The sequence below is a fragment of the Streptomyces sp. NPDC046909 genome, assembly GCF_040644695.1.
Taxonomy (GTDB): Bacteria; Actinomycetota; Actinomycetes; order Streptomycetales; family Streptomycetaceae; genus Streptomyces.
The window spans coordinates 863,406-920,088 of sequence record NZ_JBEYXC010000001.1; the positions used below are offsets into that span (position 1 = coordinate 863,406).

Annotated in this window: 53 protein-coding genes and 3 pseudogenes (2 of these 56 only partly in view); 39 read left to right on the top strand and 17 right to left on the bottom strand. The window is 71.9% G+C overall.

Going from position 1 to position 56,683, the window contains the following annotated elements:
- The 11 genes and pseudogenes from ABZ928_RS03545 to ABZ928_RS03595 all read left to right on the top strand — a co-directional run.
- Positions 1-2,096: the 3' portion of a SpoIIE family protein phosphatase gene (locus tag ABZ928_RS03545; RefSeq protein ID WP_361514792.1), read on the top strand. The gene continues 364 nt to the left of window position 1, outside the view; only the last 2,096 of its 2,460 coding nucleotides appear in the window; its start codon lies beyond the left edge, outside the window; it ends in the stop codon at positions 2,094-2,096.
- Between the two features lie 153 nt (positions 2,097-2,249).
- Entirely contained in the window at positions 2,250-2,975 is a 726-nt protein-coding gene (locus tag ABZ928_RS03550; RefSeq protein WP_361514793.1) for a class I SAM-dependent methyltransferase, read from the top strand.
- 85 nt (positions 2,976-3,060) lie between these two features.
- Positions 3,061-3,894, top strand: a complete 834-nt coding sequence (locus ABZ928_RS03555) for a M55 family metallopeptidase (protein WP_361514794.1) — start codon at positions 3,061-3,063, stop codon at positions 3,892-3,894.
- On the top strand, positions 3,887-5,191 hold the full coding sequence (locus ABZ928_RS03560; RefSeq protein ID WP_361514795.1) for a M20/M25/M40 family metallo-hydrolase: 1,305 nt from the start codon (positions 3,887-3,889) through the stop codon (positions 5,189-5,191). The genes ABZ928_RS03555 and ABZ928_RS03560 overlap by 8 nt, the downstream gene beginning before the upstream one ends.
- A 16-nt stretch (positions 5,192-5,207) precedes the next feature.
- Positions 5,208-7,160, top strand: a complete 1,953-nt coding sequence (locus tag ABZ928_RS03565) for a prolyl oligopeptidase family serine peptidase (protein ID WP_361514796.1) — start codon at positions 5,208-5,210, stop codon at positions 7,158-7,160.
- A complete protein-coding gene (locus tag ABZ928_RS03570; RefSeq protein ID WP_361514797.1) occupies positions 7,157-8,080 on the top strand; it encodes an LD-carboxypeptidase in 924 nt (307 codons plus the stop codon). Before ABZ928_RS03565 ends, ABZ928_RS03570 begins: the two co-directional genes overlap by 4 nt.
- Positions 8,081-8,221: 141 nt before the next feature.
- Entirely contained in the window at positions 8,222-9,985 is a 1,764-nt protein-coding gene (locus ABZ928_RS03575) for a CocE/NonD family hydrolase (RefSeq protein WP_361514798.1), read from the top strand.
- 70 nt (positions 9,986-10,055) lie between these two features.
- On the top strand, positions 10,056-10,301 hold the full coding sequence (locus ABZ928_RS03580; protein ID WP_361514799.1) for a LapA family protein: 246 nt from the start codon (positions 10,056-10,058) through the stop codon (positions 10,299-10,301).
- 19 nt (positions 10,302-10,320) lie between these two features.
- A complete protein-coding gene (locus tag ABZ928_RS03585; RefSeq protein WP_361514800.1) occupies positions 10,321-10,884 on the top strand; it encodes a GNAT family protein in 564 nt (187 codons plus the stop codon).
- A 22-nt stretch (positions 10,885-10,906) separates the two neighbouring features.
- Positions 10,907-11,838: pseudogene (locus tag ABZ928_RS03590) on the top strand (arginase family protein).
- Between the two features lie 40 nt (positions 11,839-11,878).
- Positions 11,879-13,804 carry a DUF5107 domain-containing protein gene (locus tag ABZ928_RS03595; protein WP_361514801.1) on the top strand — a complete coding sequence of 642 codons (1,926 nt, stop codon included), beginning with the start codon at positions 11,879-11,881 and terminating at the stop codon, positions 13,802-13,804.
- Between the two features lie 33 nt (positions 13,805-13,837).
- Here ABZ928_RS03595 and ABZ928_RS03600 read toward each other — a convergent pair whose 3' ends face one another.
- Complete coding sequence (locus ABZ928_RS03600; RefSeq protein ID WP_361514802.1) at positions 13,838-14,185, bottom strand: VOC family protein; 348 nt, start codon at positions 14,183-14,185, stop codon at positions 13,838-13,840.
- A gap of 129 nt (positions 14,186-14,314) precedes the next feature.
- On the opposite strand from ABZ928_RS03600, the gene ABZ928_RS03605 reads away from it, so the two are divergent.
- Together ABZ928_RS03605 and ABZ928_RS03610 are read left to right on the top strand one after the other, a co-directional pair.
- Positions 14,315-14,860 (top strand): phage holin family protein, encoded by a 546-nt coding sequence (locus ABZ928_RS03605; RefSeq protein ID WP_361514803.1) that lies wholly within the window; start codon positions 14,315-14,317, stop codon positions 14,858-14,860.
- Between the two features lie 21 nt (positions 14,861-14,881).
- Positions 14,882-15,928 (top strand): SDR family oxidoreductase, encoded by a 1,047-nt coding sequence (locus ABZ928_RS03610; protein ID WP_361514928.1) that lies wholly within the window; start codon positions 14,882-14,884, stop codon positions 15,926-15,928.
- A 17-nt stretch (positions 15,929-15,945) separates the two neighbouring features.
- On the opposite strand, the pseudogene ABZ928_RS03615 reads toward ABZ928_RS03610, so the two are convergent.
- Positions 15,946-17,038: pseudogene (locus ABZ928_RS03615) on the bottom strand (enolase C-terminal domain-like protein).
- Between the two features lie 2 nt (positions 17,039-17,040).
- Positions 17,041-18,000 (bottom strand): TIGR03557 family F420-dependent LLM class oxidoreductase, encoded by a 960-nt coding sequence (locus ABZ928_RS03620; protein ID WP_361514804.1) that lies wholly within the window; start codon positions 17,998-18,000, stop codon positions 17,041-17,043.
- Positions 18,001-18,138: 138 nt separating this feature from the next.
- On the opposite strand from ABZ928_RS03620, the gene ABZ928_RS03625 reads away from it, so the two are divergent.
- From ABZ928_RS03625 to ABZ928_RS03685, 13 genes are all read left to right on the top strand, one after another.
- A complete protein-coding gene (locus tag ABZ928_RS03625) occupies positions 18,139-19,557 on the top strand; it encodes an NAD(P)/FAD-dependent oxidoreductase (RefSeq protein ID WP_361514805.1) in 1,419 nt (472 codons plus the stop codon).
- On the top strand, positions 19,554-21,401 hold the full coding sequence (locus ABZ928_RS03630; RefSeq protein ID WP_361514806.1) for a transketolase: 1,848 nt from the start codon (positions 19,554-19,556) through the stop codon (positions 21,399-21,401). Before ABZ928_RS03625 ends, ABZ928_RS03630 begins: the two co-directional genes overlap by 4 nt.
- 23 nt (positions 21,402-21,424) lie before the next feature.
- Complete coding sequence (gene ligD / locus ABZ928_RS03635; protein ID WP_361514929.1) at positions 21,425-22,327, top strand: non-homologous end-joining DNA ligase; 903 nt, start codon at positions 21,425-21,427, stop codon at positions 22,325-22,327.
- 62 nt (positions 22,328-22,389) lie between these two features.
- Complete coding sequence (locus ABZ928_RS03640) at positions 22,390-22,743, top strand: gas vesicle protein (RefSeq protein WP_361514930.1); 354 nt, start codon at positions 22,390-22,392, stop codon at positions 22,741-22,743.
- A gap of 58 nt (positions 22,744-22,801) precedes the next feature.
- On the top strand, positions 22,802-23,230 hold the full coding sequence (locus ABZ928_RS03645; protein WP_361514807.1) for a gas vesicle structural protein GvpA: 429 nt from the start codon (positions 22,802-22,804) through the stop codon (positions 23,228-23,230).
- Positions 23,227-23,997: a GvpL/GvpF family gas vesicle protein gene (locus tag ABZ928_RS03650; RefSeq protein WP_361514808.1), complete on the top strand. Its 771-nt coding sequence runs from the start codon at positions 23,227-23,229 to the stop codon at positions 23,995-23,997. Before ABZ928_RS03645 ends, ABZ928_RS03650 begins: the two co-directional genes overlap by 4 nt.
- A 13-nt stretch (positions 23,998-24,010) precedes the next feature.
- Complete coding sequence (locus ABZ928_RS03655; protein WP_361514809.1) at positions 24,011-24,268, top strand: gas vesicle protein GvpG; 258 nt, start codon at positions 24,011-24,013, stop codon at positions 24,266-24,268.
- Between the two features lie 2 nt (positions 24,269-24,270).
- Positions 24,271-24,924, top strand: a complete 654-nt coding sequence (locus ABZ928_RS03660; protein ID WP_361514810.1) for a DNA primase — start codon at positions 24,271-24,273, stop codon at positions 24,922-24,924.
- Positions 24,921-26,033: an SRPBCC family protein gene (locus tag ABZ928_RS03665; RefSeq protein WP_361514811.1), complete on the top strand. Its 1,113-nt coding sequence runs from the start codon at positions 24,921-24,923 to the stop codon at positions 26,031-26,033. Before ABZ928_RS03660 ends, ABZ928_RS03665 begins: the two co-directional genes overlap by 4 nt.
- Complete coding sequence (gvpJ, locus tag ABZ928_RS03670; protein WP_361514812.1) at positions 26,030-26,356, top strand: gas vesicle protein GvpJ; 327 nt, start codon at positions 26,030-26,032, stop codon at positions 26,354-26,356. The genes ABZ928_RS03665 and gvpJ overlap by 4 nt, the downstream gene beginning before the upstream one ends.
- Positions 26,356-27,132 carry a GvpL/GvpF family gas vesicle protein gene (locus ABZ928_RS03675; protein ID WP_361514813.1) on the top strand — a complete coding sequence of 259 codons (777 nt, stop codon included), beginning with the start codon at positions 26,356-26,358 and terminating at the stop codon, positions 27,130-27,132. Before gvpJ ends, ABZ928_RS03675 begins: the two co-directional genes overlap by 1 nt.
- A complete protein-coding gene (locus tag ABZ928_RS03680; protein WP_361514814.1) occupies positions 27,129-27,317 on the top strand; it encodes a gas vesicle protein in 189 nt (62 codons plus the stop codon). The genes ABZ928_RS03675 and ABZ928_RS03680 overlap by 4 nt, the downstream gene beginning before the upstream one ends.
- On the top strand, positions 27,314-27,598 hold the full coding sequence (locus tag ABZ928_RS03685) for a gas vesicle protein K (RefSeq protein WP_361514815.1): 285 nt from the start codon (positions 27,314-27,316) through the stop codon (positions 27,596-27,598). Before ABZ928_RS03680 ends, ABZ928_RS03685 begins: the two co-directional genes overlap by 4 nt.
- 16 nt (positions 27,599-27,614) lie before the next feature.
- Here ABZ928_RS03685 and ABZ928_RS03690 read toward each other — a convergent pair whose 3' ends face one another.
- The 3 genes from ABZ928_RS03690 to ABZ928_RS03700 all read right to left on the bottom strand — a co-directional run bounded on the left by ABZ928_RS03690 (position 27,615) and on the right by ABZ928_RS03700 (position 30,305).
- Positions 27,615-27,785, bottom strand: coding sequence for a hydrophobic protein (locus ABZ928_RS03690; protein WP_361514816.1), 171 nt, complete (start codon positions 27,783-27,785; stop codon positions 27,615-27,617).
- A gap of 42 nt (positions 27,786-27,827) precedes the next feature.
- On the bottom strand, positions 27,828-28,685 hold the full coding sequence (locus tag ABZ928_RS03695; protein ID WP_361514817.1) for a class I SAM-dependent methyltransferase: 858 nt from the start codon (positions 28,683-28,685) through the stop codon (positions 27,828-27,830).
- A 99-nt stretch (positions 28,686-28,784) separates the two neighbouring features.
- Positions 28,785-30,305, bottom strand: coding sequence for a phosphatase PAP2 family protein (locus ABZ928_RS03700; protein ID WP_361514818.1), 1,521 nt, complete (start codon positions 30,303-30,305; stop codon positions 28,785-28,787).
- 68 nt (positions 30,306-30,373) lie between these two features.
- On the opposite strand from ABZ928_RS03700, the gene ABZ928_RS03705 reads away from it, so the two are divergent.
- Positions 30,374-31,045 (top strand): histidine phosphatase family protein, encoded by a 672-nt coding sequence (locus ABZ928_RS03705; RefSeq protein ID WP_361514819.1) that lies wholly within the window; start codon positions 30,374-30,376, stop codon positions 31,043-31,045.
- 67 nt (positions 31,046-31,112) lie between these two features.
- Positions 31,113-32,732 (top strand): ATP-binding cassette domain-containing protein, encoded by a 1,620-nt coding sequence (locus ABZ928_RS03710; protein WP_361514820.1) that lies wholly within the window; start codon positions 31,113-31,115, stop codon positions 32,730-32,732.
- A 40-nt stretch (positions 32,733-32,772) separates the two neighbouring features.
- Here the strand turns inward: ABZ928_RS03710 and ABZ928_RS03715 are convergent, their stop codons facing one another.
- Positions 32,773-33,876 (bottom strand): Vms1/Ankzf1 family peptidyl-tRNA hydrolase, encoded by a 1,104-nt coding sequence (locus tag ABZ928_RS03715; protein WP_361514821.1) that lies wholly within the window; start codon positions 33,874-33,876, stop codon positions 32,773-32,775.
- Between the two features lie 57 nt (positions 33,877-33,933).
- Here ABZ928_RS03715 and ABZ928_RS03720 point away from each other — a divergent pair, with 57 nt between their 5' ends.
- The gene (locus tag ABZ928_RS03720; RefSeq protein WP_361514822.1) at positions 33,934-34,212 is read left to right on the top strand and encodes a DUF6158 family protein; all 279 of its coding nucleotides are present in this window, start codon (positions 33,934-33,936) and stop codon (positions 34,210-34,212) included.
- Positions 34,213-34,230: 18 nt separating this feature from the next.
- Here ABZ928_RS03720 and ABZ928_RS03725 read toward each other — a convergent pair whose 3' ends face one another.
- The 5 genes from ABZ928_RS03725 to ABZ928_RS03745 form a co-directional block, all read right to left on the bottom strand.
- Entirely contained in the window at positions 34,231-36,351 is a 2,121-nt protein-coding gene (locus ABZ928_RS03725; RefSeq protein WP_361514823.1) for a catalase, read from the bottom strand.
- Positions 36,351-36,893, bottom strand: coding sequence for a type 1 glutamine amidotransferase domain-containing protein (locus tag ABZ928_RS03730; protein WP_361514824.1), 543 nt, complete (start codon positions 36,891-36,893; stop codon positions 36,351-36,353). Before ABZ928_RS03730 ends, ABZ928_RS03725 begins: the two co-directional genes overlap by 1 nt.
- A 6-nt stretch (positions 36,894-36,899) precedes the next feature.
- Positions 36,900-37,577, bottom strand: a complete 678-nt coding sequence (locus tag ABZ928_RS03735; protein ID WP_361514825.1) for a diguanylate cyclase — start codon at positions 37,575-37,577, stop codon at positions 36,900-36,902.
- The gene (locus ABZ928_RS03740; protein ID WP_361514826.1) at positions 37,574-37,957 is read right to left on the bottom strand and encodes a DUF2795 domain-containing protein; all 384 of its coding nucleotides are present in this window, start codon (positions 37,955-37,957) and stop codon (positions 37,574-37,576) included. The genes ABZ928_RS03735 and ABZ928_RS03740 overlap by 4 nt, the downstream gene beginning before the upstream one ends.
- A gap of 261 nt (positions 37,958-38,218) precedes the next feature.
- Positions 38,219-40,015 (bottom strand): thiamine pyrophosphate-requiring protein, encoded by a 1,797-nt coding sequence (locus tag ABZ928_RS03745; RefSeq protein ID WP_361514827.1) that lies wholly within the window; start codon positions 40,013-40,015, stop codon positions 38,219-38,221.
- Between the two features lie 242 nt (positions 40,016-40,257).
- On the opposite strand from ABZ928_RS03745, the gene ABZ928_RS03750 reads away from it, so the two are divergent.
- From ABZ928_RS03750 to ABZ928_RS03765, 4 genes are all read left to right on the top strand, one after another.
- Positions 40,258-41,052 (top strand): RNA polymerase sigma factor SigF, encoded by a 795-nt coding sequence (locus ABZ928_RS03750; protein WP_361514828.1) that lies wholly within the window; start codon positions 40,258-40,260, stop codon positions 41,050-41,052.
- A gap of 210 nt (positions 41,053-41,262) precedes the next feature.
- Positions 41,263-41,886 carry a hypothetical protein gene (locus ABZ928_RS03755; protein WP_361514829.1) on the top strand — a complete coding sequence of 208 codons (624 nt, stop codon included), beginning with the start codon at positions 41,263-41,265 and terminating at the stop codon, positions 41,884-41,886.
- 155 nt (positions 41,887-42,041) lie between these two features.
- A complete protein-coding gene (locus tag ABZ928_RS03760; RefSeq protein ID WP_361514830.1) occupies positions 42,042-43,289 on the top strand; it encodes an aminotransferase class I/II-fold pyridoxal phosphate-dependent enzyme in 1,248 nt (415 codons plus the stop codon).
- Positions 43,286-44,359 (top strand): MBL fold metallo-hydrolase, encoded by a 1,074-nt coding sequence (locus tag ABZ928_RS03765; protein WP_361514831.1) that lies wholly within the window; start codon positions 43,286-43,288, stop codon positions 44,357-44,359. Before ABZ928_RS03760 ends, ABZ928_RS03765 begins: the two co-directional genes overlap by 4 nt.
- On the opposite strand, the gene ABZ928_RS03770 is transcribed toward ABZ928_RS03765, so the two are convergent.
- Positions 44,356-44,991 (bottom strand): VTT domain-containing protein, encoded by a 636-nt coding sequence (locus tag ABZ928_RS03770; protein WP_361514832.1) that lies wholly within the window; start codon positions 44,989-44,991, stop codon positions 44,356-44,358. The genes ABZ928_RS03765 and ABZ928_RS03770 overlap by 4 nt on opposite strands.
- Positions 44,988-45,761 (bottom strand): MBL fold metallo-hydrolase, encoded by a 774-nt coding sequence (locus ABZ928_RS03775; protein WP_361514833.1) that lies wholly within the window; start codon positions 45,759-45,761, stop codon positions 44,988-44,990. Before ABZ928_RS03775 ends, ABZ928_RS03770 begins: the two co-directional genes overlap by 4 nt.
- A gap of 83 nt (positions 45,762-45,844) precedes the next feature.
- Here ABZ928_RS03775 and ABZ928_RS03780 point away from each other — a divergent pair, with 83 nt between their 5' ends.
- The 6 genes and pseudogenes from ABZ928_RS03780 to dnaK all read left to right on the top strand — a co-directional run bounded on the left by ABZ928_RS03780 (position 45,845) and on the right by dnaK (position 54,037).
- Complete coding sequence (locus tag ABZ928_RS03780; RefSeq protein ID WP_361514834.1) at positions 45,845-46,246, top strand: hypothetical protein; 402 nt, start codon at positions 45,845-45,847, stop codon at positions 46,244-46,246.
- An 86-nt stretch (positions 46,247-46,332) separates the two neighbouring features.
- Complete coding sequence (locus ABZ928_RS03785; RefSeq protein WP_361514835.1) at positions 46,333-48,408, top strand: phage holin family protein; 2,076 nt, start codon at positions 46,333-46,335, stop codon at positions 48,406-48,408.
- 141 nt (positions 48,409-48,549) lie between these two features.
- Complete coding sequence (locus ABZ928_RS03790; protein WP_361514836.1) at positions 48,550-49,611, top strand: MoxR family ATPase; 1,062 nt, start codon at positions 48,550-48,552, stop codon at positions 49,609-49,611.
- A gap of 100 nt (positions 49,612-49,711) precedes the next feature.
- Positions 49,712-51,489 (top strand): annotated as a pseudogene (locus ABZ928_RS03795) (hypothetical protein).
- 63 nt (positions 51,490-51,552) lie between these two features.
- Entirely contained in the window at positions 51,553-51,981 is a 429-nt protein-coding gene (locus ABZ928_RS03800; RefSeq protein WP_361514837.1) for an OsmC family protein, read from the top strand.
- Between the two features lie 154 nt (positions 51,982-52,135).
- A complete protein-coding gene (gene dnaK, locus ABZ928_RS03805) occupies positions 52,136-54,037 on the top strand; it encodes a molecular chaperone DnaK (RefSeq protein WP_361514838.1) in 1,902 nt (633 codons plus the stop codon).
- 35 nt (positions 54,038-54,072) lie between these two features.
- Here dnaK and narI read toward each other — a convergent pair whose 3' ends face one another.
- The 3 genes in view from narI to narH are tightly spaced (each overlapping or abutting the next) and all read right to left on the bottom strand, a layout consistent with a single transcriptional unit that may run on beyond the window.
- Positions 54,073-54,795 (bottom strand): respiratory nitrate reductase subunit gamma, encoded by a 723-nt coding sequence (narI, locus tag ABZ928_RS03810; protein ID WP_361514839.1) that lies wholly within the window; start codon positions 54,793-54,795, stop codon positions 54,073-54,075.
- Positions 54,795-55,286, bottom strand: coding sequence for a nitrate reductase molybdenum cofactor assembly chaperone (gene narJ / locus ABZ928_RS03815; protein WP_361514840.1), 492 nt, complete (start codon positions 55,284-55,286; stop codon positions 54,795-54,797). Before narJ ends, narI begins: the two co-directional genes overlap by 1 nt.
- Positions 55,286-56,683: the 3' portion of a nitrate reductase subunit beta gene (gene narH, locus ABZ928_RS03820; RefSeq protein ID WP_361514841.1), read on the bottom strand. It continues 207 nt past the right edge of the window; only the last 1,398 of its 1,605 coding nucleotides appear in the window; its start codon lies off the right edge, out of view — the gene reads right to left on this strand; its stop codon occupies positions 55,286-55,288. Before narH ends, narJ begins: the two co-directional genes overlap by 1 nt.

Here is a 56,683-nt window from a genome sequence, read left to right on the forward strand (position 1 = left end):
TCGACGTCCTGTGGTGGGCGTACCCCCTGGTGGGCCCGGGCCACGAGCGGCTGCTGGTGCTCGCGGCGGACGCCGGAGCGCTCCAGTCCGACGATCCGGACGACGAGGTCGCCTTCGAGCGGATCGCCCCCGCGTTCGCGCTGCACACCGACTTCCCCGGCGCCGAGGAACTGGCCCGCAGGCTCCCCGAGATCCTGCCCAGCATGAGCGTCGAGGAAGGCGCCCGGATCGTCGCCCAGATACTCGAACTGGGCTATCCGGTACTGGAGTTCAGCCAGAACGACCGGGTTCCCGTCACCCCCGACTGGGGTGTGCCCCGCCGTACCGAGCGCAAGGCGCGTCGGGAGCGGGCCGCGCGGGCGCTGGCCGAGGGGCTGCCCGTGCCGCGGGAACTCGCCGACGAGGCCGAGGACCTGGAGTACGCCGCCGTACGCGAGCGTCTGGAGTTCCTCACCGAGGTCAGCGGCCGGATCGGCACCTCCCTTGATCTGTCCAAGACCATCGTCGAGGTCAGCCGGGCCGTCGTACCCCGGTTCACCGATGTCGCCGGCACCTATCTGCGCGAACAGGTCGTCGCCGGCGAGGGGTTCCCCGACGGCGTACCCGACACCACCACCATGTGGCACCGGGTCGCCCTCGAACACACCGACGAACCCGGCCGCTGGGACGACGTCGTGCCGGTCGGCGAGGCCATGCCGTTCCCGGCGCACACCCCGTTCTTCCAGTGCATGACCAGCGGTGAGCCGGTCCTCGTGCCGCGCATCAGCGAGCAGATGGGGCACGCCATCGCCTCGCAGTTCGAGAAGCGCGACATCCGGCCGCTCATCACCGGCCGTTCGATGCTGGTCGTGCCGCTCAAGGCCCGCAATGTGGTCCTCGGCTTCATGATCCTGCTGCGGCACCCGGAGCGTGTCGAGTTCAACGACATGGACCGCGTCACCGGCGCCGAACTCGCCGCCCGCGCGGGCCTCGTGCTCGACAACGCGCGCATGTACACCTACCAGGAGTCCGTCGCCGAGACGCTCCAGGACAGCATGCTGCCGCACATCCCGCCGCGCATGGCGGGCTGCGACATCGCCACCCGCTACCTCCCGGGCACCCTGCTCGGCCGGGTCGGCGGCGACTGGTTCGACTCGGTGAAACTGCCCGGCGCCCGCACCGCCCTCGTCGTCGGCGACGTCATGGGCCACGGCCTCAACTCGGCCGCCATGATGGGCCAGTTGCGTACCGCCGTGCAGACCATGGCCGCCCTCGACCTGCCGCCCGCCCAGCTGCTGCGCAACCTCGACGACCTCGCCCAACGCCTCGGCGACACCTACCTCGCGACCTGCCTCTACGCCGTGTACGACCCGATCGAGAGCGAACTCCACATCGCCAACGCGGGCCACATCCCGCCGGTGATCGTGCATGCCGAGGACGGCCGCAGCGAACTCCTCGACCTGCCCACGGGCGCGCCCATCGGCGTCGGCGGGATCGCCTTCGAGTCGGTACGCGTGCGCGTGCGGCCCGGCGACCGGCTCGTGATGTGCACCGACGGACTGGTCGAGGTGCGCGGCGAGGACATCGGCGTGGGCCTCGCGACCCTCTGCGAGTCCGCGGCCCACCCGGCCGCGTCCATGGACGACGCCTGCGACACCATCATCCGCTCCCTCAACACCCGGGGCGGCCGCAAGGACGACGTGGCCCTCCTGATGGCCCGCCTCAACGGCATCGAGCCGGACGACGTCGCCGAATGGCGGTTCCCCCTGGATCCGGTCGAGGTCGGCCGGGCCCGCTCGGTGGTGCGGGAACAGCTCCACGAGTGGGGGCTCGCCAGGCTCGCCGACACCGCCGAGCTGATGGTCAGCGAACTGGTCACCAATGCCGTACGGCACTCCCACAGCCGGCCCGTCGAACTGCGGCTCGTCCGCGGTGACACGCTGCTGTGCGAGGTGGACGACGACGACCACGAACTGCCGACCCTGCTGAGCGCCGGGCCCGAGGACGAGTTCGGGCGGGGGCTGCGGATCGTCACCACCCTGGCCCGGGAGTGGGGCACGAGCCGTACCAAGGCCGGCAAGACCGTGTGGTTCGAACTGACGGTGCCGCGACGCTGACGCACCCAGGGGGCGTGCGGGGCGCACGGGCGTACGTCTGTCGCACAGGGAGTGAAGGAATGCGCCGCGCGCTTGTAGCCGTGACCCGGGCGCGATAAACCGTACTCGCCCGTCACTTGCGGCGGGTCGCGGTCGCATCCTGGGGAGTTGGGCATGAGCGTGACGAGTCGGTACCGGGAGGCCTGGGAGAGCTTCTGGCGAGAAGCCCCCGACGGCCAGGGAGCGGTGTTCTGGGACGCGGAGCCCGCGCTGACGGCAGGCCTCCACCTCGCCCTGTTCGAGCCCTACGTGACCGACCCGGTCCTGCCCCTGGTCGACCTGGGCTGCGGCAACGGCACCCAGACCCGCTTCCTCGCCGACCGCTTCTCGCACGTCCTCGGCGTCGACCTGTCCGAGGCCGCCCTCGACCACGCCCGGCAGGCCGATCCGGCCGGGCAGGCCGGCTACCGGGTCCTCGACGCCGTCGAGAAGGGCGAGGCGGAGTCGTTGCACGCCGAACTCGGCGACGCCAACGTCTATGTGCGGGGCGTGCTCCACCAGTGCGAGCCCGACGACCGGCAGCCCCTGGTCAACGGCCTCGCCGCGCTCCTCGGCGAACGCGGCCGCGGCTTCCTCGTCGAACTCTCCGAGGCCGCCAAACCGATCCTCATCGGCCTCGCCCAGAGCCCCACCGGCCCCCCGCCCAAACTCGCGCCGGTCTTCCGGCACGGCATCGCCCCCGGCGAGGTCTCCGACAGCGCGCTGTCGGAGTACGTCCGCGCGGCCGGACTCACCGTCCTGGCCAACGGCGAACTCCCGCTCACCACCACGGAGTACGACGCGGACGGCGCCCGCATCGAACTGCCGTCGAAGTGGCTGGTGGTGGGGCGTACGGCCTGAGCTGTGACCGCCGTACCGGTCCGGGCCGGTGACGGTTGTCCACAGGTCTGACGGGACCGGCCGGAACCGCGTAGCGTGAGTCGGCATGAAGATCCTCATCAGCGCCGACATGGAGGGCGCCACCGGTGTCACCTGGCCGGCCGACGTGCTGCCGGGGACACCGCAGTGGGAGCGGTGCCGCTCGATGTTCACCTCGGACGTGAACGCCGCCGCGCAGGGCTTCTTCGACGGCGGCGCCGACGAGGTGATCGTCAACGAGGCGCACTGGACCATGCGCAACCTGCTCCTGGAGCGGCTCGACGACCGGGTCGAGATGCTCACCGGACGGCACAAGTCGCTGTCCATGGTGGAGGGCGTGCAGCACGGCGACGTGGACGGCATCGCGTTCGTCGGCTACCACGCCGGCGCCGGCGCGGAGGGCGTCCTCGCCCACACCTACCTCGCCAACTCCATCACCGGGGTGTGGCTGAACGACGTACGCGCGAGCGAGGGCCTGCTCAACGCGCGCGTGGTCGCCGAGTACGGCGTGCCGGTCGTCCTCGTCACCGGCGACGACGTGGCCTGCGAGGACGCCCTGGGCTACGCCCCCGAGGCGCTGAAGGTCGCGGTCAAGGACCATGTGTCGCGGTACGCGGCGGTGTGCCGTACGCCGGCCAGGACCGCCGCCGCCATCCGCGCGGCGGCGAAGGAGGCGGCCGCGCTGGCGGTCCCTCATGAACCGGTGCGGGGCGGGCCGTTCACCGTGGCCGTCGAGTTCGACGCCGAGCACCTCGCGCTCGCCGCGACCGTCGTGCCCGGTGTGACCCGGATCGGGGAACGCAAGGTGGCATACTCCAGCGACACCATGTACGAGGGGATCCGCACCTTCAAGGCGGTCACCACGATCGTCTCGGCCGCGGTGGAGGAGCAGTATGGCTGACGCGCAGGCGCTGGACGAGGTCGTGACCTTCACGTCCGAGCTCATCCGCATCGACACCACCAACCGGGGCGGCGGCGACTGCCAGGAGCGGCCGGCCGCCGAGTACGCGGCCGAGCGGCTGGCCGGGGCGGGCCTGGAACCCGTGCTGCTGGAGCGCACCAAGGGCCGTACGAACGTCGTCGCGCGCATCGCGGGCACCGATCCCTCGGCGGACGCGCTGCTCGTCCACGGTCATCTGGACGTGGTGCCCGCCGAGGCCCGGGACTGGAGCGTGCACCCGTTCTCCGGGGAGATCCGCGACGGGGTGGTGTGGGGCCGGGGCGCGGTCGACATGAAGAACATGGACGCGATGATCCTCGCCGTCGTCCGGAACTGGGCACGGGAGGGCGTACGGCCCCGGCGGGACGTCGTCGTCGCGTTCACCGCCGACGAGGAGGCCAGCGCCGTCGACGGTTCGGGGTTCCTCGCCGACGAGCATCCCGGGCTGTTCGAGGGCTGCACCGAGGGCGTCAGCGAGTCCGGGGCGTTCACCTTCCACGACGGGAGCGGACGCCAGATCTACCCGATCGCCGCCGGTGAGCGGGGGACTGGGTGGCTGAAGCTCACCGCGCGCGGGCGGGCCGGACACGGCTCCAAGGTGAACAAGGAGAACGCGGTCACCCGCCTCGCCGCCGCGATCACCCGCATCGGCGAGCACGAGTGGCCCCTGCGGCTCACCCCGACCGTCCGGGCCGCCCTCACCGAACTCGCCTTCCTGTACGGCATCGAGCCCGACCTGGACGACGTCGACGGGCTCCTGGAGAAGCTCGGCCCGGCCGCCAAGCTCGTCGAGGCGACCGTCCGCAACAGCGCCAACCCGACCATGCTGGACGCCGGTTACAAGGTCAACGTCATCCCGGGCGAGGCCGTGGCCTACGTCGACGGCCGCTGTCTGCCCGACGGCGAGGACGAGTTCCGCGCCACCCTCGACCAGCTCACCGGACCCGACGTGGAGTGGGAGTTCCACCACCGGGAGGTCGCGCTCCAGGCGCCGCTGGACTCGCCGACGTACGCGGGGATGCGGGCGGCCGTCGAGGAGTTCGCGCCGGAGGGGCATGTGGTGCCGTACTGCATGTCCGGCGGCACGGACGCCAAGCAGTTCTCGCGGCTCGGCATCACCGGCTACGGCTTCACCCCGCTGAAGCTCCCCGAGGGCTACGACTACCAGGCGATGTTCCACGGCGTGGACGAACGCGTCCCCGTCGAGGCGCTGCACTTCGGCGTCCGGGTCCTCGACCGCTTCCTGCGCACGGCCTAGGGCACCGGGAGACAACGTGCAGACGCTGCCGTACGGTTCATGGCCCTCGCCCATCGACGCCGCCCTGGCCGCCGCCCACGACGGGCACCCCGAGTTCGCCGGCTTCGTCGGCGACGAGGCGTGGTGGACCGCGCCACGGCCCACCGAGGGCGGCCGGCGCACCCTGGTCCGGCGGCGGGAGGACGGCACGGAGGAGTCGGTGCTGCCGGCGCCGTGGAACGTGCGCAGCCGGGTCATCGAGTACGGCGGGCAGCCCTGGGCGGGGACGGTCGTGGACGGTGAACCGCTCGTCGTCTTCGTGCACTTCGCCGACCAGCGGCTGTACCGGTACGAGCCCGGCGGTGACCCGCGACCCCTCACCCCGCTCTCCCCGGTGGGCGGCGGGCTGCGCTGGGCGGACCCGGTGCTGCTCGTCGAACGCGGTGAAGTGTGGTGCGTGCTGGAGGAGTTCACCGGCGACGGGCCCTCCGATGTGCGGCGCGTCCTGGCGGCGGTGCCGCTGGACGGCTCGGCGGCCCAGGACCGGGACGCCGTACGGGAGTTGACCGACGACCGGCACCGGTTCGTGACCGGACCGCGGATCTCGCCCGGCGGGCGGAGCGCGGCCTGGCTCGGCTGGGACCATCCGCGGATGCCGTGGGACGGGACGGAGCTGGTGCTGGCGAAGGTCCGGGACGACGGCACGCTCGGGGAGCCGCGCACGATCGCCGGCGGGCCCGAGGAGTCGATCGCCCAGGTGGACTGGGCGCACGACGGGGCCCTGCTGTACGTGAGCGACCGCACCGGCTGGTGGAACCTGTACCGCGACGGCGTACCGGTGTGTCCGCGCGAGGAGGAGTTCGGCGGGCCGCTGTGGAAGCTCGGCCACCGGTGGTTCGCGCCGCTGGAGAGCGGTCTGATCGCCGTCGTGCACGGCCGGGGCGCCACCGCGCTCGGGATACTCGACCCGGAGACCGGCGAGGTCGTCGACGCGGCGGGCCCCTGGACCGAGTTCGCGCCCACCCTCTCCGTGCACGGCGAGCGGGTCCTCGCCGTCGGCGCCAGCCCGCGCAGCGCCTACGAGGTGGTCGAACTGGACACTCGGACCGGCCGGGCCCGGGTCATCGGCGCCGGACACGACGACTCCGTGGACCCCGCGTACTACCCCGAACCGCAGATCCGCACCTTCACCGGCCCCGCCGGACGCGACATCCACGCCCACATCTACCCGCCCCACAACCCGGACGGCGCGGCCGCCGGCGACGAACTGCCGCCCTACGTCGTCTGGGCCCACGGCGGCCCCACCAGCCGGGCCCCGCTCGTCCTCGACCTGTCGATCGCCTACTTCACCTCCCGGGGCATCGGCGTCGCCGAGGTCAACTACGGCGGCTCGACCGGACACGGCAGGGAGTACCGCAACCGGCTGCGCGAGCAGTGGGGCGTCGTCGACGTCGAGGACTGCGCGGCCGTCGCCCTCGCCCTCGCCGACGAAGGCACCGCCGACCGGGACCGGCTGGCGATCCGCGGCGGCAGCGCGGGCGGCTGGACCGCGGCCGCGTCCCTGACCGCGACCGACGTCTACGCCTGCGGCACGATCATCTATCCGATCCTCGACCTGGCCGGCTGGGGCGAGGGCGAGACCCACGACTTCGAGTCGCAGTACCTGGAGAGCCTCGTCGGACCGCTGGCCGAGGTGCCCGCCCGGTACGCGGAGCGGTCGCCCGTCGAGCACGCCGACCGGATCACCGCGCCCTTCCTGCTGTTGCAGGGGCTGGACGACGTGATCTGCCCGCCCGCCCAGTGCGAGCGCTTCCTGGCCCGGATGGCGGGGCGACGGGTGCCGCACGCGTACATCGCGTTCGAGGGGGAGGGGCACGGGTTCCGGCGCGCCGACACGATGATCCGGGTTCTGGAGTCCGAACTCTCCCTGTACGCCCAGGTGTTCGGCCTCAATCCGCCCGGCATCCCGACCTTGGAGATCGGCAAGTGAGGGAACTCGTCCGGCCGTCCCGGCTCGCCCCCGGCGCCCGCGTGGCCGTCGTCGCGCCCAGCGGGCCGGTGCCCGAGGAGCGGTTGCAGGCCGGTCTCGACGTGCTGCGCGGCTGGGACCTCGACCCGGTGGTGGCACCCCATGTGCTGGACCGGCACGGCGCGTTCGACTACCTCGCGGGCACCGACGCCGACCGGGCCGCCGATCTTCAGACCACCTGGTGCGACCCGGCCGTGGACGCGGTGCTGTGCGCACGGGGCGGCTACGGCGTGCAGCGGATGACCGACCTGCTCGACTGGGAGGCGATGCGGGCGGCCGGGCCGAAGGTGTTCGTCGGCTTCAGCGACATCACCGCCCTGCACGAGGCGTTCGCGAACCGGCTCGGCCTCGTCACCCTGCACGGCCCGATGGCCGCCGGGATCGACTTCATCAAGAACGCGCGGGCGCAGGAGCATCTGCGAGCCACCCTCTTCGCACCGGAGACCGTCCGCACGATCGCCTCCGGCGGTACGGCACTCGTCCCCGGCCGCGCGCGGGGCGTCACGCTCGGCGGCTGCCTGTGCCTGCTCGCCGCCGAGCTGGGCACCCCGCACGCCCGGTCCTCCGCGCGCGGCGGGCTGCTGTGTCTGGAGGACGTGGGGGAGGAGACGTACCGCCTCGACCGCTACCTCACCCAACTCCTGCGCGCCGGATGGCTCGACGGGGTGCGGGGCGTGCTGCTCGGCTCGTGGGAGCGGTGCGAGCCGTACGAGAAGGTGCGCGCGCTGCTGCTCGACCGGCTCGGCGGCCTCGGCGTGCCCGTCGTGGAGGAGTTCGGATTCGGGCACTGCGAAGGGGCGTTGACGATCCCGTTCGGGGTGACGGCCGAACTCGACGCCGACGCAGGCACCTTGACGCTGACGGAACCCGCGCTTCTCTGAATCGCCGGAACGGCACTCCGCTGAATCTTCGTCAAGAAACACTCGTCACGGTGATTGACCCCGTCTGACACGTGTCACACCATGACTTCCGGCCGGTACTTACCGGTCGGTAGGTCGGGTTGTCCTCAGCGTGGAGGTCTCGTGTCCCGTCGTGTGCTCGGCTACAGCGTCCCGCTCGCTCTCCTGCTCGGTGCCACACTCGCCACCCCAGCCACCCCAGCCGCCGCAACCGGCCAATACACCGTCACCGCCCTGAAGTTCACCGTGCAGACCGGCGGCCGCACCTGCACGATCGACGCCGATCTGTACCGGCCGGCGGGCGTGGACCACGCCCACCGCGCACCCGCCGTGCTCGCCACGAACGGCTTCGGCGGCAGCAAGTCCGACGGCTCCACGGACGCCCTCGGCAAGGCCTTCGCCGAGCGCGGCTATGTCTCGCTCGTCTACTCGGGACTCGGCTTCGGCAATTCCGGCTGTCTGATCTCGCTCGACGACCCGGCCATCGACGGCACGGCCGCCTCCAGGCTGGTCGACTTCCTCGCCGGGAAGCGGGCCGCCGACGACGGCACCAAGGCCGACTTCGTCACCCTCGACGGCAAGGGTGACCCGCGGGTCGGCATGATCGGCGGTTCCTATGGCGGCGCGATCCAGCTGGCCACGGCTTCGGTCGACCATCGCGTCGACGCCCTCGTCCCGATGATCACCTGGAACGACCTGGCGTACTCCCTCGACCCGAACAACGCCGACGCCCACGGCACGGTCCCCGGCGCCTTCAAGTGGCAGTGGGCCAACGGCTTCTACCTCATCGGCGAGAGCCAGCCGATCACCGTGCCCAACCTCGACCCGTCCCGGATCAACTCCCTCGGCTGTCTGCACTTCGTCACCGACGCCTGCCAGACGGTCCGCACCCTCAACTCCGGCAGCTACCCCGCCGACCGGACCGCCGAGCTGCTCACCTACTCCCGCAGCGTCTCCGCGATCAGCTACCTCCACCGAGTGAAGGCACCCACGCTGCTCGTCCAGGGCCAGTCCGACAGCCTCTTCAACCTCAACGAGGCGACGGCGACGTACCAGACCCTCAAGGCCCAGGGCACGCCCACCAAGATGATCTGGCAGAGCTGGGGCCACAGCGGCGGGATGGTGGCGGGCGAGCTCAACCTCGGCTCGGGCGACCTGGAGTCCACGTACGTCGGCAGGCGGATCCTCGGCTGGTTCGACCGGTATCTGCAGAAGAGGAAGGGCACCGACACCGGACCGGCGTTCGCCTACTACCGGGACTGGATCGCCGACCCGACCGATACCTACGCCACCGCCGACCGCCTCCCCGCGCTCAGTCAGAAGCTGTATCTGTCCGGGGACGGCAAGCTCGTCGACAACCGCTCCAAGGTGACCCGCGGCAGCCGGACGTACACGAACTGGCTCGTCCCCACCAGCCACTCCGAGAGCTCACTGGCGGGGACGGTCGGCCTGCCGGACCCGGCGCCGTACGACACCGAGGGCACCTACCTCGGCTGGACCAGCGAGCCGCTCGCCCGGACCACCGACGTCGTCGGCGCGCCCAGGGCCACACTGAAGGTCGTGTCACCGAAGGCCGAGCGCACTCAGAACTCCGGGGACGCCGCCGACAAGCTCGTACTGTTCGCCAAGCTGTACGACATCGCGCCCGACGGCACCAAGACGCTGGTGCACCGGCTGGTCGCACCGGTCCGGGTGGCCGATGTGACCAAGAGCTTCACCGTGACCCTGCCGGGGATCGTGCACCGGTACGAGAAGGGGCACCGGCTGCGGTTCGTGATCGCGGCGAGCGACGACGCGTACTTCGGCAACCGGGGGATCAAGCCGGTGACCGTGGTCAGCGCGCCCGGGAAGACCGGGGTGCTGGAGCTGCCTGTCCTCGGCGGCTGACGCACCCGGCGTTCACCCGGTGGGCGGACCCCGCCGCGCGGGACGGGATCCCCGGGCTCACCCTGGTCGCATGAGCCCGAAGACCTCCCAGAGCGGCGGCACCACCGGCGGCAAGGGCGGCGGCGCGGTGACGCCGGCCCGGGTGATCGTGCTGCTGCTCGCCGTCCTCGCCCTGATCTTCATCTTCGAGAACACCCGCGCCACCAAGATCAGACTCCTGATCCCCGAGGTGACGATGCCGCTGTGGATGGCGCTCCTGGCCACGGCCGTCATCGGCGCCCTGTGCGGGGCGTATTTCATGAAACGCCGCAGCTAGGACGTCGTAGGGTGACGGGATGCCGCACACCGCATCATCCCGTTACCTTGTCGAGGGCCCCCGCGTGGGCATACGCCACATCACCTACGAGGACGGCGCCGAGTTCACGGCGCGGGCCCGGGAGAGCAAGGAACTGCATCAGCCCTGGCTCTTCCCGCCGGACAGCGCCAACGGGTTCACCGGCTTCGCGGGCCGGCTGATCGAGGATCCGACCAAGGCCGGGTTCCTGGTCTGCGAGAAGGACGGCGAGCACGGTGACGGGGCCATCGCCGGGTACATCAACATCAACAACATCGTGGAGGGCGCCTTCCTCTCCGGGGCGCTCGGCTACGGGGCCTTCGCGCACAGCGCCGGGCGCGGGCTGATGAAGGAGGGACTCGGGCTGGTCGTGCGGTACGCCTTCGGCGGGATGCGGCTGCACCGGCTGGAGATCAATGTGCAGCCCGCCAACACCGCGTCGATCGCGCTGGCGCGCAGCTGCGGATTCCGGCTCGAAGGGTTCTCGCCGGACATGCTCTACATCGACGGGGCCTGGCGCGATCACGAGCGGTGGGCCATCACCGCCGAGATGATCCGGAAGTAGGGGCGGTGCGGAGATGAGCCCGATGCGCACACGCGTCGTCCTGGACGCCCCTTCCAACCTCGGCCTGCGCCCACCCGCGCCCGGTACTGTCCCGGGCGTGTACAAGCTCGCGGGCGCCCTGCGCGAGCAGCGGATCGTCCAGCGGCTCGGTGCCCTGGAGGGCGGGGTGGTCGTGCCGCCTCGCTACGACCGGGGCGACTGGCAGGAGGGCGACGGCGTCTTCAACGCGGCCGCCCTCGCCTCCTACACCGTCAAGCTCGCCGACCGCATCGAACGCCATGTGCGGGCCGGGGAGTTCCCGGTCGTCCTCGGCGGCGACTGCTCCATCCAACTCGGCGCCTCCCTCGCGCTGCGCCGCCTCGGCCGGTACGGGCTGGCCGCCGATGGGGGTACCTCCCACGCCCTTTAGGCAGTGGGGGAGCCTCCGCGGACTTCCGGCACCCCGGGAACTCCGACCGGGTCGGCGCGGCGGGCGGTGAGGAGGTCGCGCTGTCGACCGGGCGGGGCCAGGAGGACCTGACGAACCTGGAGGGGCTCGGACCGTACCTGCGGGACGAGGACGTACGGCTCTTCGGGAACCGCGACGAGTTCGAGGACGACCGCACTGAGCTGGCCGCCCTCAAGATCCCCGTCGTCACGGTCGGGGACATCCGGGAGTGGGGCGCGGACGCCCTCGCCCGAGCCACCGCCCACGCCTTCGAGATCCCCGAACTCGATGGATTCTGGGTCCACTTGGACGCGGACGTCCTCGATCCGACCGTGATGCCGGCCGTCGACAGCCCCGACCCGGACGGGCTGCTCCCCGACGAACTCATCGCGCTGCTGCGGCCGTTGCTCGCCTCCCCGCACTGCGTCGGGCTGAACGTCACCATCTACGACCCCGATCTCGACCCGGACGGCACGGCGGGCGCGCTCCTCGCCGACATCGTGGTGTCCGCCTTTGCGGAATCCTGACCGGTAGCGCCCCTGTTCAGCTCTCCGGCGAGCGGCTTCCATGGTGATCGTGACGACGATCCGACGTGAGGTACTGACGCTGCCCGCCGCGGAGTTGGGGCCCGACAACCCGCTGCCCCCACTGCTGCCGCTCGACGAGCTCCACCGCGTCGACGACCGGGACGATCTCCCGCGCGAGATGGCCCGCCAGATCGGCTACGAACCGCTGCGCAGCCTGCTGCCCGTGCGGGTGCGGGACGGCTACGAGCGGGCGCGCGAGCCGCGGGAGATCGATGCCCTCGTCATCGAGAACGACCGGCTGCGAGTCACGGTGTTCCCCGGCCTGGGCGGCCGGATCGCGTCGCTGTTCCACAAGCCCTCCGGCCGTGAACTCCTCTACCGCAACCCGGTGTTCCAGCCCGCCGCCTTCGCCCTCAACGGCGCCTGGTTCTCCGGTGGCATCGAGTGGAACATCGGCGCCACCGGCCACACCACCCTCGCCTGCGCACCCCTGCACGCCGCCCGCGTCCCCGCCCCGGACGGCGGCGAGATGCTCCGCCTGTGGGAGTGGGAACGGCTGCGCGACCTGCCCTTCCAGGTCGATCTGTGGCTGCCGGACGGATCGGACTTCCTGTACGTGGGCGTGCGCATCCGGAATCCGCAGGAGCGGCCCGTGCCGACGTACTGGTGGTCGAACATCGCCGTGCCCGAGGAACACCGGGTGCTCGCACCGGCGGACGAGGCGTGGTACTTCGGGTACGAGCGACGGCTGCGCCGGGTGCCCGTCCCGTCGTACGGGGAGATCCGTCAACTTCCGCACGCCGCCGACTACTTCTACGACCTTCCCGATGCCCGGCGCCGCTGGATCGCCGCCCTCGACGAGGACGGGCACGGGCTCGTGCAGACGTCCACCGATGTGCTGCGCGGCCGCAAGCTGTTCGTGTGGGGGACGGGCGGCGGTGGGCGGCGCTGGCAGGAGTGGCTCACCGAACCCGGCACCGGCGGCTACTGCGAGATCCAAGCGGGGCTCGCCCGCACGCAGTTGGAGCATGTGCGGCTGGACGCCGAGAGCGAGGTGGCGTGGCTGGAGGCGTACGGGCCGCTCAGCTCTCCGGCGGAGGTCGGGGCGGCGGAGGTCGAAGCGGCGGAGGCGCGGCTCGAAGCCGTACTGCCGCGTGCCGAGGTCGAGGCCGCGTACGGCGCGTGGAAGCCGTACGCCGACACCGAACCCGGTGAGATCCTCGCCGTCGGCTCCGGGTGGGGCGCCCTCGAAGTGCTGCGCGCCGACTGGAAGTTGCCGGGCACGCCCTTCGAGGAGAGCACCCTCGGGGAGGAGCAGGAACCGTGGCTCCAGCTGCTGCGGGCCGGGACGCTGCCGGAGCCGCGTCGGGTGCGGCCGCCCGGGGAGACGCTGGTCGCCCCGCACTGGCGGGACATGCTGGAGACGGCGCCCGCGACCCCGCACACCGAGTACCACCTCGGGGTCGCCCAATGGCATGCCGGCGACCGGGCGCAGGCGGTGCGGAGCTGGGAGCGGGCCCTCGAACTCGCCCCGTCGCTCTGGCCGTTGCTGCGCTGCCTCGCCGTCTCCGATCAGGAGGTCGGCAATCATGAGCGGGCCGCCGACCGGTACGCCGAGGCCTTCGACGACCTGTGCCGGGAGCGGCGGGACGCGGGGGAGCGGTGGACGGCTGCCGCGGCAGCGCTGGGGCGCGAGGCGATCGAGGCGCTGCTCGCAGTGCGACGTACAGGGGAGGCGCGGGCGGTGTGGGAGCGGCTCCATCCGGCGACGCGGGCGCGAGGGCGGTTCCGGTTCATCGAGGCGCAGTTGCTGTTCGCGGAGGGGCGGCGCGACGAGGCACGGGGCGTGTTCGAGGAGGGGTTCGAGGTCGCCGACCTGAGGGAAGGGGCGGAGGCCGTGGGGCGCTTGTGGGAGCGGGTGAGCGAGGAACCGCTGCCGGAGCGCTACGACTTCCGCATGCGGTGAAGCCCTACGACGTTCCGGTGCGGTGATCGGTCGCTACACCCGCCGGTCCACGTACTCGTACACCGCCCCGTCCGGATGGACCGCGATCAGATTGCGGCCCGCCGGCGTCCCCACCGGTCCCGCGATGACATGTGCGCCGAGCTCGGTCAGCACCCGGTGGGCCTCGTCGACGTCCTTGACCGCGATCGTGGCCGCGACCTTGCGCAAGATCTCCAACTCGGCCTCGGGGCCGCTCATCAGGAGGAAGCAGCCGACCGCGGCCACCTGGACGCCGCCGCGCTCGAAGCGGAGGGCCGGGCCGCCGGCCAGGCGTTCGTAGAAGGGGACCGCGGTCTCCAGGTCGTCGACGCAGACACGCAGCGTGGCTCCCAGAATGTCCATGCGGACGAGCCTAGTTGGAGCGGCCGGGACGCGAGATCGTTTCACATGATCCCCGCAGCCTTCCGCACACCGTGGCGCGTGGCCTCACGCACGGCGTTACGCGTACGGGTGTACGGGTACCCGGCCGGCATGAACCGCTTGGATCATCTGGAGCACCTGGACAAGCATCTGGTCGACGAGCTGGCGCAGGTGGCGCGCGAGACCGTGCGCGAGGAGCTGCGCGAGCAGACCCGCAAGCAGCGCCGCACGGCCATGCTGTACGCCGCGTCCGGCGCCGTCGCCCTGTACGCGGGGGCCGCCCTGGCCCTGACGCTGGGGCTGGTCCTCGCCCTCGGCCTGCCCGACTGGGCCGCCGCGCTGATCACCGCGGCGATCCTCGGGGTGGTCGCGTATGTGCTGCGGGGCGCCGCCCGGCCGCACGCCTCGCGGCCCACGCCGGAGCGCGAGGCGGAGCTCGCCGCGGGGCAGGACCGGGTCGTCGGCGGTACGGCACCGGCCGCCCCGCCGAGCGGGCTCGGCATGCCGTATCCGCCGGTGCCGCCCGTCGCGCCCGGCGGCGCGGGCGGGGCGACCGGGGCACCCGGCGCGGGCACCCCGGCGGCCGGAGCGCCCGGGCACGGCGTACCGCCGCGTCCCGACGACATCGACCCCGAGCAGCCGCACCACCGGGCGTGATGCGCGGTGGCGCTGCGCGACGTGCTCTCCCGGCCCGCCAGGACCGTCGTGGTGACCGGGGCCAGCGGCGGCGTGGGGCGGGCCACGGCCCTGGCCTTCGCCGCCCGCGGCGACCGGGTCGCCCTGCTGGCCCGGGGCCGCGAGGGCCTCGCCGCCGCGGCGGACGAGGTGCAGCGCGCCGGGGGTGAGGCGCTCGTCGTCACCGTGGACATGGCCGACGCCAAGGCGGTCGACGACGCGGCGCAGAAGGTCACCGACGCGTTCGGGCCCATCGACGTCTGGGTCAACAACGCCTTCGCCGGGGTCTTCGCGCCGTTCACGGAGATCACCGCCGACGAGTTCCGCCGGGTGACCGAAGTGACGTACCTGGGCTGTGTGTTCGGCACGCGGGCCGCGCTGCGGCACATGCTGCCGCGCGACCGGGGCACGATCGTGCAGGTCGGCTCGGCGCTCGCGTACCGCGGGATCCCGTTGCAGTCGGCGTACTGCGGGGCCAAGCACGCGATCCAGGGCTTCAACGAGTCGCTGCGCTGCGAGTTGCTGCACCACGGCAGTGGCGTCCATACGACGATGGTGCAGCTGCCCGCCGCCAACACCCCTCAGTTCGACTGGGTGTTGAGCCGGATGCCGGGGCGGGCGCGGCCCGTCGCGCCGGTGTATCAGCCGGAGGTGGCGGCGCGGGCGATCGTGCACGCGGCGGGGCACGGGCGGCGGCGGGAGTACTGGGTGGGCGGCTCGACCGTGGCCACGCTCATCGCCAACGCCGTGGTGCCCGGCGTGCTGGACCGGTATCTGGCGCGGACCGGGTTCGAGGCGCAGCAGGACGAGCGGCGGGACGAGGGGGCGCGTGGGGCCCCGGGGAACCTGTGGAGTCCGGCCGACGGTCCGCACGGGCATGACCACGGGGCGCACGGGAGGTTCGACGAGGAGTCCCACCCGGGCAGCCCGCAGGAGTGGATGTCCCTCAGGCGTGGTCAGGTGGGGAAGGCGCTGACGATCGGTGCCGGTGTTCTCGCCGGCCGCAGGCTGGTCCGCCTCGCCCGCCAGACAGGTTCCGGCAGGGCCTAGGACCCGCCGGGCAGGCCCTAACCGACCCTGAACTCCCTTGCCTCCTCCGCCCGTAGCGTCAGCCCGTGGCCCACGCCGGTCACCGGCCGCACCGCACCCCCCCGTCGGATCCAGCGCCCCGTCGAACAGCATCGACTCGATGCGGACGTGGTCGTGGAACCACTCCATGTGGCGGAGGTTGGGGATGGAGGCGGCCGCGGCGGCGTGGGCGTGCGGGGCGCAGTGCGTCGAGACCTCCAGGCCGTGGGCCTGGGCCAGGGCCGCCGCGCGGAGGAACTCCGTCAGACCGCCGCAGCGGGTGGCGTCCACCTGGAGGCAGTCGACCGCGCCCGCGGCGATCATGCGGGCGAAGTACGGGAGGTCGTAGCCGTATTCGCCGGCCGTCACATCGCACACCAGCGCGTCCCGGACCAGGCGCAGCCCCGTCAGATCGTCCGAGGACACCGGTTCCTCGAACCAGCCCACGCCCAGCTCCGCGAGGACCCCGCCGACCCGCACCGCCTGCTTGCGGGTGTACGCGCCGTTCGCGTCGACGTACAACTCGGCCCGGGAACCGATGACTTGACGGGCCGCGCGGACCCGGGCGAGGTCGCGGGGGACCGCCCGCCCCCAGCTCTCGCCGATCTTGATCTTCACGCGCGGGATCTGCTGCCCGTGCACCCAGCCGCCCAGCTGGGCCGCCATGTGGGTGTCGTCGTACGTCGTGAAGCCGCCGCTGCCGTAGACCGGCACCCGGCGGCGGGCCGTGCCGAGGAGGGCGGACAGGGGGACCTCCAGGAGGCGGGCCTTGAGGTCCCACAGGGCGATGTCGAGGGCGGAGATGGCACACGCGGCGATGCCCTGGCGGCCGGCGTTGCGCACCGAGCGGCACATCGTCTCGTGCACGGCGGGGATGTCCAGCGCGTCGCGGCCCTCGACCAGCGGGGCCAGGTGGGCGCGCAGGAAGTCGCCGACCGCCTTCGGGCCGTACGTCCAGCCGGTGCCGGTCGCGCCGCCCGCGGTCACCTCGGTGACCACCATCGTCGTGGAGTCCCAGGCGAGGGTGCCGTCGGCCTCGGGGGCGTCGGTCGGCACCGTGTAGACCGACACCGCGGGGAGATGGAGCTTCATCGTCAGTCCTGCTGGAGCTGCGGCAGCACCTTCGTACGGTAGAAGTCGAAGAAGCCGCGCTGGTCGGGGCCGATCTGGTTGACGTAGACCCGGTCGAAGCCGGCGTCGGCGAACGCGGACAGGGCCGCGACATGCTCGTCGACGTCGTCCCCGCACACCGCCTTCTCGCGCACGGTCTCCTCGGTGACCAGCGGCTGGAGCTGCTCGAAGTGACGCGGCGAGGGCAGGATCTGGGCCATCTCGCCCGGCAGGAACTGGTTGCCCCACAGCCGGTGCACGGTCCGTACCGCCTCCTCGCGGTCCGTGCCCCAGCAGACCTTCGTGCCGCCGCTCACCAGCTTCGCGCCCCCGCCGCCCTTGCGGAACTGGGCCACCATCGACTCGTCCGGCGTCATCGTGATGTAGCCGTCGCCGACCCGGGCCGCGAGCGAGGTCGCCGCCGGGCCGAAGCCGGAGATGTCGATGGGGACGGGCTCGTCGGGGACGGTGTAGAGGCGGGCGTTCTCGACCTGGTAGTGCGTGCCGTGGTGGTTGACCTCCTCGCCGGTGAAGAGCCGGCGCATGATCTGGATGGCCTCCTCCAGCATCTCCAGGCGGATGTGCGCGGGCGGCCACACATGGCCCAGGATGTGCTCGTTGAGGGCCTCGCCGCTGCCCACCCCCAGCCGGAAGCGGCCCTCCGTCATCACCGCCGTGGTCGCCGCGGCCTGCGCCACCACCGCCGGATGCGTACGGACCGTCGGACAGGTCACCGCCGTCTCCACGGGCAGCGACACCGCCTCCGACAGCGCGCCGAGCACCGACCAGACGAACGGGCTCTGGCCCTGGGCGCCGTTCCACGGGTGGAAGTGGTCGGAGATCCACAGCGAACGGAATCCGGCCTGCTCGGCCATCCTCGCCTGCTCGACGAGGTCCGCGGGGCCGAACTCCTCGCAGGACAGGAAGTAGCCGTACTCGGGCATGGGGGCCTCCGGTGGTTCCGTCGGGGGGACCCGCTCCGGGTACCCGGTGGCGTCGGCGGAAACCGGCGCACGTTTGGGCGCCCCGGCCGGGGTTACGCGGAAGGCTCCCGAGGTACGCGACAGCCCCGGAGGCGCACCGTGAGTCGACCCCGCATCGTGATCGTCGGCGCCGGATTCGCCGGGTACCGGACGGCCCGCACGCTGTCCCGGCTCACCCGGCACCAGGCCGACATCACCCTGCTCAACCCGACCGACTACTTCCTGTATCTGCCCCTGCTGCCCCAGGTCGCCGCCGGCATCCTGGAACCCCGCCGGGTCACCGTGTCCCTCGCCGACACCCTGCCCCACGTACGCCTGGTGCTCGGCGAGGCCGACGGCATCGACCTCGACGGCCGCACCGTGCACTACGCGGACCCCGAGGGCGGCACCGGGACGCTCTCCTACGACCGGCTGGTGATCGCCGTCGGCAGCGTCAACAAACTCCTGCCGATCCCCGGGGTCGCCGAGCACGCGCACGGCTTCCGGGGGCTGCCCGAGGCGCTGTATCTGCGGGACCACGTCACCCGGCAGATGGAACTCGCCGGCGGCGACGCGAAGGACTGCGCCGCGCGCTGCACGTTCGTCGTGGTCGGCGCGGGCTACACCGGCACCGAGGTCGCCGCGCACGGGCAGCTCTACACCGACGCGCAGGTGCGCAAGCACCCCCTGCGGCAGGGCATGCGGCCACGCTGGCTGCTCCTCGACATCGCGCCGCGCGTCCTGCCCGAGATGGACGAACGGCTCTCCCGCACCGCCGACCGCGTCCTGCGGCAGCGGGGCGTCGACGTCCGCATGGGGACCTCCGTCAAGGAGGCCACGCACGACGGAGTCCTGCTGTCCGACGGGGAGTTCGTCGAGACACGCACGGTCGTGTGGTGCGTCGGGGTCCGGCCGGATCCGTTCGTGGAGGGCGTCGGACAGCCCCTGGAGCGGGGGCGGCTCGTCGTCGACCCGTACCTCCAAGTACCGGGCCGGGACGAGGTGTTCGCCTGCGGGGACGCCGCCGCCGCGCCCGACCTGAACAACCCCGGCTCCCTCACCCCGATGACGGCACAGCACGCCTGGCGGCACGGTGAGATCGCGGCACGCAATGTCGCCGCGTCGCTGGGCATCGGACGCCGACGTCCTTACCGGCACCGGGACTTGGGCTTCGTCGTCGACCTCGGCGGCGCCAAGGCCGCGGCCAACCCGCTGGGCGTGCCGCTGCCCGGACCGCTGGCCGGCCTGGTGACACGCGGCTACCACCTCGCGGCGATGCCGGGCAACCGGCTCCGGGTGGCGGCCGACTGGTTCCTCGACACCGTACTGCCGCGCCAGGCCGTGCAGTTGGGGCTCGTACGGTCGTGGTCGGTGCCGTTGGACACGGCCTCGCCGGAGCTGGCGCGGGTGCCGGGGCGGCCGGAGAGCCAACCCGGGGGCGAGCCCGCCGAATCCCCCGGCCCGGCCCCGGACACCACCGCCCCCGGTCCCGTGAAGCGCCCCGCCCCCGACGACACCCCTGCGGAGGGAGACTCATGAACACCGCCGAACTCGCCGACCTCGGACAGCAGTTGCGCGTGGACAGCGTCCGTGCCGCGGACGCGGCGGGGTCGGGGCACCCGACCTCCTCCATGTCCGCCGCCGACCTGATGGCCGTACTCCTCGCCCGCCACTTCCGCTACGACTTCGACCGCCCCGCCCACCCCGGCAACGACCGCTTCGTGCTGTCCAAGGGCCATGCCTCGCCCCTCCTCTACGCCTCCTACAAGGCGGTCGGCGCGATCGACGACGCCGAGCTGCTCACCTTCCGTAAGCTCACCAGCCGGCTCGAAGGGCACCCGACTCCCCGCCGGCTGCCCTGGGTCGAGACGGCCACCGGCTCGCTCGGACAGGGACTGCCCGTCGGCGTGGGGATCGCGCTCGCCGGGAAGCGTCTTGAGCGCACCGGATACCGGGTGTGGGTGCTGTGCGGGGACAGCGAGCTCGCCGAGGGCTCGGTGTGGGAGGCCGCCGAGCACGCGGCGTACGAGCATCTCGACAACCTCACCGCGATCGTCGACGTCAACCGGCTCGGCCAGCGCGGGCCGACCCGGCACGGCCACGACCTGGACGCCTACGCCCGCCGCTTCCAGGCCTTCGGCTGGCACACCGTCGAGGTGGACGGGCATGACGTGGACGCGATCGACCGCGCGTACGGAGAGGCGCTCTCCACCAGCGGGCAGCCGACCGCGATCCTCGCCCACACCCTCAAGGGCAAGGGCGTCGAGGCCGTCCAGGACCGTGAGGGACTGCACGGCAAGCCGCTGCCCGACGCCGACGAGGCGATCGCCGAACTCGGCGGCCCCCGCGACCTCCGGGTGCGGGTGAGCGAGCCGCCCGCCGCCCGCATGCTGCACGCCGTACGCACCGGACACCTCGAACTGCCCAGGTGGAGCGAGGGAGACGAGGTCGCCACCCGGGACGCCTACGGACAGGCCCTCGCCGCCCTCGGCACTGCCCGCGGTGATGTCGTCGCCCTCGACGGCGAGGTCGGCGACTCCACGCGCGCGGAGTTCTTCGCCAAGGAACACCCCGAGCGCTATTTCGAGTGCTACATCGCCGAGCAGCAGATGGTCGCCGCGGCCGTCGGACTCGCCGCGCGCGGCTTCGTGCCGTACGCCTCCACCTTCGCCGCGTTCCTCACACGCGCGTACGACTTCATTCGCATGGCCTCGGTCAGCGGCGCCGGCATCAACCTGGTCGGCTCGCACGCGGGCGTCGCCATCGGGCAGGACGGGCCCTCCCAGATGGGCCTGGAGGATCTGGCGATGCTGCGGGCGGTGCACGGCTCGACCGTGCTGTACCCGTGCGACGCCCACCAGACCGCCCACCTCGTCGCCACCATGGCGGGCCTCGACGGCATCCGCTATCTGCGTACCTCGCGCGGCAAGAGCCCGGTGATCTACGGGCCCGACGAGGAGTTCCCCGTCGGCGGCTCCAAGGTGCTGCGCTCCTCCGACCGCGACCGGCTGACCGTCGTGGCCGCGGGCGTCACCGTGCACGAGGCGCTCGCCGCCGCCGACGCGCTGCGGGAGCGGGACATCGCCGTCCGCGTCCTCGACCTCTACTCCGTCAAGCCCGTCGACCGGCTCACCCTGCGCCGCGCCGCCGAGGAGACCGGCTGCCTGATGACCGTAGAGGACCACCACGAGGAGGGCGGCCTCGGCGACGCCGTCCTCGACGCGTTCCTCGACGGCCGCCCCATGCCCCGCCTGGTCCGCCTCGCCGTCCGCACGATGCCCGGCTCCGCGTCCCCCGACGAACAGCTGCACGCCGCCGGCATCGACGCCGAGTCGATCGCGGCCGCCGCCCGCCTGCTGGTGGAAGAGGCGATCGTACGGTGAGCAGGGCCGCCGACACCCTGGCCGTGCGCGCCGGACGCCGTACCGTCGAGGTGCACCGGCCGGGGAAGGTCCTGTTCCCCGGCGAGGGGCGCACCAAGGAGTACACCAAGTCCGACCTGGTCGACTACTACCGGGCCGTCGCCCCCTACATGCTGCCCCATCTGCGCGGCCGCCCCCTGATGCTGGAGCGGCACCCGGACGGTGTCGGCGGACCGAAGTTCATGCAGAAGAACACCCCGGACGGCTACCCGGACTGGATCGACCGCGTCGAGGTGACCAAGGAGGGCGGCACGGTCTGCCACACGGTGTGCGACGACACCGCCACCCTCGTCTTCCTCGCCGACCAGGCCTGTCTCACCCTGCACCGCTGGCTCTCCCGCGTCGGACGTGTCGAACGGCCCGACCGGATGGTCTTCGACCTCGACCCCTCCGGCTCCGACTTCGCGCCCGTGCACGAGGCGGCCTGGCTGCTGGCCGAGCTGCTCGACGAACTCAGGCTGCCCAGCGCGCTGATGACCACCGGTTCGCGCGGACTGCACGTGGTGGTGCCCGTCGACGGACATCACGACTTCGACGAGGTACGGGAGTTCGCCAAGGACGTCGCCGACGCCCTGGCCGCCGCCCACCCCGCGAAGTTCACCACCGCCGCCCGCAAGAAGGACCGCGGCGACCGGCTCTACCTCGACGTCCAGCGCAACGCCTACGCCCAGACCGCCGTCGTCCCCTACAGCGTCCGCGCCAAGCCGGGCGCCCCCGTCGCCACCCCCCTCTCCTGGACCCAGCTCGACGACCCTGACCTCGACGCCCGCCGCTGGACCGTTGAGGACGCCGTCGAGCAGGCCCGCACCAACCCCTGGGCCGGCGTGATGAGCAACGGACGCGCCCTCGGCCCCGCCCGGCGCAGGCTCAACGCGCTGCGCGGCTGACCCACCCCACGACTCGAAGGTTTGGCCAACGGACCTGTGGCCACCCGGAGTCCGAGGTGGCCATGTCGAACACAAAAAACACATCAGAACCGCAGAATTCACAGGAATCCCCCAAGGGAACGGAAAACGAAACGGCGGAAGACCGGCCGAGCCCCATGCAGGTGCTGCGCCACGCACGCACCCAGCTCGCGGAGCTCACCGGCATGGCCGCCGAGTCGGTGTCCTCCTTCGAACAGACCGAGGACGGCTGGTCGTTGGAGGTCGAGGTCCTCGAACTCGTCCGGGTCCCGGACACGATGAGCCTGATGGCGAGCTATCAGGTCGACCTCGACCCCGCGGGCGAGCTCACCGGCTACCGGCGCGTTCGCCGTTACGAACGCGGGCGCGCCGACTCACACAGGCCCGGCGGCCGGTAGGCCGCCTTTCCGTTCCCGGCACACCGAACCCACCCACAGACAAGGAGGCACGGTCGGCATGACCGTTGTCCCGGCACAACAGAGCGGCGGCGGAGGCGGCACCAGCGGCCTCTACGACGTCCTGGAACTGGTCCTCGACCGGGGTCTCGTCATCGACGCGTTCGTACGGGTCTCCCTGGTCGGCATCGAGATCCTCAAGATCGACGTCCGGGTCGTCGTGGCCAGCGTCGACACCTATCTGCGCTTCGCCGAGGCCTGCAACCGCCTCGACCTGGAGGCCGGCCCGCACCGCAGCCCCGGACTGCCCGACCTCGTCGGCGAGATCACCGAGTCCGGCGCCCGCGGCAAGTCCAAGGGGGCGCTGTCCGGCGCCGCGCAGACCCTCTCCGACGCCTTCAAGCAGGCCCGCGAGGAGGGCGAGAGCGAACAGCAGCGGCCCCGTGCGCGTAAGACCGCGGCCGCGCGCCGGAAGGAGGAGCAGGAGTGAGCACGTACGTGTACGGCATCACGGACGGCTCCCGCGTCAAACTGCCCGAGGGCATGGGCGGTGTCGGCGATCCGCCGCGCCCGGTGCGCGTCCTCAGGGAGGGTGACCTCGCGGCCGTCGTCAGCGACGCGCCCGAGGGACTGCGGCCCAAGCGCAAGGACCTGCTCGCCCACCAGAACGTGCTCGCCGAGGCCGGCTCCGGCGGCTGTGTGCTGCCCATGCGCTTCGGCAGCGTCGCACCCGACGACGACACCGTCGTCGGCGTCCTCGGCGAACGCGCCGACCACTACAAGGAACGCCTCGGCGCTCTGGACGGCAAGGTCGAGTACAACGTCAAGGCCACCCACGACGAAGAGGCCGTACTGCACCGCGTGATGGCCGAGAACCCCGAACTGCGCGCCCTCACCGAGGCCAACCGGCAGGCGGGCGGCGGCAGTTACGAGGAGAAGCTGCGGCTCGGCGAGATGGTCGTCGCCGCCGTGAAGGCGCGCGAGGCCGAGGACGCCACCGAGGTGCAACGCGACCTGGAGGCCGTCGCCGCGGCCGTCAGCGCCGGACCCGAGTCCACCGGCTGGCTCGCCAACGTGTCCTTCCTGGTGGACCGCGACGCCGCCGAGTCCTTCCTGGCCTCGGTGGAACAGGTCCGCAAGTCCCATCCGCACCTCGAACTGCGGGTCAACGGCCCGCTGCCGCCCTACAGCTTCGTCGAGCCCGGCCCCGCCGAGCCCGCGGGCAGCACGGCCGGCGCCGAGAGCTCGGGGGAGTGAGGGGAGTGACCACGTGGGCCTGATCGGAGAGGTCCTGCTGCTGCCGTTCGCCCCCGTGCGCGGCAGCGCGTGGGTCATCGGACAGGTGCTGCGCGAGGCGGAGCGCATCTACTACGACCCCGCCACCGTGCGGGCCGAACTCGCGCGGCTGTCAGAGCAGTTGGAGGCGGGAGAGATCGACGAGGAGGAGTTCGACCGCCGGGAGGACGAACTCCTCGACCGGCTGGAGATCGGCTCGCAGTCGCGGGCCGGAACCGACGACTGGACTTGAGAATGAACCGAGTGGGACTGGGCCTCGCCATAGGGGCCGGATACGTCCTCGGGCGTACCAAGAAGATGAAACTGGCCTTCGCCGTCGGCACGTTGGTCGCCGGCAAGCGGATGCACCTGAGCCCGCGGGCGCTCGCGGACCTGGTCTCCGGACAGCTGCGGGACAACCCGCAGTTCAAGGAGATCGGGGACCAGCTGCGCGAGGACCTGCGCGGCGTCGGGACGGCGGCCTCCGGCGCCCTGGTGGAACGGCAGATCGACGCGATCGCCGACCGTCTGCACGGCCGTACCGCCGAGGTGCGCGACCGGATCGCGGGCGTGCTGCCGGACGCGCCGGACCTGGGATTCGAGGACGAGGAAGAGCCCGAGGACGCGTACGACGAAGGGGCCGAGGAGGAGTCGGAGGAACGGGAGGAGGAGCCCGAACCGCGCCGGAAGGCGGCAGAGAAGAAGCCCCCGGCGAAGAAGGCCCCGCCCGCGAAGAAGGCGGCCAGGAAGACCGCGGAGAAGGCTCCGGCGAAGAAGGCTCCGGCGAAGAAGGCCGCTGCCAAGAAGACGGCCACGGCCAAGAAGGCGACCGGCCAGAAGACCGCCGCGGCCCGCACCGCCGCCCGCGGCGCCCGCTCCCGGGTGCCGAAGGGAGGCGAGGGACGATGACCGACACCCTCGGATCCGCGACCTCGGCAGCGGGGGGTGCCGCCAAGGCCAACCCGCTCGGCTCGGTCGCCCAGAGCGCCGCCGCCGACCGGCTCAAGGCCGAGCTGCGGGAGTACCTCGCCGCCCAGGCCCAGCGCCTGCTGATCGGCGCCGGCCGCAGGCTCGGCGAGACCACCGTCAAGCTGAACGACATCGCCGACGGCAAGAGCCCCGGCTTCGCCAAACTCGCCCTGGACGGCGGCCGCAAGCTCGCCGAGGGCAAGGGACCGCTGCGCTCCGCCCTGGAACTCGGCGCCTCCCACGCCAAGGAGAACGTGCTCGGCGCCCTCAAGAACCTCGGCGGCGGCAAGGGCAAACGCAAGGGCGGAGCGGGCCGGAAACCGACCGTGATCATGGAGTACGTCGATGTCGGCGTCCCCCTGCGCACCGCCTACGACCAGTGGACCCAGTTCCAGGACTTCGCCGGCTTCGCCAAGGGCGTCAAGAACGCGAGCCGCGCCGACGACACCAGCTCCGACTGGCAGATGAAGGTCTTCTGGTCCAACCGCAGCTGGAAGGCGCACACCACCGAGCAGGTCCCCGACGACCGCATCGCCTGGACCTCGGAGGGTGCCAAGGGCACCACGAAGGGTGTCGTCTCCTTCCACCGCCTCGCCGACAGCCTCACCCGCGTCCTGCTGGTCATCGAGTACTACCCGAAGGGCCTGTTCGAGAAGACCGGCAACATCTGGCGCGCCCAGGGCCGCCGGGCCCGCCTCGACCTCAAGAACTACGTCCGCCACATCACCCTCAAGGGCGCCGCCGATGACGGCTGGCGCGGCGAGATCCGCGACGGCGAGGTCGTCCGCAGCCACGAGGACGCGCTCGCCGAGGAAGAGGCCGCGCAGGAAGCCGGTGACGAAGAGGAGGCGTACGAGGGCGAGGAAGAGCAAGCTGAGGAGGAGGGCCCGTACGCCGAGGAGGAGGAGAAGGACGAGGAGTACGACGAGGACTCCGCCGACGACGAGGAGCAGGAGCCCGAGGGCGAATACGAGGACGAGGACGAGGACGAGGAGGAAGGCGCCGACGACGAGGAGTACGAGTACGCCGAGCGCGGGAGCCGTCGATGACGACGCCCGGACGGCTGCCCGAGCCCTACGGCCGGGGCGACGGCAGCGCCAATCTCGCCGACATCCTGGAGCGCGTCCTCGACAAGGGCGTGATCATCGCCGGCGACATCCGGATCAACCTGCTCGACATCGAACTCCTCACCGTGAAACTGCGGCTCATCGTCGCGTCCGTCGACAAGGCGAAGGAGATGGGCATCGACTGGTGGGAGGACGACCCGGCGCTCTCCACCCGGGCCCGTCGTGACGAACTCGCCAGGGAGAACGCGGAGTTGCGTGAGCGGATCGCCCGACTGGAGCCCGGCAGGGCCGAGAAGGAGACGTGATGACCGGACTGCGTTACGTGTACGCCGTCTGCCGGCCCTTCAAGGCGCCCTTGCAGTCCCAGCTGACGGGCGTCGCGGGTGATCCGCCCAGACTGCTGGTCCACCACGGCCTCGTGGCCGTGGTGAGCCATGTGCCGGAGCGGGTCTTCGCCGAAGAGCCGCTCCGGGCGCATCTGGAGGACCTGGACTGGCTGACCGCGACGGCCCGCGCCCACCAGGGCGTGATCGACGCCCTCACCGTCGTCACGACCCCGCTGCCGCTCCGGCTCGCGACCGTCTTCCGGGACGACAGCGGCGTACGGACCATGCTGGAGGCCCGTGAGGCCGACTTCTGCCGGACCCTGGACCGGCTGGCCGGGCGGGTCGAGTGGGGTGTGAAGGTGTACGTCGAGACGGAGCCCGCGGACGGCACGGACAGCGGCACGGACAGCGGCCCGGCGGCGGGGAAGGCCGCCTCCGGGCGGGACTATCTGCGGCAGCGCAGTTCGCGGGTGCGGGCGAACGAGGATCTGTGGCAGCGGGCCGAGGCATTCGCGAGCCGGCTGCACGAAACGCTGTCCGCCGTCGCCGAGGATTCCCGGCTGCACGCCCCGCAGAATGCGACACTCTCCGGCGCGGCGGGCCGGAATGTGCTCAACGCCGCCTATCTGGTGCCGCGCTCCGAATCCGAGGAATTCGTGGAACTCGTCGACCGGACGAAGGGCGAAGCCCCCGGAATGCGCGTCGAACTCACCGGCCCATGGGCCGCCTATTCCTTCGCGGGGGAGAAGCCGTGACCGTCGTCGAACGCCGAGAGATCGCCCTGGTGGACCTGCTCGACCGGCTGCTCGCCGGCGGGGTCGTCATCACCGGCGACATCACCCTGCGCATCGCGGACGTCGATCTCGTCCGCGTCGATCTCAACGCCCTGATCAGCTCCGTGAACGCCAATGTCCCGTCGCCCTGGGGGGATTCCTCGTGACGCACGCCCGCAACCGGCTCGACCTGGAGCCCGACACCGTCGAGCGCGACCTGGTCAAACTCGTCCTGACCGTGGTGGAGCTGCTGCGCCAGCTGATGGAACGGCAGGCGCTGCGCCGCTTCGACGCGGGCGGCCTCACCGAGGAGCAGGAGGAGCGGATCGGGCTCACCCTGATGCTGCTCGACGACCGCATGACCGAACTGCGCGAGCGGTACGGCCTGCGGCCCGAGGACCTGAATCTGGACCTCGGGCCGCTCGGACCGCTGCTTCCCCGGGAGTGAATGACGCCGGGGAAAATCACCACCTGTACCAGCGTCCCCGTCCTCCGGCCGCGGTCGTACCGCGCATCAGGAATCCCAGCAGCCACAGCACCAGAACGGCGAGTGCAATCCACCAGAGAATCTTCACCGCGAATCCGGCACCGAAGAGAAGCAACGCCAGAAGCAGCACCAGCAGAATGGCAACCATAATGTGAACCTCCTGGAATCCGGGTTTCCCGAATTCGGAGATTCAGGCACTCTTCCTGCACAGGATTTCTCCGTGCAGTACCGCGAACCAGCCGTCCTCCTGCCGGCCCCACTCCCGCCAGGCCTCCGACACCGCCGCCAGCTGCTCCGGCGTGGCGTGCCCGCCCTCCGTGGCCCGCTCCGCGTACGTCGAGGCCACCGTGCGGTCGGCCCACAGACCGCTCCACCACGCCCGCTCCTCGGCGGTGGAGTAGGTCCAGGTGCCGGAGGTGGCGGTGATGTCCGTCAGACCCGCCGCCAGCGCCCAGGACTTCAGCCGGCGCCCGGCGTCGGGCTCACCGCCGTTGGCGCGGGCCACCCGGCGGTACAGGTCCAGCCAGTCGTCCATCCCCTGGGACGCGGGGTACCAGGTCATGGCGGCGTAGTCCGAGTCGCGGACGGCGATGAATCCGTCCGGTTTGGTCACCCGCACCATCTCGCGCAGCGCCCGCACCGGGTCGCCCACGTGCTGGAGCACCTGGTGGGCGTGGACCACGCAGAACGTGTCGTCCTCGTACTCCAGCGCGTGCACGTCCGCGACCGCGAAGTCGACGTTGGCCAGCCCGCGTCCGGCCGCCGTGGCGCGGGCCTGCTCCAGGATGCCCGGCGCGTGGTCGACGCCGGTGACATGACCGTCGGGGACCAGTTCCGCCAGGTCGGCGGTGATGGTGCCCGGGCCGCAGCCGATGTCCAGGATCTTCATGTGGGGCTTCAGCGAACCGAGCAGATAGGCGGCCGAGTTGGCGGCGGTGCGCCAGGTGTGCGAGCGCAGCACCGACTCGTGGTGGCCGTGCGTGTAGACGGCGGTCTCCTGCGGCTTCGGCTGCGGTTTCGACTGCGGTTTCCGCTCCGGCTTCGACATGGCTGAACTCCCCTGTTCGACGTCCTGTCGGTGATCGGAAGCGTACGCCCGCATGTCGAATGATGAGACCCGCGTTTTGCCATATGGACTGACGGGTGATCAGTTCCCGGGCAGCGGTCGGTACACCGTGAGCGCCTCGGGAAGCTTCTCCAGCGTCACCTCGCCCGTCACCCGGGTGACTTCACCGTCGTACGCGAGCAGCGAGCCCGGGGCCACGCCGGTCAGCCGCAACCGGCTCACCTGGACGGCGGCATGCGCGGGGTGGGGGTGCCCCCTCTGGGGGAGGGTCAGCGGACCGGCGAGGGCCGCCGCCAGCAGCCGTACCGCGGGCCGCCGCCCGCCGTGCACGACCCGTACGTCGAGCCGGCCGTCGGCGAGATCGTGGCGGCGGCCCGGTGTCAGACCCACCCGGTGGTAGGTGCCGTTGCCGACGAAGAGCAGCCACAACGGCCTTGCCCGGCCCCGGAATTCGGCCTCCAGGGGATGCCGGTCGGCGCGCAGCACACGCAGCGCCGCGAGTACCCCGGCCGGCCAGCCGCCGATCCGCCGCGACCAGCGGTCCCGCTCGCGCACCAGCTCCGGATAGACGCCCAGACTGCACGTGTTGAGGAAGATGCCCTCGGTGCCCTGGGTGCCGTCGCAGGTGAAACGGCCCGCGTCCACCCGTACCGCCTCGCCGCCCCGGACCGCCCGCGCCAGATCGCGGACGTCCTCCACGCCCAGGTCGTAGGCGAAGTGGTTGAGCGTGCCGCCCGGCAGCACCGCGAGCGGCAGACCGTGGCGCAGGGCGACCTCCGCGGCCGCGTTCACCGTGCCGTCGCCGCCGCACACCCCGAGCACCCGGGCCCGGGCCGCCGCCTTCTCCAACTCGTCCTGAATCGCGGACGGTTCGCACTCCACGACCTCGCAGCCCGGCAGCGCGTCCTGAAGGGCCCGCACCCGCTCCACGCTGCCCGCGGCGCTGTTCGCCACCATGATCAGCCCCTCGCCGTCGGGCAGCGCGGGAACCTCGGCCCGGGGCCGGGCGGGCGGCCTGATCTGGGCACGCGTCGGCACCATGCCCCGTACGGCGAACGCGGCACCCACCCCCAGCGCGGCGCCGGCCAGCACGTCGCTGGGGAAGTGCACCCCGGTGTAGACGCGGGACAGCGCCACCGACCACGCGACCGGCGCCACCGCCGCGCCCCACCCCGGGGACTCCAGGGCGACCCCGGCGGCGAACGCGGCCGCCGACGCGGAGTGACCGGACGGGAACGACGTGGTGATGGGCTGGCGTTTCAGCTGGCGCACCAGCGGCACCGGATCCAGGACGGGCCGGGGACGGCGTACGGACCGTTTGCCGAGGGTGTTGATCGTCAGCGAGGCCAGGGTCAGCGAGGCGAGACCGCGGGCGGCGGCGCGGCGGGCCCGCGGGGTGCGGCTCGCCGTCATCGCGGCGGCCGTGGCGAACCACAGCACACCGTGGTTCGCGCTCCGGCTCAGCCGCGGCAGCACGGGCTCGGCGGCCGGCCAGTTCCGCTCGGCGGCGAACTCGAACAATCGGCAGTCCAGGGCCAGCAGCGCGTCACGGACGGCGTGCCGACCGGGCTTGGGGGCGGTGAGGTCCACATCAGGGGTCATGTGGTGGCGGGTACCCTGAAGTGGCCGTTTCTTGTCCGGGGGCGGTCACCGCGCAGGAGGCTCACCGCATGCGACTGCTCCTCGTCCGGCACGGCCAGACGCCGTCCAACGTCGACTTCCTGCTGGACACCGCGATCCCCGGGCCCGGTCTGACCGCGCTCGGCGAGCAGCAGGCGGCGGCCCTGCCCGAGGCCCTCGCGGACGAGGACATCGAGGCCCTGTACGCCTCCACGCTGATCCGCACCCAGCTCACCGCCGCCCCGCTGGCCGCCGCCCGCGGCCTCGACATCGTCGTCCGGGACGGCATCCGCGAGGTGTCGGCCGGGGACCTGGAGATGCTGGACGGCCACTCGGAGGCGGGCCGCCTCTACATGGAGACGATCTTCGCCTGGTCCGCCGGTGACACCGCCCGGCGCATGCCCGGCGGCGAGAGCGGCGCCGAGGCGCTCGCCCGCTACGACTCCGTGGTCGCCGAGGCCGCCGGCACCGGGGCCGGCACGGTCGCCCTGGTCAGCCACGGCGCCGCGATCCGCATGTGGACCGCGGCCCGCGCCGACAACGTCGAGGTCGCCTTCGCCGCGGCCCGCCCGCTCGACAACACCGGCGTGGTGATCCTGGAGGGCTCCCCGGACGACGGCTGGAAGGCGCTGTCCTGGGCCGGGGCGGCGGTGGAGTCCACGGGGCGCGGAGCGGAGAGCGGGCCCGCGGGACGGCCCCTGGGCGAGGTCGAGCAGGGGTAGGCGGGGCGAGCGGGCGCGTCAATATGGGTTTGCCCGGCCCGCCGTCCGCCCCGCACAATGCGGCCTCATGGGACATCTGGAAGCGGCACACCTCGAGTACTACCTCCCCGACGGGAGGGCGCTGCTCGGCGATGTGTCCTTCCGCGTCGGCGAAGGGGCCGCGGTGGCCCTCGTCGGCCCCAACGGCGCCGGCAAGACGACCCTGCTGCGGCTGATCTCCGGCGAGCTGAAACCGCACGGCGGAACCGTCACCGTCACCGGCGGGCTCGGGGTGATGCGCCAGTTCGTGGGCTCCGTGCGGGACGAGACGACCGTACGGGATCTGCTGGTGTCGGTCGCGCAGCCCCGGATCCGGGAGGCCGCGCGGGCCGTCGACAAGGCCGAGCACCTCATCATGACCGTCGACGACGAGGCGGCCCAGCTGACGTACGCGCAGGCCCTCGCCGACTGGGCCGAGGTACGCGGGTACGAGGCCGAGACGCTGTGGGACATGTGCACCACGGCCGCGCTGGGGGTGCCGTACGACAGGGCGCAGTTCCGGGAGGTGCGGACCCTCTCCGGCGGGGAGCAGAAGCGGCTCGTGCTGGAGGCGCTGTTCCGCGGCCACGACGAGGTGCTGCTGCTCGACGAGCCGGACAACTACCTCGACGTGCCCGGCAAGCGATGGCTGGAGGAGCGGCTGAAGGAGACCCGCAAGACGGTTCTCTTCGTCTCCCACGACCGTGAACTCCTCGCCCGCGCCGCCGAGAAGATCGTGTCCGTGGAGCCCTCGCCGACGGGTGCGGACGCCTGGGTGCACGGCGGCGGCTTCGCCACGTACCACGAGGCCCGGCGTGAACGCTTCGCGCGCTTCGAGGAGTTGCGCAGGCGCTGGGACGAGAAGCACGCCCAGCTGAAGAAGCTCGTCCTGAACCTCCGTCAGGCGGCCTCCATCAGCCATGAGTTGAGCTCCCGCTACCAGGCCGCCCAGACCAGGCTGCGGAAGTTCGAGGAGGCGGGCCCGCCGCCCGAGCCGCCGCGCGAGCAGGACATCAAGATGCGGCTCAAGGGCGGCCGTACCGGCGTAAGGGCCGTCACCTGCGAGGGACTTGAGCTGACCGGTCTGATGAAGCCCTTCGACCTGGAGGTCTTCTACGGCGAGCGCGTCGCCGTCCTCGGCTCCAACGGCTCCGGCAAGTCGCACTTCCTGCGGCTGCTCGCGGGGGACACCGTCGCGCACACGGGTCAGTGGAAGCTGGGCGCGCGGGTCGTCCCCGGGCACTTCGCCCAGACCCACGCCCACCCCGAGCTGATGGGCCGCACGCTCCTGGACATCCTGTGGACGGAACACTCCCAGGACCGGGGCGCGGCGATGTCCCGGCTGCGCCGCTACGAGCTCACCCAGCAGGCCGAGCAGACCTTCGACCGGCTCTCCGGCGGCCAGCAGGCCCGCTTCCAGATCCTGCTCCTGGAACTGGAGGGGGTCACGGCCCTCCTCCTCGACGAGCCCACGGACAACCTCGACCTGGAGTCCGCCGAGGCCCTCCAGGAGGGCCTGGAGGCCTTCGACGGCACTGTCCTCTCCGTCACCCACGACCGCTGGTTCGCCCGCACCTTCGACCGCTACCTGGTCTTCGGCAGCGACGGCCGGGTCAGGGAGACGGCGGAGCCGGTGTGGGACGAGCGGCGGGTGGAGCGGGCGCGGTAGCCGGCGGCGAGTGGTCGGTGTCCGATGGCCGGGGTGGGGGTCAGGCCCAGCGCAGCAGTGCGCCCAGGCCTCCCACCGGTCCCTCCTGCTCGGTCGGTGTCACCGACAGGGCCGCCGCTCCTGTCGCGACCGCCGAGCGGATCAGCGCGTCGTCCGCCCGGGCCGACCAGGAGTTCTGTTCGCCGAGGGCCGTCAGCTCGGTGCGGCGGACGGCGATCTGGTCCGGGTCCTCGCCGATCCACACCTCGCGGTGGGCGTCGGGGCCGTCCGGGCGGAGCAGGAGTTCGTCGATGCGGTGCTCGCGCGCGGCCTCGACCAGCGCGGGGACGCCCTCCACGGCCCCGGCGCGCCCGTCGGCGTCCGGCGCGCGGGCCGCGAGGAAGCGCTCCAGTTCCCGTTCCGCCCGCTGCCGCACATGCTCGCGGCGGGCGCGTTCCACGTCCTCGTCGAGGAGCCTGCTGCCGTTGCCGTGCGGCGCCTCGGCCACCAGGGAGTGCAGCCTTTCGGGCAGCCGCTCGCGCACGGCCCGCCGTTCCCGGTCGTCCCCGACGAGGACCAGCAGGTCGGCCTGGGTCTCCTCCTGGCAGACGGTGAGCGCGTCGGCGATCTCGGCCGCGTTGTGCTCCCAGGTGTTCTCCACCTTCAGCTGGAAGTGCCGCTCGGACCAGTCCGCCGTGCTCGTACGGTGCAGGGGCCAGGTACGCCCGGTCACCGACCCGGCGTCCTCCCGGCCGAGCCCGGTCCGCAGCTCGAAGGCGGCGCCCTTGCGGTCGATGTAGGCCACCACACAGACCGGGTCCTCCCCGGCCAGCTCCAGCAGCGGCGCGGTGTGCGGCAGAGGCGCCCAGTGGGCCCGGTCACCGTCCGGGGAACGGGTGAGCGGCGGATCCAGCACCACCTCTCCGGCCCGGGCGAACAGGGCGCGGCCGTGCGGCTCGGGGGAGTGCCGCAGCTCGTCCAGCGCCTGCCGGACGGCCCGGCACGTCTCCTCGTCGGCGCCCTGCGAGGCCAGCTCCCGGGCCATCGCCGTGGCCGTCAGCTCCCGCTCATGGGGCGTCGCCTCCGTGTGCCGGGAGGTGTCGACGTACACGGAGGCCCAGGGGCCCGGATGTTCGTACAGTGGGTGGAGAAAGGCGAGATCCATGGTTCTCTCCCGGTTGCCGCTCGGGGGTAGTGCTCACCGGGCGGGTACCCGAAGCCCATGAACGAACACGACGAGTGGGAATCCGCCATGACCGGAGTCGACCCCAGCAGGCTGGACGACCAGCAGCTCATGAAAGAGCTGGAGAACATCCACCGCACGCGCCACGACACGTTGCTCTACGCCTCCAACGACGCGCTGCGCGCCCACAACGGCCGGATGGCCGAGCTGGAGGGCGAGTATCTGCGCCGCAACCCGCAGCGCCTGGTCGCCTCCGGCCGCACCCGCGAGGGCGCCCGCGAACGCGGACGCGGGGAGTCGGCGACTCCCCGCGTCTGACACCTCGGCTCCGGCCCGCTAGCAGCGGGTCGGCGGCCGACCCCAGTGGCGGTGTGCCGCGATCGCGTCTACGAACGCCCGTACGAACTCCGCGCTCGCCGTTCCCGGCGAGGTGTCCGTCACCACGCCCTGGTCGGTGACCACGCGGTGGAACTCCGTGGAGACCCGCACCCCCTCCGGTTCCAGGGCCGAGAGCACGCCCACGCCGGAGCCGAGGGCGCCCACCGGCTTGCCGTGCCGGTAGGTGTCGCGGACGAAGCGCATCGCGTCCTGGTCGACGGTGAGGGGCGGGGTGCCGGTGGGGCCGCCCGGGATCAGGACCGCGTCGTACAGCACCGAGGCCACGGTCGGCAGTGCGCGGTCGACCGTATACCGTTCACCGTCCGCGCCCGACACCGTGCCGTCCGTCGCCGCCAGCGCCTCCACGATCGCGCCCTCGGCCGCCAGCGCCTCCCGAACCGACGTGACCTGTTCGGCGTCCACGCCGTCCGTGACCAGGACCGCGATCTGCCGGGTGCGGATCGAGCCGTCGCCGCGCAGCGACTCCAGACTCAGCGCCGGGGACAGCAGCTTGTCCGGTGCCTCCTCGTCGGCCCCGGCCGGTTCCGGAACCCCGATGCCGCCGGCCACCAGGCTCGCCAACTCGCCGTCCACATGCGCCAGTTGCTCGACCGTGCGGGACCGTATCGTCAGCGCCCCGACCTTGCCCAGCTCGAACCGGAACGCGTCGACGATGTGCTGCCGCTCCCAGTCGGTCATGCTCTTCCAGAAGAGCGCCGGCTGGCTGTAGTGGTCCTGGAAACTCGGGCTGCGGCGCCGGATCTTGGCGCCGTCGACACGTTCGGCGTAGTGCGTGTACGCGTGGCCGTCGGCGCCCGCGTGGGCCGGGCAGCCGCCGCCCAGGGAGTTCGGGAAGTAGTTCGTGCCGCTGTGGATCGTGCTCTGGCCGTACCCGTCGCGCTGGTTGGTCCGCACCGGCGCCACCGGCCGGTTCACCGGCAGCTGGGCGAAGTTGGGGCCGCCCAGGCGGATCAACTGGGTGTCCAGGTAGGAGAAGTTGCGGGCCTGGAGCAGCGGATCGTTGGTGAAGTCGATGCCGGGGACGACATTGGCGGTGTGGAAGGCGACCTGCTCGGTCTCGGCGAAGAAATTCTCCGGGTTGCGGTCCAGGACCATCCGGCCGATGGGCCGCACCGGCACCTGCTCCTCCGGGATGAGCTTCGTGGCGTCGAGCAGATCGAAGTCGAAGGCGAACTCGTCCTCCTCCGGCACCAGTTGGACGCCCAGCTCCCACTCCGGGTACTCCCCGGCCTCGATCGCGTCCCACAGATCACGCCGGTTGAAGTCCGGGTCGCGGCCCTGGCACTCCTGCGCCTCGTCCCACACCAGCGAGTGCACGCCGAGCCGCGGCTTCCAGTGGAACTTCACGAACGTGCCGCGTCCTTCGGCGTTCACGAACCGGAAGGTGTGCACGCCGAAGCCCTGCATCATGCGGTAGCTGCGGGGGATCGCCCGGTCCGACATCAGCCACATGATGGCGTGCAGGGTCTCGGGCTGGAGGGACACGAAGTCCCACAGGGTGTCGTGGGCGGAGGCGCCGGTGGGGATGTCGTTGTGCGGTTCCGGCTTCACCGCGTGCACGAAGTCGGGGAACTTGATGCCGTCCTGGATGAAGAAGACCGGGAAGTTGTTCCCGACCAGGTCGTAATTGCCCTCCGACGTATAGAACTTGGTGGCGAAGCCACGCACGTCCCGCACGGTGTCCGCCGAGCCCTTCGGCCCCTGCACGGTGGAGAACCGGACGAAGACGGGGGTCCGTACCGCGGGGTCCTGGAGGAAGGCGGCGCGGGTGAACTCCGCGCAGGACTCGTACGGTTCGAAGTAGCCGTACGCGCCCGCGCCCCGCGCGTGCACCACCCGCTCGGGGATGCGCTCGTGGTCGAAGCGGGTGAGCTTCTCCCGGAAGTGGAAGTCCTCCATCAGCGTCGGCCCGCGTTCACCGGCGGCGAGGGAGTCGTCGGTGTGGTCGACCGCCACGCCCTGGTCGGTGGTGAGCGGGCCCGCCGCGGGGTCGTCCGCGCGGAAGGTCTCGCGCTGCTCCTGCTTGCGGTCACGGGGAGTGTTCCGCGCGGCGTCCATCAGGCGGCCTCCTTCGCGAACACGTCCAGGAACGCCTCGTCGAACGCCTTCAGGTCGTCCGGCTTGCGGCTGGTGACCAGCTTGTTGGAGCCGTGGTCGCAGACGTTCACCCGCTCGTCGACCCAGGTGCCGCCCGCGTTGCGGATGTCGGTCGCCAGACTCGGCCAGGAGGTCAGCACCCGGCCCCGGACGACGTCCGCCTCGACCAGCGTCCACGGCGCGTGGCAGATCGCGGCCACCGGCCGGCCCTGCTCGAAGAAGTCCCGCACGAACGCGACGGCCTGGTCGTCCGTCCGCAGGCTGTCCGGGTTCGCGACCCCGCCCGGCAGCACCAGCCCGTCGAACGAGTCCGCCGTCGTCTCGCCCACCACCTCCTGCACGGGGAACGTGTCCGCCTTGTCGAGATGACGGAACGCCTGGATCTTCCCGGGCTTCGTCGACACGAGCACCGGCTCGTGCCCCGCCTCCACCGCGGCCTTCCACGGCTCGGTCAGCTCGATCTGCTCGACGCCCTCGGGGGCGGTCAGGAATGCGATACGCATAAGTCCTCAACGTCCTTTCGTGGCACGCCAGTGAGCCTCGTCGCTGGTCGCGCGCTTCTTGTCCCGCCGCGCCGCCCGCCGGCAGCGCAGCAGTTCCTCGCCGTACGGCAGCAGCACACAGGTGCCGATCGCGGCCGCGACGCCGGCCAGATAGCCCGGGGACAGCGGGCGCCGGCGCGGTACGAGGCGCCAGGCCTGCGGATCGCCGCGGCCCCCGCGCAGCAGGGACCGCACCTGGTCGGAGTGCAGACACATCAGGGAGGCCAGCGCGGCGAACGGCAGCGACTCCAGGAAACTGTGGATGTGCTGCTCGATCGGCCGCACCTCACGCCCGCTGTCCACCGCCGTCTTCACATCCCACAGCGCCGTCGCCTCGTGCACGGCCGCGCCGCCCAACTGCACGGCGAGCAGTGCCGGGTTGACCTCGTAGCGCAGGGTCGCGGCGATCGGGACGCCGACCTCCGCCATCATCAGCTGGGGGTACCCCCTCTGGGGGAGGATCACCGACTCCTTGGTGCCCGAGGTCTCCTCGATACGGGTCCGGCGGTGCATCACCCAGTCGGCGAGCCCGGGCACGAACCAGCTCGGCAGCAGCCCGTACAGCAGATACCGGGTGGTGACCTCGCCGACGTCGACGCTGGTGCCGCTCACCGCCCTGACCTCGGCGGCCTGGTCCCGGCTCATTCCGGCCCCGGCCGGGTCACGGCCTCGGCCAGTTCCTGGACCGTGCCGTACTGGTTCTTGTGCGGCAGCCGCTCCACCGCCTCGACGAGGGTGTCCGGCGCGTACGCGCGGCGCAGCGCCCCGGCCAGGTGCCGGGCGCTCGCCGGGAAGGCGCTGCGGCTCAGATGCCGGGACAGTTCGAGCCGGACCGCCTCCAGCGGAGCCCCGGAGCGCCCCGGTGCCACGGGACCGCCCGCGATCTCCGGGTCGTCGTCGGCGGTCGGCTCCGGATCGTGCCACTCCTCGGTCCGGGTGGGGTGCCCGGACCTCAGCAGTCCTTGCAGTTCGTGCTTCATCTCGTCGTCCCGGTGGACGCTGAGCCGGTCGCTGCCTCGCTGCATGGTGCTCCCTCCAGATCTTCGGAAGTGGCCTCCGCGTACCCGAGGACCGGACCCCGACACGGGGGTTTGCCTTCCGTTTGAGGGGAGACCCGCCCGAACGCCCCCCACGCGATCCCGGGGAGGGAAACACCATGGCGGTCCTGGCCGTGCTCATCCCGCTCCTCATGCTCGGCGTGGTGCTGGCACTGGGCCGCTATGAGGAGCTGCTGCTGCCCGAGGAGCGGAAGGAGCCGGCCCCCCTGCCGCCTGCTCCGTTCCCGCCTACTTCTTCTCCCGGCCCGGCAGGAACTCCTGCATCTTCGCCTTGAACCCCTGCTTGATCATGGACCCGCGGTCGGCGTCGCCCTTGAGGATCGACTCGGCCGTGGCCTCCATCTGCTCCCAGGTGGCATGCGGCGGGATGGGCGGTACGGCGGGGTCGGTGAGGAACTCGATCACCGCGGGCCCGTCGGCCTCCAGACCGGCACGCCAGCCCGCCTCCACGTCCTCGGGCTTCTCCACCCGGATGCCGGTCAGACCGAGCGAGCGGGCGAACGCGGCGTACTGCACGTCCGGGAGCTCCTGCGAGGGCAGGAAGGACGGGGCGCCCTCCATGGCGCGCATCTCCCACGTCACCTGATTCAGATCGTGGTTGTTCCACACGCCGACGACCAGTCGCGGATCCTCCCACTGATCCTTGTACTTGGCCGCCGTGACCAGCTCCGCCAGCCCGTTCATCTGCATCGCCCCGTCCCCGACCAGCGCGATCGCCGGACGGTCCGGATGCGCGAACTTCGCGCCGATGGCGTACGGCACTCCGCAGCCCATCGTCGCGAGCGTCCCGGAGAGCGAGGACCGCATGCCGTCCCGCAATGTCAGGTGCCGGGCGTACCAGTTGGCGGCCGAGCCGGAGTCGGAGCTGATGATCGCGTTGCCCGGCAGCAGCGGGTCCAGGGCGTGCGCCACGTACTCCGGGTTGATCGGATCGGCCGACAACAGGGCCCGCCGCTCGGTCACTTCACGCCAGCGCCGTACGTTGTCGCACACCGTGTCGTACCACTCGCGACCCCGGTCCTCCCCGTTCAGCAGCGGGATCAGCCGCTCCAGCGTCGCCTTCGCGTCGCCGACCAGGTTCACCTCGTACGGGTAGCGCATCCCCACCATGTGCGGGTCGATGTCGATCTGCACCCCGCGCGCGCTGCCGAAGTCCGGCAGGAACTGCGTGTAGGGGAACGACGATCCGATGGTCAGCAGGGTGTCGCAGTCCCGCATCAGCTCGTACGACGGACGGGTTCCCAGCAGGCCGATCGACCCGGTGACATAAGGGAGTTCGTCGCTCAGCGCGTCCTTGCCCAGCAGCGCCTTCGCGACGCCCGCGCCGAGCAGTTCGGCGAGCCGCGCCACCTCGGTCCGGGCACCGGAGGCGCCCTGGCCGATCAGAATGGCCACCTTGTCACCGGAGTTGAGGATCTCGGCCGCCCGCAGCAGCGACTCCTCGGACGGCACCGCCGTCCAGGTACTGCGGTCCAGACTGGACGGCACCATCTTGAACTCGTGGGTGGGGGCGGCGTATTCGAGTTCCTGGACATCGCCGGGAATGATGACCGCCGTCGGCGCGCGGCGCGCGTACGCGGTGCGGATCGCCCGGTCCAGGACGTTCGGCAGCTGCTCGGGGACCGTCACCGTCTCCACGAAGTCCGAGGCGACGTCCTTGAACAGGGTGTGCAGATCCACCTCCTGCTGGTACGAGCCGCCCATCGCGGTGCGGTGCGTCTGGCCGACGATCGCCAGCACCGGCACATGGTCCAGCTTCGCGTCGTACAGACCGTTGAGGAGATGGATCGCGCCGGGCCCGGACGTGGCCGCGCACACTCCGATACGGCCGCTGAACTTGGCGTAGCCGACCGCCTGGAACGCCGACATCTCCTCGTGCCGCGACTGCACGAACCGCGGCTGGTTCTCGGCCCGGCCCCACGCGGCGAGCAGACCGTTGATGCCGTCGCCGGGATAGCCGAAGACATGGTCCACACCCCACTCGCGCAGCCGTTGCAGGACGTGGTCGGAGACCTTGGTGCTCATGGACGGGACCTCCCGGACATCGGGGCATACGGGCGCCCTACGAGTGACCGTGTGCGCCCGCCGAAAACCTCGCCCCGGTTTGCGGCCGGGGGCCGGGGGCAGGCGCATTCCCAGTGCTTCGGACCGGAGGCACGTCCGTGGGAGAGGTCACAAGGCCGCCCCGGCCGTGTCCTGCAGGCCGCGGCCGCGCTCCCACGGTGACCGTCCAACCCAGAGCACCATCAAGGGAGTTGCGACGCATCATGTCCAACCGGATGAGCGCGAAGCACCACCCGCACGACGACGCCCCCGACACCGCGGAAGCCTTCCGCAGGCTCGCCGCCCTGCCTCCCGGCCCCGCGCACGACACCCTGCGCGGACAGATCGTCGAGGCGTGGCTGCCCATGGCCGACCGGCTCGCCGGACGCTTCCGCAGCCGCGGCGAGAGCTTCGAGGATCTGCGCCAGGTCGCCGCGCTCGGCCTAGTCAAGGCCGTCGACCGGTACGACCCCGAGCGCGGCAACGCGTTCGAGAGCTACGCCGTCCCCACCATCACCGGTGAGATCAAGCGGCACTTCCGCGATCACATGTGGACGCTGCACGTGCCCCGGCGGGTCCAGGACCTGCGCAACCGGGTCCGCTTCGCCAACCAGGAGCTGTCGCAGACCGTGTCGGGGCGTCGGCCCACCGTCGCGGAGATCGCCTCGCACGCGAGCATGAGCGAGGAGGACGTGCTGGTCGGGCTTGAGGCGTTGGAGAGTTTCACCGCGTTGTCACTGGACGCGGAGCTGCCCGGGAGTGAGGACGGGTACTCCTTGAGCGACGCGCTGGGGGACGTGGATCCGGCGTTGGACACGGTGGTGGACCGGGAGGCGGTCAAGCCCCGGCTGGCCGCGTTGCCCGAGCGGGAGCGGGCGATTCTTTACATGCGGTTCTTCGGGGACATGACGCAGTCCCGGATCGCTGAGCAGCTGGGGATCTCGCAGATGCATGTGTCCCGGTTGATCAGCCGGTGCTGTGGGCGGGTGCGGGAACAGGTGATGAGGGACGTTGCGTAGTCGGGTGCGGGGCGGTGGGGGCTGGTCGCGCCCGCGCGGCGGAGCCGCAAATTGATACAGCCCCGCGCCCCTAGGTTCCTCGGTCCATAGGGCGTTCACTCGCTCGGCCCCTTTCGTCCCGCTAATGGGGCCCGGCCGCGCGCGGCCCCGCGTCCTGCGGGCTCTGATGGCTGCGTGACCCCGTAGCCGTCGGTCCGAGGAGCTCGTCCCATGCGTCGCACCGTCTGTGTCCTGTCCGTCGTCGTTCTGGCCGGTGTCGCCGTGCCGGTCGCCTACGCGGACCCGGCCGCGGAGGTCAGTCCGAGCAGCGTTCAGGCGGGCGGCAGCGTGACCGTGTCCGTGGCGTGCGATCCCCTGAGCGGGACGGCACCCGCGAGTATCGAGGCGTCCTCGCAGGCCTTCGACGAGGGGACCGTGCTGCTCCAGCTGGTCGCCGGGAATGACGACGCCGTTTCCGGGCCCGCCTATCGCGGTACCGCGCGGGTCGCCGCCGACCTCGAGTTCGACGGTGCGGCGACCGGGATCGGGAAGGACTCCGCCTGGACCGTCGACGGGACGTGTCCGGGGGCGGCCGGTGGGCAGGGCAAGCAGTGGAGCGCGACCTTCACGGTGGTGCGCGGTGGGGGCGGCGGGCACTCGTGTACGGAGTCGCACACCGAGCCGCGTACGCCGGCCTGTTCCGGTGCCGCCGTGCAGCGCGGGGTGCGGGCCGGGGAGGGCGGTGCCTTCACCGACTCCGTGCCCGCCCTGGTCGCCGGTGGTGTTCTCATCGCGGGCGCGCTGGGAGGTGCCGTGTACCGGGTGCGCCGCAGGCAGCCCCGCGCCGAGGTCTGAGCGCGGGCGTGTGACCGGCGCGACCCGAACGGACCTCGATGGGTGCGCGCGCCCGTGGGTACGCGGAAGGGGGAGGCGCCGCCCCGTCGTACGGAAGGGCGAGAGGGGAACACATCCGACGGCACCGTGACACAGCAGCTCACCCGGAGGTACGGATGCGGCGGACGGACCCCGAAGGCCACGGCCCCGTCCGCTATGGGCCGCCCCTGCCGGACGACGGTCTGCCCGTGCTGCCCGAACTGTCCGCCGTGCTCGCCGCGGCGGCATCCCGCGGCGGAAGCGAACCGGTCGGCGGCGGCACCGCCCTGCTGGAGGCCGCGTGCGGCTACTGGGACCGGCGTGGACTGTCCGCCGGGCCCGAGCGGGTGGTGGCCGCTCCGGGTGCCCCCTCCCTGCTGCTCGCCCTGACCGCCGCCCTCGGCGGCGACGTCCTGGTGCCCCGGCCCTGCGCGGCCTGGTGGGCGCCGTACGCGCGCCTGTTGGGAAGACCCGTGTTTCATGTGGCGACACCGGCGGAGAGCGGCGGTGTCCCGGACCCGTACGCCCTCCTGGAGACCGTGCGCCGGGTCCGTGACGAGGGCGGTGACCCCCGGCTGCTGGTGCTGTCCGTCGCCGACGACCCGACCGCCACCGTGGCGCCGCCCGAGGTGCTGCACGAGACCGTGGAGGCCGCCGCCGGCGAAGGGCTGCACCTGGTCAGCGACGAGACCTGGCGGGACACCCTGCACGCACCGCACCAGACCGTGCTGATCGGCCCCGCCGAGATGCTGCCCGAGAACGTCACCGTCGTCACCGACCTGGCCGGTGCCCTGCTGCCGCCGGGCTGGCCCGCGGCGGTCGCCCGGTTCCCGGCGGGCGGGTTCGGCGACGGTCTCCGCGCGCGCGTGCTGGACATCCTGACCGCGATGGGCGCCCGGGTCGCCGCCCCCGTCGCCACCGCCGCCGGATACGCGCTCACCGAACCCGAACCGGTCACCGCGCGCGTGGCGGCCACCGTACGGCTCCACGCGCGCGTGGCCGCCGCCGCGCACGCCGCCGTCGTCTCGGCCGGCGCCCTGGCCCGGCCCCCGCAGGCCGGCCGGCACCTCTACGCCGACCTCGGCCCGCTGCGCACCGCCCTGAGCGCGCACGGCGTCGGCGACGCCCAGGACCTGGAGGAGTTCCTCGCGGCCCGCCTCGGCATGCCGGCCCCCGGCGGTCATCGCTTCGGCGACGACCTCGGCGCCCTGCGGGTGCGGCTGTCCACCGGCTCGCTGCTCACCGGGACGGACGCGGAACTCAAGGAATGCCTCAGTTCACCCTCACCGTTGGAACTGCCACACGTGCAACGCGCGTTGATCACTCTGAAGTCGGTATTCGACGACCTCCGCGACGACGCTCAGCGATGGGAGCCTCCTCGATGACGCAGCAGTCCGAGTCGACCAGCCCCGGTACGACCAGCACCGGTACGAGCACCCGGGAAGCCGACCATCCGGCGGCCACGTCCCCTTTCGCGCCCCCCTTTCCGCCGCTCGCCGAACCCCGCCCGCTGGGCGAACGCCGGGTCTGGCCGCGTACGTTCCACGACCGTCTGACCGCCCCCCTCCCCGGCCTCAAGGCCATGGCCAGGTTCGCCCGCGAGGGCTCGGTCCGCCCCGGCCGCGAGGGCCTCGCCGACATCCCGCGCCTGCCCTTCGAACCGGGCCCGCTGCCCCGCGTGGACGCCCGCACGGTCGCCGTCTCCTGGGCGGGACACGCCAGTTGGGTGGTCCGCATCGGCGGCCTGACGATCCTCACCGACCCCGTCTGGTCCCGCCGCATCCTCGGCACCCCGGCCCGGATCACCCCCGTGGGCGTCGCCTGGAGCGCGCTGCCCCCTGTCGACGCCGTGGTCATCAGCCACAACCACTACGACCACCTGGACGCCCCCACCCTGCGCCGCCTCCCGCGCGACACCCCGGTCTTCGTCCCCGCCGGCCTGGGCGCCTGGTTCCGTCGCCGGCGCTTCACCCACATCACCGAGCTGGACTGGTGGGAGGCGTCCGAACTGAACGGGGTCCGCCTCGACTTCGTCCCCGCCCACCACTGGTCCAAGCGCAGCCTCACCGACACCTGCCGCAGCCTGTGGGGCGGCTGGGTCCTCACGGCCCCCGACGGACAGCGCGTGTACTTCGCCGGCGACACCGGCTACGGCCACTGGTTCTCCCGCATCGGACAGCGGTACCCCGGCATCGACCTCGCCCTCCTCCCCATCGGCGCCTACGACCCCCGCTGGTGGCTCAGCGACGTCCACTGCGACCCGGAGGAGGCCGTGCGGGCCACCCAGGACCTGGGCGCGCGAAGGATGGCACCGATGCACTGGGGCACGTTCGTGCTGTCGGCGGAACCGGTCCTGGAGCCACTGACCCGGGTGCGGGCCGCGTGGGAGAAGGCGGGCCTGGACCGGGAGGACCTGTGGGACCTGCCGGTCGGCGGATCGAAGGTTCTGGGCTAGACCTTGGCCGGCTTACGGATGCGTCGCCACACGCCGGGGGCCGCGCTGATCACCACGGTCAGCGCGACCGCCGCGACCACGCCCTCCCAGGGTTCACGGAACAGCGAGCCCCCGAGGATCCCGATCAACTGGTAGGTGACCGCCCAGGCCAGACAGGCCGGGAAGTTGCCCCGGACGAACCTCCGCAGGGGCCACTTCGCCATCAGGCAGGCCAGCATCACCGGGATCCGGCCGGCCGGCACGAGCCGGGACAGCACCAGTACGGTCACCCCGTGATCGGCGAGCCGCTCCTGCGCCTGCGCGAGCCGCTCCTCGGGCGCCCGGGACCGGATCGCCTCCAGCCACCGGGACCCGTTCTTCGACCCCATCCCGCGCCGCCCCAGCCAGTAGAGCGCGGCGTCCCCCAGGAACGCGGCCAGTGAGGCGGTCACGAACACCAGCGCCAGCGCGAACGGCGCCGTCTGATGGAACGCCACCACCGCCGCCGAACTCACCAACGCCCCCGTCGGCACCACCGGCACCAACGCCCCGATCAGCACCAGCAGGAACAACGTCGGATACCCGATCGCCTGCTGAGTCGACTCCGGCGCCACGGTCGACGTCGAAGCCGCCGCCAGCAGAGGCCACGTCACCGCGCCACCTCCGGCCGCACGCTCTCCCCGTGCCCGAGCAGATGCACCGCCACGCCCGGCGCGCGCTCCGCCGCGAGCCGCACGAACTCCGCACCGGGCGCGTGGAATTCATGGGGGCGCACGGCGTCCATCCCGATCGGCCAGTACGTGCCGTAGTGCACCGGCACCGCGCTCACCGGATCGAGACGCGCCAGCGCCTCGGCCGCCCGCCCCGCGTCCAGATGCCCCTCCCCGAGATACGGTCCCCAGCCGCCCACCGGCAGCAACGCCACGTCGACCGGCCCGACCTCCTTCGCCATCGCGTCGAACAGCCCGGTGTCCCCGGCGAAGTACGTGCGCGCCTCACCCTCGACGACATACCCCAGCGCGGGGGCGCGATGCGGCCCGACCGGCAGCCGCCGCCCGTCGTGCCGAGCGGGGACGGCCCGTACGACGACGTCGCCGACCGCCGTCTCGTCGCCGGGCGCGACCTCGCCGACGTGCAGATGGGCGAGCCGGCGCAGCCCCGGCACGGCCCGCGTCGCGCCCCGGGGCACGAGCAGGCGCGTGCCCGGCGCGAGCCGCTCCAGGGAGGGGATGTGCAGATGGTCGGCGTGCAGATGGGAGACGAGCGCCACGTCGGCGCGCCAGGCGGTCGGCGGGGGTACCGCGCCCCGGCGGCGGCGCAGATGCGCGAGCCTGCGGGCGAACAGGGGATCGGTGAGGACACGCACGTTCGAGTCCTCGACCGTGCAGGTGGCGTGACCCCACCAGGTGATCTCCACCGGCACCTCTTTGCCTCCTTCGCGCGACTCCCCGAAGCCTACGGGCAGGAGTAGGGTCGGCGGCGAAACCCGGAGGTGAGGGGGACGCCATGGGACCGGTGCGCGTCACGGCGATCGCGAGTCTGACGCCGTTGGAGGAGCTGGAGGCCGACCCCTTCCTGGTGGACTCCCGCAGCCAGCACGCGATGTGCGCCCGCTGGGCCGCCGAGCGGGGCTACATCGTCGGCCGGGAACTCCTCGTACGGGGTGTGCGCGCCGACCACTGCGTCCTGTGGGACGGCGTCCGCCCCGGCACCGACCTCTTCGTCGCCCCCAGCCGCCGCGTCCTGGAGAGCGCCCTGTCCTCCGTCGAGGAGTTCATCGCCGAGTGCGCGCGGCGCGGGGTGCGGGTGGAGACCGTGGGGTCCGCCGAACCGTCGTACGACGCCCAGATGAAGGCCCGGATCCACCGCCGCCTCTCGATGCCGACGGCGGGCTACGACGGCCGCTGACTCCGTCCCGGGGACACCGGGGTACCTCCGTCCGTTGTGACAGGGTGGGCACAGGCCCGCGTCGGTGACGGGCCGGGACGTGAGGTGTGCGGGGCGTGCGAGGCGGGCGGTGGCGGCGGGTCGCCAGTCAGGCGGGGCGGAGCGTCGCGGTGTGGGCGGTCTCGACGCTCACCATGCTCGTGCTCGCCGGGATCCTGCCGGACTTCCAGCTCAGGTCGGCGGACGGGGACAGCGCGACCGACATCGCCGTCACCGCGGCCCTCGGCGCCGGCGCCTTCGGTGTGCTGTCGGCGCTGGTCTGGCCGCTGCTCGTACGGCTCCTGCTGCTGGTGCCCGCGCTGGTGCTGGGGCTGCTGGTCTTCGTCCTCAACGGGTTCCTGCTGCTCCTGGCCCTGCGGCTGAACCCGACCGAGCGCGGCGCCGCCGCCTGGGAGACCGCGGTCGTGGTCGCCGCCGTGATGTCCGCCGTAGCCTCCGCCACCGGCGCCGCCCTCGCCGTGCGCGACGACGACGCCTACCGGCGCCGCCTCTACCGGCTCGCCGACCGCCGCCGCAGAGCAGGACCGGCGGGCCCGTCCACCCCGGGAACCGTCTTCCTCCAGCTGGACGGCGTCGGCCACGACGTCCTCGTCGCGGCGGTGAAGAAGGGCCTCATGCCCACCGTCGCCCAGTGGCTGGACGGCACCCACCGGCTCACCCCGTGGCGCACCGACTGGTCCAGCCAGACCGGCGCCAGCCAGCTCGGCATCCTGCACGGCAGCAACGAGGACGTGCCCGCTTTCCGCTGGTACGAGAAGGACAGACAGGAGGTGATGGTCTGCAACCGCCCCACCAGCGCCGCCGAACTCCAGCGCCGGGCCGTCGAACGCACCGGTGACGGCGGCCTGCTCACCGCCGACGGCGCCAGCCGCGGCAACCTCTTCAGCGGCGGCGCCGACGAGCAGGCCCTCGTCCTGTCCATCGCCACCCGCCGCCGCAGCCGTGAGACCCGGTCCCGCGCGGGCTACTTCGCCTACTTCTCCGACCCCGCCAACGCCGTCCGCACCGCCCTGTCCTTCTTCGCCGAGGTCGGCCGGGAGATCGGCCAGTCCACCCGGACCCGCACCTGCCGGGTCCGCCCGCGCGTCAAACGCGGCGGCCTTTACCCCTTCATCCGCGCCTTCGCGACCGTCGTCGAACGGGACGTCGTCGTCGCCGCGGTGATGGGCGACATGCTCGCCGGACGCACCGCCGTCTACGCCGACCTCGTGGCCTACGACGAGGTCGCCCACCACTCCGGACCGCACAGCCGCGACGCCGAGAAGGTCCTCGAACGCCTCGACCGCTCCCTCGCGCTGATCGAGAAGGTCGCCGAGCACGCGCCGAGGCCGTACCGGATCGTCGTCCTGTCCGACCACGGCCAGAGCCCCGGCGAGACCTTCCTGACCCGCTACGGTCTCTCCCTCGCCGACCTGGTCCGGGCGGGCTGCGGGCTGCCCGTGCCGCGCAAGGCGCAGCGCACCCACAGCGGCGCCGAGGCCCGCGCGTCCGTGCGCGCCGCGCTCCGCCGGCCCGTGGAGGAGAACGGTGAGCAGCACCTGCCGCCACGCCGCCGCTCCGAACCGCTCGTGCTCGCCTCCGGCAACCTCGGCCTGGTCTCCTTCCCGGACGTCCACCACCGGATGACCAAGGAGGAGATCGACGCCCGCCACCCCGCCCTGCTGACCACGCTCGCCAACCACCCCGGCATCGGCTTCCTCCTCGTGCGCAGCGAGGAGCACGGGGGAGTGGTGCTCGGACCGTTCGGCGCCGAGATCCCCGTCGATCAACTCGACGAGAACCCGGGCCCGTTGGCGTCCTTCGGGCCGGGCGCCGCCGACGCCGTACGCCGTACCCACGGTTTCGCGCACACCGCCGACATCATGGTCAACTCCTGGTACGACCCGGCCGAGGGGGAAGTCCTCGCGTTCGAGGAGCAGATCGGCTCGCACGGCGGCCTCGGCGGTGCGCAGGGGCGGCCGTTCCTGCTGTCGCCGGTCGTCCTCTCCGCACCGGTCGACGACGAACACGAACTCGTCGGCGCCGAGCACGTCCACCGTGTCCTGCGCCGATGGCTGCGCGAATCCGACGGCCCCCAGGTGCCGTTGACGCCCCGTCAGGACGAGAGCCGGCGCGCGGCATAGGACTGCGACGCGCTGCACAGGACTCGGATTCCGCCGCCCGCCCGATAAATCGGGTGCGCCCGGCAAAGGCCCCGCACACACTGTTCGTATCGGACCGCGCGCACCGGTGCGCCCTTCTCGAACATCTCCTGGAGCCACTTCTTGCAGGCAGCCGTCACCGTCACGCCCGCACGCCTCCCCGAGCTGCTGCTCGGCCTCGCGACCGTGCGGCCGGTCTTCATCTGGGGCGCCCCCGGCATCGGAAAGTCCTCCCTGGTAAGGGAGTTCGCCGCGTCCCTGAGGCTGGACTGCGTGAGCCTGCTGGGGACCCAGCTCGCGCCCGAGGACCTCATCGGCGTCCCGCAGATCCGTGACGGACGCTCGGTGTTCTGCCCGCCGGAGGCCATCGCCCGCGACGAGCCGTACTGCCTGTTCCTGGACGAGCTGAACGCGGCCACCCCGGACGTCCAGAAGGCGTTCTACTCGCTGATCCTGGACCGCCGTATCGGCGACTACGACCTCCCGGACGGCTCGATCGTCATCGGCGCCGGAAACCGCGCCACCGACAACGCCCTCGCCCGGCCCATCGCCTCCGCGCTGGTCAACCGGCTCGCCCACGTCCACCTGGAGGCCTCCGCCAAGGACTGGCTGGCCTGGGCCGCGGGCAACGGCATCCACCCGTGGATCCTGGACCACCTCACCGACCGGCCCGACCACCTGTGGTCCAAGCCGCCCAAGACCGAGGAACCCTTCTCCACCCCCCGCTCCTGGCACATGCTCTCCGACGCCCTGCACTCCTTCGGCCGCGGCCTCGACGAGGAGACGCTGCGGGTCATCGCGCACGGCACGCTGACCCCCGCGCACGCCGTGGCCTTCTGCGGCTACGTCAAGATCGTGCGCGGCCAGTACGGCATCGAGGCCATCGTCAAGGGCGACGCCCGCTGGCCGCACCGTATGGAGGACCGCGACCTCCTCTACTACCTCGCCGAGTCCTTCCGCGGCCGCCTGATCAAGGAACTGCCCGCCAGCAAGGAGCACCTCTCCGCCGCCGGCCAGCAGACGGCGTACCGCGCGAAGTCGCTGCTCGTGGAGCTCGCCGAGATCTCCGTGGAGGTCGCGCAGGGCGTCATCGCCCCCGACACCGACGGCAACCCGCTGCTGCCGGCCTGGTTCCTGGTCGAGGCGGCACGGGACATGCCCCGGCTGGTGGAGGCGCGCCAATGAGCGGTCGTACGACGGGGGAGTGCCGGTGAGTCGTACCCGCGGTCCCAAGCCGTCCAAGCAGCCCAAGAAGGACCTTGCCGCCGAGGCTTTCGCCGAGGGCATGCGGCTGGTGCGGGGCAACCGGGCGCTCGCCGCGATCGGGTTCAGCACCTGCCGCAAGGACGACTGCCCGCACGCGCCGCGCTCCGGGCTCGTCCGCGTCGACTCGGACGGCATCCTGCACGTCCACCCCACCCTCCCCCACGCTCGAACACACTCGCGCGGGGGACCCCCACCGCCGAACCCGAGGAGTGGGCCTGGGCGGTCGCCCACGCCGTCATCCACCTCGGCTTCGGGCACGTACCGGCGAAGGAGGGCCGCCGCATCCAGCCGGACCGGTTCGAGCTCGCCGCCCGCTGCGCCGTCGTCAACCGCTTCCTGCTCGGCTTCCCCATCGGCCGCACCCCCGACGACCTGCCGCCGTCCTACCCCGACGGCGACGAGGACCAACTCGCCGCACGCTGGCGCCGCGACGGCATCCCGCCCGCGTACGAACACTGCGGCACTGCGGGCCACGAACCGGACCAGCTCCTCGTGCCGTGGGACGTCTGGCGGGGCGGCGCCCCGAAGAACTGGCAGCTGGAGTTCGCGCACGCCCTCACCCGTACCGTCGCCACCGCCATGGACGTCGCCGGCGGCCGCCGTACGTCGATGCGCGGCGGCTCCACCCGACTCCAGCCCTGGGAACGGGCGTTGAGCTGGTTCGTCTCCTCCTACCCGCTGCTCGGCGGCATCGCGGCCGGCATCACGCTCGTCGCCGACGCCGAACTCGCCCGCGCCCACGACATCTCCGTCGCCGCCGTGAACGCCGAACTCGCCGAGATCTACATCAACCCGCTGCGCGAACTCGACGACGAGGAATGGCGGTTCGTCCTCGCACACGAGATGCTGCACGCCGCCCTGCGCCACGGCGACCGCTGCGGCCCCCGCGACCCGTACCTCTTCAACGTCGCCTGCGACTACGTCATCAACGGCTGGCTGACCGAGATGCAGGTCGGCGCCATGCCCGACGGGCTGCTGTACGACCCCGAGCTCAAGGACCTCTCCGCGGAGGAGGTCTACGACCGTATCGCCGGCGACCTGCGCCGGATGAGACGGCTCGGCACCCTGCGCGGCAGGGGCCTCGGCGACGTCCTCGGCGGCCCGCTCGGCTCGCCCCGCGACTACGTCGACCTCGACGAGTTCTACCGCCGCGGCCTCGGCATGGGCCTCGACCTGCACCAGGAGCAGACGCGCGGCTTCCTGCCCGGCGGCCTGGTCGAGGAGATCCGCGCGCTCAGCCATCCGCCGCTGCCCTGGGACGCCCAACTGGCCCGCTGGTTCGACGAGTTCGTCCCCCGCCCCGAGGCCATGCGGTCGTACGCCCGTCCCTCGCGCCGTCAGTCGTCCACCCCCGACATCCCGCGCGCGGGCCGCTGGTTCCCGCCCGAGGAGATCGCCCGCTGCACCTTCGGCGTGGTCCTCGACACCTCCGGTTCCATGGACCGCACGCTGCTCGGCAAGGCGCTCGGCGCCATCGCCTCGTACGCGGAATCCAGGGACGTACCGGCCGCCCGGGTCGTCTTCTGTGACACCGCCCCGCACGACGCCGGATATCTGCCGGTCACCGAGATCGCCGGCCGGGTCCGCGTGCGCGGTCGCGGCGGTACGGTGCTCCAGCCCGGGATCGATCTCCTGCACCGCGCGGACGACTTCCCGCCGGGGGCGCCGGTGCTGGTGATCACGGACGGCTGGTGCGATGTGCTGCGGGTGCGGCGCGAACACGCCTATCTGATCCCGGAAGGGGCGCGGCTGCCGTTTAGCGCGCGTGGACCGGTCTTCAGGGTGAGTAGGGCCTGAGTGTGATCGGATGGGTCCGTCGGGTCCACCACCCGGAACCGGGACCGCACGAAAGGAATGACCGTGGCTACCACGCGCTCCGCACACACCGTCTGGGAAGGCAACCTGCTGGAGGGGAACGGAGTCGTCTCCTTCGACAGCTCCGGCGCCATCGCCCAGCAGCCGGTGACGTGGGCTTCCCGCGCCCAGGAGGCGAACGGCAGGACCAGCCCCGAGGAGCTGATCGCGGCCGCCCACTCCAGCTGCTTCTCCATGGCGTTCTCGCACGCCCTCGCGGGGGCCGGCACCCCGCCCACCAAGCTCACCACCTCGGCCGACGTCACCTTCCAGCCGGGCGAGGGCATCACCGGCATCCACCTCACCGTCGAGGGCACCGTGCCCGGCATCGACGAGGACGCCTTCGTCGCCGCGGCGGAGGAGGCCAAGGTGAACTGCCCCGTCAGCCAGGCCCTCAAGTCGGTGCCGATCACCCTGTCGGCGAAGCTGGCCTGACGCTCTGCGCACCGTCCGATGCCGCGCCCCGCTCCAGGGGGCGCGGCATCGGCGCGTTCCGGGGTACCCGGCTTTCGGGGTACGCGGCATTGACAACAGCGCGCTCAAGTTTTGTGCTGGAGTCCGGGAAGTGCCCTGGCGGAAGGGGACAGCGATGGGACGCGCGGTCGGGATCGATCTGGGGACCACGAACTCCGTGGTGGCCGTTCTGGAGGGCGGCGACCCCACGGTCGTCGCCAATGCGGAGGGGGCCAGGACCACACCGTCGGTCGTGGCCTTCGCCAAGAACGGTGAGGTGCTCGTCGGGGAGGTCGCCAAACGGCAGGCCGTGACGAACGTCGAGCGCACGGCCCGCTCGGTGAAACGGCACATGGGCGACGGGGGCTGGCGCTTCCCCGACCAGGGTGACATCGACGGCACCCGTTACCGGGCCCAGGAGCTGTCCGCGCGGGTGCTCCAGAAGCTGAAGCGGGACGCCGAGGCCTATCTCGGCGAGGACGTCACCGACGCGGTGATCACCGTCCCGGCGTACTTCGACGACGCCCAGCGGCAGGCCACCAAGGAGGCCGGGGAGATCGCGGGCCTGAAGGTGCTGCGGATCGTCAACGAACCGACCGCCGCCGCCCTCGCCTACGGCCTGGACCGGGGCGAGGAGCAGACCGTCCTCGTCTTCGACCTGGGCGGCGGCACGTTCGATGTGTCGTTGCTGGAGATCGGCGACGGCGTCATCGAGGTCAAGGCCACCAACGGCGACACCCATCTCGGCGGCGACGACTGGGACCAGCGGGTCGTCGAGCATCTGGTCAAGAAGTTCCAGGGCCAGTACGGCGTGGACCTCGGCAAGGACAAGATGGCGCTGCAACGGCTGCGCGAGGGCGCCGAGAAGGCCAAGATCGAGCTGTCCAGCTCCTCCGAGACCACGATCAACCTCCCCTACATCACCGCCTCCGCCGAAGGCCCCCTGCACCTCGACGAGAAACTGACGCGCGCTCAGTTCCAGGAGCTCACCGCCGATTTGCTCGACCGCTGCAAGACCCCCTTCCACCAGGCCGTCAAGGACGCCGGCATCAAGCTCGCCGCGGTCGACCACGTCATCCTCGTCGGCGGCTCCACCCGGATGCCCGCCGTCACCGATCTCGTCAAGGAACTCACCGGCAAGGACCCGCACAAGGGCGTCAACCCCGACGAGGTCGTCGCCGTCGGCGCGGCCCTCCAGGCCGGTGTCATCCGCGGCGACGTCAAGGACGTCCTGCTGCTCGACGTCACCCCGCTGTCCCTGGGCATCGAGACCAAGGGCGGCATCATGACCAAGCTCATCGAGCGCAACACCACGATCCCGACCCGCCGTTCGGAGATCTTCACGACGGCCACCGACAACCAGCCCTCCGTGGGCATCCAGGTGTATCAGGGCGAGCGCGAGATCGCCGCCTACAACAAGAAGCTGGGCGTCTTCGACCTGACCGGACTCCCGCCCGCCCCGCGCGGGGTCCCGCAGATCGAGGTCGCCTTCGACATCGACGCCAACGGGATCATGCACGTCTCCGCGAAGGACCTCGCGACCGGCCGCGAGCAGAAGATGACGGTCACCGGCGGCTCCGCGCTCCCCAAGGACGACATCGACCGCATGATGCGGGAGGCCGAGCAGTACGCCGAGGAGGACCGGGGGCGCCGGGAGGCCGCGGAGACGAGGAACCAGGCCGAGCAACTCGTCTACCAGACCGAGAAGTTCATCCGAGAGAACGAGGAACGGGTGCCGGCCGACACCAAGTCCGAGGTGGAGGCGGCGATCTCGGACCTGAAGGCTCTCCTGGAACGCAACGCCGACACCGGCGAGTTGCGCACCGGCGTCGAGAAACTCGCCACCGTCAGCCAGAAGATGGGCCAGGCGATGTACGCCCAGGCCCAGGCCTCCGACACCGGCACAGGTTCAGGAACAGGAACAGGTGCAGGTGCAGGCACCGGCACCGAGCAGCACACCGAGCCTTCCGAGGAGGACGGTGTGGTGGACGCGGAGATCGTCGACGACGACAAGGACCAGAAGGGCGGCGCCGCCTGACACGCCGGTGCACGGCGGCGTGTGACGCCGACCGGCTACGCGCCCGTCTTCTCCCACCCCCGCCGCTCCGGCCGCGGCCCCAACTGCTCGGGGTCGCGGCTGCGGTACACCACATACGGCCGGAACAGATACTGCACCGGCGCGCTGAACATATGCACCAGCCTGCTGTACGGCACGAACGCGATCAGCGCCATCCCGATCACCGCGTGCACCTGGTACAGCACCGGTACGCCTTCCATCCGGTCGATGTCCGGCTGGAGGGTGAAGAGGCTGCGCGCCCAGGGGCCGATGGACTGGCGGTAGTTGTAGCCGTCGCCGGAGGCGTGGGCCAGCTTGGCGATCATGCCCATCGCGATCGCGGCGAGCAGGACCAGGTACATGAGCTTGTCGTTGGCGGTGGTCGCCCGGAAGACGGGTGCCTTCGTCCGTCGACGGTATACGAGCAACAGGATCCCGCCGACCGCGAGCACTCCGGCCGCCGTACCGCCGTAGAGCGAGAGCAGATGGTACGTGTGCTCGTCGACGCCGAGCTTCTCGGTCCACGACATCGGCACGAACAGGCCCATGAGATGCCCGGCCAGCACGAAGAGGATGCCGTAGTGGAAGGCCGGGGAGGCGATGTTGAGCAGCTTGGACTCGTAGACCTGGGAGGAGCGGGTCGTCCAGCCGAACTTGTCGTAGCGGTAGCGCCAGATCAGTCCGGCGACGAGCAGGGCGAAGGCGACGTAGGGCAGCACGCCCCAGAGGAGTGTGGTCATCAGCGCACCCCGGTGTATGCGGTCGGCAGTGTGGCGCATACGGCATCCAGGACGGACGCGTACGGTGTACCGAAGCCGGTGAGCCGGGAGCGCAGTTGCTCCAGGCCCTCCCGGTGTTCGGTGAGCAGATCGGTGTCGCCGGTGCGGGCCGCGAACTCCAGGACCGCGGGCAGGAAGTCGGGCAGTTCCTCGCCGGTGAACTCAAGTCCTGCCGCCCGGTAGACCTCCTTGAAGCGGACCAGGGACATCCCGCGCCGTCTGGTGTCCCCGTCCTGCCACCAGCTCAGATACAGACTGTGCCGGTTCTTGAAGTCGAAGACCTGGACGTAGTGCGCGGCCAGCTCCTGCGCCGGGGTGACCGCCGCGTGGTCCACGAACTCCCGTAGCTGCGGGGCCGCTTCACGCAGGAGTGGCAGCCGGGCCCGGAAGTCGTCGTCGGGGTAGGTCAGACAGAGCGCGGCTGCCTGGTACAGCACGGCGTACGAGGGCATCAGACCTCCTCGGCGTCGGCAGGGTCGTCGGAGGTCTGGCGTTTGCGCAGGCCATGGAAGTTCTCCACGGACACCACCGGCAGCAGCTTGCGCCCGGAGTCCTGGCCGAACGGCCCGTCGCCGCCCATGCCGGGACCGCCGTCGTACTCCAGGCTGCACTGCTCGGGCAGCGCCGACTCCTCCAGGCGCCGCGCGTCACCGACGGCCGCGGTCGGAATCACGTAACGGTCCTCGTACTTGGCGATCGCCAGCAGCCGGTACATCTCCTCGATCTCCGCCGGCTTCATGCCGACCGCCTCGGTGACCGCCGGGTCGGGGTCCTCGCCGAGGTTGATCGCCCGCATGTGGGCGCGCATCGCGGCCAGCTTCTCCAGGGAGGCGCGTACGGGTGCGGTGTCGCCCGCCGTGAAGACCTCCGCCAGATACTCCAGCGGGATGCGGAGCGTGTCGATGGCACCGAAGAGGTTCTGGGCGTCCTCGCCGTCGTGCCCGGTCTCCGTGAGCGCGTCCACGACCGGGGAGAGCGGCGGGATGTACCAGACCATCGGCATGGTGCGGTACTCCGGATGCAGCGGCAGCGCCACCTTGTACTTGTTGATCAGCACGTGCACGGGGGAGCGGCGAGCAGCCTCCATCCAGTCGTACGGGATCCCGGCCTCCTCCGCCGCCCGCTGCACCGCACGGTCCTCCGGGTCGAGGAAGACACCCAACTGGGCCTCGTACAGGCCCTTTTCGTCGGGTGTGGAGGCGGCGGCGGTCACCTTGTCGGCGTCGTAGAGGATCACGCCGAGGTAGCGCAGTCGGCCCACGCAGGTCTCCGAACAGACCGTCGGCAGACCGACCTCGACGCGTGGGTAGCACATCGTGCACTTCTCGGCCTTGCCGGTGCGGTGGTTGAAGTAGACCTTCTTGTACGGGCATCCCGTCACGCACATCCGCCAGCCCCGGCACTGGTCCTGGTCGACCAGGACGATGCCGTCCTCCGCCCGCTTGTACATCGCGCCCGAGGGACAGGACGCCACGCAGGACGGGTTGAGGCAGTGCTCGCAGATGCGCGGCAGATAGAACATGAAGGTCTGCTCGAACTCGAACTTCACCTTGTCCGCCGCCTGTTGACGGGTGCGCTCGACCATCGGGTCGAGGTCGCCGTAGGCGGGGGCGCCGGCGAGGTTGTCGTCCCAGTTCGAGGACCACTCGATCTTCATCGGCTTGCCGTCGATCTGCGACACCGGGCGGGCCACCGGGAAGTCGTCGCCGAGCGGGGCGTCGGTGAGGTTCTTGTAGTCGTAGGTCCAGGGCTCGTAGTAGTCCTTGATCTCCGGCAGCTTCGGGTTGGAGAAGATGCCGAGGAGCTTGTGGAAGCGGCCGCCCGCCTTGAGCTTCAGCGCGCCGCGCTT

Bases quoted from the DNA above. Each gene is read 5' to 3' on its own strand.
- ABZ928_RS03560 (WP_361514795.1), top strand. From the start codon at position 3,887: ATGGCTGACGCGCAGGCGCTGGACGAGGTCGTGACCTTCACGTCCGAG.
- ABZ928_RS03580 (WP_361514799.1), top strand. From the start codon at position 10,056: ATGAGCCCGAAGACCTCCCAGAGCGGCGGCACCACCGGCGGCAAGGGC.
- ABZ928_RS03645 (WP_361514807.1), top strand. From the start codon at position 22,802: ATGACCGTTGTCCCGGCACAACAGAGCGGCGGCGGAGGCGGCACCAGC.
- ABZ928_RS03690 (WP_361514816.1), bottom strand. From the start codon at position 27,785: ATGGTTGCCATTCTGCTGGTGCTGCTTCTGGCGTTGCTTCTCTTCGGT.
- dnaK (WP_361514838.1), top strand. From the start codon at position 52,136: ATGGGACGCGCGGTCGGGATCGATCTGGGGACCACGAACTCCGTGGTG.
- ABZ928_RS03705 (WP_361514819.1), top strand. From the start codon at position 30,374: ATGCGACTGCTCCTCGTCCGGCACGGCCAGACGCCGTCCAACGTCGAC.
- ABZ928_RS03620 (WP_361514804.1), bottom strand. From the start codon at position 18,000: ATGCCCGAGTACGGCTACTTCCTGTCCTGCGAGGAGTTCGGCCCCGCG.
- ABZ928_RS03660 (WP_361514810.1), top strand. From the start codon at position 24,271: ATGAACCGAGTGGGACTGGGCCTCGCCATAGGGGCCGGATACGTCCTC.
- ABZ928_RS03780 (WP_361514834.1), top strand. From the start codon at position 45,845: ATGGGACCGGTGCGCGTCACGGCGATCGCGAGTCTGACGCCGTTGGAG.
- ABZ928_RS03730 (WP_361514824.1), bottom strand. From the start codon at position 36,893: ATGCGTATCGCATTCCTGACCGCCCCCGAGGGCGTCGAGCAGATCGAG.
- ABZ928_RS03715 (WP_361514821.1), bottom strand. From the start codon at position 33,876: ATGGATCTCGCCTTTCTCCACCCACTGTACGAACATCCGGGCCCCTGG.
- ABZ928_RS03695 (WP_361514817.1), bottom strand. From the start codon at position 28,685: ATGTCGAAGCCGGAGCGGAAACCGCAGTCGAAACCGCAGCCGAAGCCG.
- ABZ928_RS03605 (WP_361514803.1), top strand. From the start codon at position 14,315: ATGAACCGCTTGGATCATCTGGAGCACCTGGACAAGCATCTGGTCGAC.
- ABZ928_RS03755 (WP_361514829.1), top strand. From the start codon at position 41,263: ATGCGTCGCACCGTCTGTGTCCTGTCCGTCGTCGTTCTGGCCGGTGTC.
- ABZ928_RS03600 (WP_361514802.1), bottom strand. From the start codon at position 14,185: ATGGACATTCTGGGAGCCACGCTGCGTGTCTGCGTCGACGACCTGGAG.
- ABZ928_RS03700 (WP_361514818.1), bottom strand. From the start codon at position 30,305: ATGACCCCTGATGTGGACCTCACCGCCCCCAAGCCCGGTCGGCACGCC.
- ABZ928_RS03585 (WP_361514800.1), top strand. From the start codon at position 10,321: ATGCCGCACACCGCATCATCCCGTTACCTTGTCGAGGGCCCCCGCGTG.
- ABZ928_RS03640 (WP_361514930.1), top strand. From the start codon at position 22,390: ATGTCGAACACAAAAAACACATCAGAACCGCAGAATTCACAGGAATCC.
- ABZ928_RS03765 (WP_361514831.1), top strand. From the start codon at position 43,286: ATGACGCAGCAGTCCGAGTCGACCAGCCCCGGTACGACCAGCACCGGT.
- ABZ928_RS03550 (WP_361514793.1), top strand. From the start codon at position 2,250: ATGAGCGTGACGAGTCGGTACCGGGAGGCCTGGGAGAGCTTCTGGCGA.
- ABZ928_RS03675 (WP_361514813.1), top strand. From the start codon at position 26,356: ATGACCGGACTGCGTTACGTGTACGCCGTCTGCCGGCCCTTCAAGGCG.
- ABZ928_RS03630 (WP_361514806.1), top strand. From the start codon at position 19,554: ATGAACACCGCCGAACTCGCCGACCTCGGACAGCAGTTGCGCGTGGAC.
- ABZ928_RS03750 (WP_361514828.1), top strand. From the start codon at position 40,258: ATGTCCAACCGGATGAGCGCGAAGCACCACCCGCACGACGACGCCCCC.
- ABZ928_RS03760 (WP_361514830.1), top strand. From the start codon at position 42,042: ATGCGGCGGACGGACCCCGAAGGCCACGGCCCCGTCCGCTATGGGCCG.
- ABZ928_RS03555 (WP_361514794.1), top strand. From the start codon at position 3,061: ATGAAGATCCTCATCAGCGCCGACATGGAGGGCGCCACCGGTGTCACC.
- narJ (WP_361514840.1), bottom strand. From the start codon at position 55,286: ATGCCCTCGTACGCCGTGCTGTACCAGGCAGCCGCGCTCTGTCTGACC.
- ABZ928_RS03735 (WP_361514825.1), bottom strand. From the start codon at position 37,577: ATGAGCCGGGACCAGGCCGCCGAGGTCAGGGCGGTGAGCGGCACCAGC.
- gvpJ (WP_361514812.1), top strand. From the start codon at position 26,030: ATGACGACGCCCGGACGGCTGCCCGAGCCCTACGGCCGGGGCGACGGC.
- ABZ928_RS03595 (WP_361514801.1), top strand. From the start codon at position 11,879: ATGGTGATCGTGACGACGATCCGACGTGAGGTACTGACGCTGCCCGCC.
- narI (WP_361514839.1), bottom strand. From the start codon at position 54,795: ATGACCACACTCCTCTGGGGCGTGCTGCCCTACGTCGCCTTCGCCCTG.
- ABZ928_RS03725 (WP_361514823.1), bottom strand. From the start codon at position 36,351: ATGGACGCCGCGCGGAACACTCCCCGTGACCGCAAGCAGGAGCAGCGC.
- ABZ928_RS03665 (WP_361514811.1), top strand. From the start codon at position 24,921: ATGACCGACACCCTCGGATCCGCGACCTCGGCAGCGGGGGGTGCCGCC.
- ABZ928_RS03720 (WP_361514822.1), top strand. From the start codon at position 33,934: ATGAACGAACACGACGAGTGGGAATCCGCCATGACCGGAGTCGACCCC.
- ABZ928_RS03740 (WP_361514826.1), bottom strand. From the start codon at position 37,957: ATGCAGCGAGGCAGCGACCGGCTCAGCGTCCACCGGGACGACGAGATG.
- ABZ928_RS03745 (WP_361514827.1), bottom strand. From the start codon at position 40,015: ATGAGCACCAAGGTCTCCGACCACGTCCTGCAACGGCTGCGCGAGTGG.
- ABZ928_RS03710 (WP_361514820.1), top strand. From the start codon at position 31,113: ATGGGACATCTGGAAGCGGCACACCTCGAGTACTACCTCCCCGACGGG.